This window comes from Amycolatopsis sp. NPDC058340, assembly GCF_042723975.1.
Classification (GTDB): domain Bacteria; phylum Actinomycetota; class Actinomycetes; order Mycobacteriales; family Pseudonocardiaceae; genus Amycolatopsis.
Genome location: NZ_JBHXIB010000005.1, coordinates 123090 through 176373, shown reverse-complemented (window position 1 = coordinate 176373; position 53284 = coordinate 123090). Strand labels below are relative to the sequence as shown.

At 69.3% G+C, this 53284-nt stretch carries 62 protein-coding genes and 1 tRNA gene (2 of these 63 only partly in view); 35 read left to right on the top strand and 28 right to left on the bottom strand.

The annotated features are described in order from the left end of the window. A protein-coding gene (locus ACFWIW_RS09085; protein WP_378367924.1) for a hypothetical protein crosses the window boundary here: on the top strand, positions 1-298 show its 3' portion. The gene continues 746 nt to the left of window position 1, outside the view; the window shows 298 of its 1044 coding nt (coding positions 747-1044); its start codon lies beyond the left edge, outside the window; its stop codon occupies positions 296-298. A 37-nt stretch (positions 299-335) separates the two neighbouring features. Here the strand turns inward: ACFWIW_RS09085 and ACFWIW_RS09080 are convergent, their stop codons facing one another. Beyond that, entirely contained in the window at positions 336-599 is a 264-nt protein-coding gene (locus ACFWIW_RS09080; RefSeq protein ID WP_378367923.1) for a hypothetical protein, read from the bottom strand. A gap of 22 nt (positions 600-621) precedes the next feature. Here ACFWIW_RS09080 and ACFWIW_RS09075 point away from each other — a divergent pair, with 22 nt between their 5' ends. Next, positions 622-930, top strand: coding sequence for a hypothetical protein (locus ACFWIW_RS09075; RefSeq protein WP_378367922.1), 309 nt, complete (start codon positions 622-624; stop codon positions 928-930). 82 nt (positions 931-1012) lie between these two features. On the opposite strand, the gene ACFWIW_RS09070 is transcribed toward ACFWIW_RS09075, so the two are convergent. Then, positions 1013-2782: a serine/threonine-protein kinase gene (locus ACFWIW_RS09070; RefSeq protein ID WP_378367921.1), complete on the bottom strand. Its 1770-nt coding sequence runs from the start codon at positions 2780-2782 to the stop codon at positions 1013-1015. Between the two features lie 184 nt (positions 2783-2966). Between ACFWIW_RS09070 and ACFWIW_RS09065 the strand changes: the two genes are divergently transcribed. After that, complete coding sequence (locus ACFWIW_RS09065; protein WP_378367920.1) at positions 2967-4838, top strand: propionyl-CoA synthetase; 1872 nt, start codon at positions 2967-2969, stop codon at positions 4836-4838. Between the two features lie 109 nt (positions 4839-4947). Further along, the gene (locus ACFWIW_RS09060) at positions 4948-6528 is read left to right on the top strand and encodes a beta-N-acetylhexosaminidase (protein ID WP_378367919.1); all 1581 of its coding nucleotides are present in this window, start codon (positions 4948-4950) and stop codon (positions 6526-6528) included. 7 nt (positions 6529-6535) lie between these two features. Here the strand turns inward: ACFWIW_RS09060 and ACFWIW_RS09055 are convergent, their stop codons facing one another. Further along, positions 6536-7147, bottom strand: a complete 612-nt coding sequence (locus tag ACFWIW_RS09055) for a TetR/AcrR family transcriptional regulator (protein ID WP_378367918.1) — start codon at positions 7145-7147, stop codon at positions 6536-6538. Continuing rightward, complete coding sequence (locus ACFWIW_RS09050) at positions 7137-7832, bottom strand: MOSC domain-containing protein (RefSeq protein ID WP_378367917.1); 696 nt, start codon at positions 7830-7832, stop codon at positions 7137-7139. Before ACFWIW_RS09050 ends, ACFWIW_RS09055 begins: the two co-directional genes overlap by 11 nt. Positions 7833-7872: 40 nt before the next feature. Between ACFWIW_RS09050 and ACFWIW_RS09045 the strand changes: the two genes are divergently transcribed. After that, on the top strand, positions 7873-8445 hold the full coding sequence (locus ACFWIW_RS09045) for a TIGR03086 family metal-binding protein (RefSeq protein ID WP_378367916.1): 573 nt from the start codon (positions 7873-7875) through the stop codon (positions 8443-8445). On the opposite strand, the gene ACFWIW_RS09040 is transcribed toward ACFWIW_RS09045, so the two are convergent. Then, positions 8399-8782 carry a DUF779 domain-containing protein gene (locus ACFWIW_RS09040; protein ID WP_378367915.1) on the bottom strand — a complete coding sequence of 128 codons (384 nt, stop codon included), beginning with the start codon at positions 8780-8782 and terminating at the stop codon, positions 8399-8401. The genes ACFWIW_RS09045 and ACFWIW_RS09040 overlap by 47 nt on opposite strands. Then, positions 8782-10305, bottom strand: a complete 1524-nt coding sequence (locus ACFWIW_RS09035; RefSeq protein ID WP_037340578.1) for an aldehyde dehydrogenase family protein — start codon at positions 10303-10305, stop codon at positions 8782-8784. The genes ACFWIW_RS09040 and ACFWIW_RS09035 overlap by 1 nt, the downstream gene beginning before the upstream one ends. Before the next feature lie 105 nt (positions 10306-10410). Here ACFWIW_RS09035 and ACFWIW_RS09030 point away from each other — a divergent pair, with 105 nt between their 5' ends. The 3 genes from ACFWIW_RS09030 to ACFWIW_RS09020 all read left to right on the top strand — a co-directional run bounded on the left by ACFWIW_RS09030 (position 10411) and on the right by ACFWIW_RS09020 (position 13297). Next, complete coding sequence (locus tag ACFWIW_RS09030; protein ID WP_378367914.1) at positions 10411-11892, top strand: GAF domain-containing protein; 1482 nt, start codon at positions 10411-10413, stop codon at positions 11890-11892. Positions 11893-11960: 68 nt separating this feature from the next. Then, the gene (locus ACFWIW_RS09025; RefSeq protein ID WP_378367913.1) at positions 11961-12761 is read left to right on the top strand and encodes an SGNH/GDSL hydrolase family protein; all 801 of its coding nucleotides are present in this window, start codon (positions 11961-11963) and stop codon (positions 12759-12761) included. After that, the gene (locus ACFWIW_RS09020; RefSeq protein WP_378367912.1) at positions 12740-13297 is read left to right on the top strand and encodes a TetR/AcrR family transcriptional regulator; all 558 of its coding nucleotides are present in this window, start codon (positions 12740-12742) and stop codon (positions 13295-13297) included. The genes ACFWIW_RS09025 and ACFWIW_RS09020 overlap by 22 nt, the downstream gene beginning before the upstream one ends. On the opposite strand, the gene ACFWIW_RS09015 is transcribed toward ACFWIW_RS09020, so the two are convergent. Next, the gene (locus tag ACFWIW_RS09015; RefSeq protein WP_378367911.1) at positions 13250-14719 is read right to left on the bottom strand and encodes a phytoene desaturase family protein; all 1470 of its coding nucleotides are present in this window, start codon (positions 14717-14719) and stop codon (positions 13250-13252) included. The genes ACFWIW_RS09020 and ACFWIW_RS09015 overlap by 48 nt on opposite strands. Before the next feature lie 93 nt (positions 14720-14812). Here ACFWIW_RS09015 and ACFWIW_RS09010 point away from each other — a divergent pair, with 93 nt between their 5' ends. After that, the gene (locus ACFWIW_RS09010; protein ID WP_378367910.1) at positions 14813-15547 is read left to right on the top strand and encodes a DUF2786 domain-containing protein; all 735 of its coding nucleotides are present in this window, start codon (positions 14813-14815) and stop codon (positions 15545-15547) included. Here the strand turns inward: ACFWIW_RS09010 and ACFWIW_RS09005 are convergent. Continuing rightward, the gene (locus tag ACFWIW_RS09005) at positions 15544-15819 is read right to left on the bottom strand and encodes a CPCC family cysteine-rich protein (protein ID WP_378367909.1); all 276 of its coding nucleotides are present in this window, start codon (positions 15817-15819) and stop codon (positions 15544-15546) included. The two genes, ACFWIW_RS09010 and ACFWIW_RS09005, sit on opposite strands and share 4 nt — an antisense overlap. 50 nt (positions 15820-15869) lie before the next feature. Here ACFWIW_RS09005 and ACFWIW_RS09000 point away from each other — a divergent pair, with 50 nt between their 5' ends. The 5 genes from ACFWIW_RS09000 (at position 15870) to ACFWIW_RS08980 (ending at position 20267) form a co-directional block, all read left to right on the top strand. Further along, the gene (locus ACFWIW_RS09000; RefSeq protein WP_378367908.1) at positions 15870-16625 is read left to right on the top strand and encodes a GNAT family N-acetyltransferase; all 756 of its coding nucleotides are present in this window, start codon (positions 15870-15872) and stop codon (positions 16623-16625) included. A 28-nt stretch (positions 16626-16653) separates the two neighbouring features. Beyond that, a complete protein-coding gene (locus tag ACFWIW_RS08995; RefSeq protein ID WP_072031273.1) occupies positions 16654-16995 on the top strand; it encodes a metalloregulator ArsR/SmtB family transcription factor in 342 nt (113 codons plus the stop codon). After that, positions 16992-17261: a hypothetical protein gene (locus tag ACFWIW_RS08990; RefSeq protein WP_016337351.1), complete on the top strand. Its 270-nt coding sequence runs from the start codon at positions 16992-16994 to the stop codon at positions 17259-17261. The genes ACFWIW_RS08995 and ACFWIW_RS08990 overlap by 4 nt, the downstream gene beginning before the upstream one ends. Positions 17262-17371: 110 nt before the next feature. Then, on the top strand, positions 17372-19552 hold the full coding sequence (locus tag ACFWIW_RS08985) for an MMPL family transporter (RefSeq protein WP_378367907.1): 2181 nt from the start codon (positions 17372-17374) through the stop codon (positions 19550-19552). Then, complete coding sequence (locus ACFWIW_RS08980) at positions 19545-20267, top strand: class I SAM-dependent methyltransferase (protein WP_378367906.1); 723 nt, start codon at positions 19545-19547, stop codon at positions 20265-20267. Before ACFWIW_RS08985 ends, ACFWIW_RS08980 begins: the two co-directional genes overlap by 8 nt. Here ACFWIW_RS08980 and ACFWIW_RS08975 read toward each other — a convergent pair. Both ACFWIW_RS08975 and ACFWIW_RS08970 read right to left on the bottom strand, forming a co-directional pair. Continuing rightward, a complete protein-coding gene (locus ACFWIW_RS08975) occupies positions 20264-21637 on the bottom strand; it encodes a UTP--glucose-1-phosphate uridylyltransferase (RefSeq protein WP_378367905.1) in 1374 nt (457 codons plus the stop codon). The genes ACFWIW_RS08980 and ACFWIW_RS08975 overlap by 4 nt on opposite strands. Positions 21638-21668: 31 nt before the next feature. Then, the gene (locus tag ACFWIW_RS08970) at positions 21669-22241 is read right to left on the bottom strand and encodes a 5-formyltetrahydrofolate cyclo-ligase (protein WP_378368048.1); all 573 of its coding nucleotides are present in this window, start codon (positions 22239-22241) and stop codon (positions 21669-21671) included. Between the two features lie 218 nt (positions 22242-22459). Here ACFWIW_RS08970 and glp point away from each other — a divergent pair, with 218 nt between their 5' ends. The 13 genes from glp to ACFWIW_RS08905 all read left to right on the top strand — a co-directional run bounded on the left by glp (position 22460) and on the right by ACFWIW_RS08905 (position 33946). Further along, positions 22460-23731: a gephyrin-like molybdotransferase Glp gene (glp, locus tag ACFWIW_RS08965; RefSeq protein WP_063273172.1), complete on the top strand. Its 1272-nt coding sequence runs from the start codon at positions 22460-22462 to the stop codon at positions 23729-23731. Then, on the top strand, positions 23731-24402 hold the full coding sequence (locus tag ACFWIW_RS08960) for a GNAT family N-acetyltransferase (protein WP_016337357.1): 672 nt from the start codon (positions 23731-23733) through the stop codon (positions 24400-24402). Before glp ends, ACFWIW_RS08960 begins: the two co-directional genes overlap by 1 nt. A 161-nt stretch (positions 24403-24563) precedes the next feature. After that, a complete protein-coding gene (gene glpR, locus ACFWIW_RS08955; RefSeq protein ID WP_378367904.1) occupies positions 24564-25379 on the top strand; it encodes a gephyrin-like molybdotransferase receptor GlpR in 816 nt (271 codons plus the stop codon). A gap of 71 nt (positions 25380-25450) precedes the next feature. Further along, positions 25451-25523, top strand: a tRNA-Ala gene (locus ACFWIW_RS08950). A gap of 270 nt (positions 25524-25793) precedes the next feature. After that, positions 25794-28115, top strand: a complete 2322-nt coding sequence (locus tag ACFWIW_RS08945) for a helix-turn-helix domain-containing protein (RefSeq protein ID WP_378367903.1) — start codon at positions 25794-25796, stop codon at positions 28113-28115. Positions 28116-28237: 122 nt separating this feature from the next. Further along, entirely contained in the window at positions 28238-29269 is a 1032-nt protein-coding gene (locus ACFWIW_RS08940) for a hypothetical protein (RefSeq protein WP_378367902.1), read from the top strand. Beyond that, positions 29266-29592, top strand: coding sequence for a hypothetical protein (locus tag ACFWIW_RS08935; protein WP_378367901.1), 327 nt, complete (start codon positions 29266-29268; stop codon positions 29590-29592). The genes ACFWIW_RS08940 and ACFWIW_RS08935 overlap by 4 nt, the downstream gene beginning before the upstream one ends. Then, positions 29589-30296: an ESX secretion-associated protein EspG gene (locus tag ACFWIW_RS08930; RefSeq protein ID WP_378367900.1), complete on the top strand. Its 708-nt coding sequence runs from the start codon at positions 29589-29591 to the stop codon at positions 30294-30296. Before ACFWIW_RS08935 ends, ACFWIW_RS08930 begins: the two co-directional genes overlap by 4 nt. 35 nt (positions 30297-30331) lie before the next feature. Beyond that, positions 30332-30679 (top strand): YbaB/EbfC family nucleoid-associated protein, encoded by a 348-nt coding sequence (locus ACFWIW_RS08925; protein ID WP_378367899.1) that lies wholly within the window; start codon positions 30332-30334, stop codon positions 30677-30679. Beyond that, positions 30676-30993 (top strand): WXG100 family type VII secretion target, encoded by a 318-nt coding sequence (locus tag ACFWIW_RS08920; RefSeq protein ID WP_378367898.1) that lies wholly within the window; start codon positions 30676-30678, stop codon positions 30991-30993. The genes ACFWIW_RS08925 and ACFWIW_RS08920 overlap by 4 nt, the downstream gene beginning before the upstream one ends. Next, positions 30990-31751: a hypothetical protein gene (locus tag ACFWIW_RS08915; RefSeq protein ID WP_378367897.1), complete on the top strand. Its 762-nt coding sequence runs from the start codon at positions 30990-30992 to the stop codon at positions 31749-31751. Before ACFWIW_RS08920 ends, ACFWIW_RS08915 begins: the two co-directional genes overlap by 4 nt. An 11-nt stretch (positions 31752-31762) precedes the next feature. Then, a complete protein-coding gene (locus ACFWIW_RS08910) occupies positions 31763-32875 on the top strand; it encodes a serine hydrolase domain-containing protein (RefSeq protein WP_378367896.1) in 1113 nt (370 codons plus the stop codon). A 75-nt stretch (positions 32876-32950) separates the two neighbouring features. Then, positions 32951-33946, top strand: coding sequence for a teichoic acid biosynthesis protein C (locus ACFWIW_RS08905; protein WP_378367895.1), 996 nt, complete (start codon positions 32951-32953; stop codon positions 33944-33946). Here the strand turns inward: ACFWIW_RS08905 and ACFWIW_RS08900 are convergent. From ACFWIW_RS08900 to ACFWIW_RS08885, 4 genes are read right to left on the bottom strand one after another with little or no spacing between them, the layout of a single operon-like run. Beyond that, a complete protein-coding gene (locus ACFWIW_RS08900; RefSeq protein WP_378367894.1) occupies positions 33922-35175 on the bottom strand; it encodes an MFS transporter in 1254 nt (417 codons plus the stop codon). The two genes, ACFWIW_RS08905 and ACFWIW_RS08900, sit on opposite strands and share 25 nt — an antisense overlap. Next, positions 35172-35519, bottom strand: a complete 348-nt coding sequence (locus tag ACFWIW_RS08895) for a VOC family protein (RefSeq protein WP_378367893.1) — start codon at positions 35517-35519, stop codon at positions 35172-35174. Before ACFWIW_RS08895 ends, ACFWIW_RS08900 begins: the two co-directional genes overlap by 4 nt. Further along, positions 35516-35677: a CopG family transcriptional regulator gene (locus ACFWIW_RS08890; RefSeq protein WP_378367892.1), complete on the bottom strand. Its 162-nt coding sequence runs from the start codon at positions 35675-35677 to the stop codon at positions 35516-35518. Before ACFWIW_RS08890 ends, ACFWIW_RS08895 begins: the two co-directional genes overlap by 4 nt. A gap of 9 nt (positions 35678-35686) precedes the next feature. Further along, entirely contained in the window at positions 35687-36823 is a 1137-nt protein-coding gene (locus tag ACFWIW_RS08885) for an MFS transporter (protein WP_378367891.1), read from the bottom strand. Between the two features lie 77 nt (positions 36824-36900). Between ACFWIW_RS08885 and ACFWIW_RS08880 the strand changes: the two genes are divergently transcribed. After that, the gene (locus ACFWIW_RS08880) at positions 36901-37458 is read left to right on the top strand and encodes a helix-turn-helix domain-containing protein (protein ID WP_378367890.1); all 558 of its coding nucleotides are present in this window, start codon (positions 36901-36903) and stop codon (positions 37456-37458) included. A 2-nt stretch (positions 37459-37460) separates the two neighbouring features. Here the strand turns inward: ACFWIW_RS08880 and ACFWIW_RS08875 are convergent, their stop codons facing one another. From ACFWIW_RS08875 to ACFWIW_RS08865, 3 genes are read right to left on the bottom strand one after another with little or no spacing between them, the layout of a single operon-like run. After that, positions 37461-37868 (bottom strand): VOC family protein, encoded by a 408-nt coding sequence (locus tag ACFWIW_RS08875; protein WP_240599630.1) that lies wholly within the window; start codon positions 37866-37868, stop codon positions 37461-37463. 10 nt (positions 37869-37878) lie between these two features. Beyond that, positions 37879-39261 (bottom strand): pyridoxal phosphate-dependent decarboxylase family protein, encoded by a 1383-nt coding sequence (locus ACFWIW_RS08870; RefSeq protein ID WP_378367889.1) that lies wholly within the window; start codon positions 39259-39261, stop codon positions 37879-37881. Continuing rightward, on the bottom strand, positions 39254-39889 hold the full coding sequence (locus ACFWIW_RS08865; RefSeq protein WP_378367888.1) for a class I SAM-dependent methyltransferase: 636 nt from the start codon (positions 39887-39889) through the stop codon (positions 39254-39256). Before ACFWIW_RS08865 ends, ACFWIW_RS08870 begins: the two co-directional genes overlap by 8 nt. Before the next feature lie 165 nt (positions 39890-40054). Here ACFWIW_RS08865 and ACFWIW_RS08860 point away from each other — a divergent pair, with 165 nt between their 5' ends. The 3 genes from ACFWIW_RS08860 to mscL all read left to right on the top strand — a co-directional run bounded on the left by ACFWIW_RS08860 (position 40055) and on the right by mscL (position 41621). Further along, positions 40055-40366, top strand: coding sequence for an FmdB family zinc ribbon protein (locus ACFWIW_RS08860; RefSeq protein ID WP_240599625.1), 312 nt, complete (start codon positions 40055-40057; stop codon positions 40364-40366). Positions 40367-40481: 115 nt separating this feature from the next. Then, positions 40482-41123: an SAF domain-containing protein gene (locus ACFWIW_RS08855; protein WP_378367887.1), complete on the top strand. Its 642-nt coding sequence runs from the start codon at positions 40482-40484 to the stop codon at positions 41121-41123. 93 nt (positions 41124-41216) lie between these two features. Next, positions 41217-41621: a large-conductance mechanosensitive channel protein MscL gene (gene mscL / locus ACFWIW_RS08850; RefSeq protein ID WP_240599623.1), complete on the top strand. Its 405-nt coding sequence runs from the start codon at positions 41217-41219 to the stop codon at positions 41619-41621. A 9-nt stretch (positions 41622-41630) separates the two neighbouring features. Here the strand turns inward: mscL and ACFWIW_RS08845 are convergent, their stop codons facing one another. Beyond that, on the bottom strand, positions 41631-41804 hold the full coding sequence (locus ACFWIW_RS08845; RefSeq protein WP_240599622.1) for a hypothetical protein: 174 nt from the start codon (positions 41802-41804) through the stop codon (positions 41631-41633). 55 nt (positions 41805-41859) lie between these two features. Here ACFWIW_RS08845 and ACFWIW_RS08840 point away from each other — a divergent pair, with 55 nt between their 5' ends. Beyond that, positions 41860-42138, top strand: a complete 279-nt coding sequence (locus ACFWIW_RS08840; RefSeq protein WP_240599621.1) for a hypothetical protein — start codon at positions 41860-41862, stop codon at positions 42136-42138. Positions 42139-42168: 30 nt separating this feature from the next. On the opposite strand, the gene ACFWIW_RS08835 is transcribed toward ACFWIW_RS08840, so the two are convergent. Further along, positions 42169-42669, bottom strand: coding sequence for a molybdenum cofactor biosynthesis protein B (locus tag ACFWIW_RS08835; RefSeq protein ID WP_005155592.1), 501 nt, complete (start codon positions 42667-42669; stop codon positions 42169-42171). A gap of 122 nt (positions 42670-42791) precedes the next feature. Here ACFWIW_RS08835 and ACFWIW_RS08830 point away from each other — a divergent pair, with 122 nt between their 5' ends. Beyond that, positions 42792-43853: an NAD-dependent epimerase/dehydratase family protein gene (locus ACFWIW_RS08830; protein ID WP_378367886.1), complete on the top strand. Its 1062-nt coding sequence runs from the start codon at positions 42792-42794 to the stop codon at positions 43851-43853. Positions 43854-43923: 70 nt separating this feature from the next. Beyond that, a complete protein-coding gene (locus ACFWIW_RS08825) occupies positions 43924-44727 on the top strand; it encodes an MBL fold metallo-hydrolase (protein ID WP_378367885.1) in 804 nt (267 codons plus the stop codon). Position 44728: 1 nt separating this feature from the next. Here ACFWIW_RS08825 and ACFWIW_RS08820 read toward each other — a convergent pair whose 3' ends face one another. The 9 genes from ACFWIW_RS08820 to ACFWIW_RS08780 form a co-directional block, all read right to left on the bottom strand. Continuing rightward, positions 44729-45895: a serine hydrolase domain-containing protein gene (locus tag ACFWIW_RS08820; protein ID WP_378367884.1), complete on the bottom strand. Its 1167-nt coding sequence runs from the start codon at positions 45893-45895 to the stop codon at positions 44729-44731. A gap of 53 nt (positions 45896-45948) precedes the next feature. Beyond that, on the bottom strand, positions 45949-46998 hold the full coding sequence (locus ACFWIW_RS08815) for a sensor histidine kinase (protein WP_378367883.1): 1050 nt from the start codon (positions 46996-46998) through the stop codon (positions 45949-45951). After that, positions 46995-47693: a response regulator transcription factor gene (locus ACFWIW_RS08810; RefSeq protein WP_037340495.1), complete on the bottom strand. Its 699-nt coding sequence runs from the start codon at positions 47691-47693 to the stop codon at positions 46995-46997. The genes ACFWIW_RS08815 and ACFWIW_RS08810 overlap by 4 nt, the downstream gene beginning before the upstream one ends. A 10-nt stretch (positions 47694-47703) precedes the next feature. Further along, the gene (locus tag ACFWIW_RS08805; protein WP_378367882.1) at positions 47704-49044 is read right to left on the bottom strand and encodes a hypothetical protein; all 1341 of its coding nucleotides are present in this window, start codon (positions 49042-49044) and stop codon (positions 47704-47706) included. 76 nt (positions 49045-49120) lie between these two features. Beyond that, positions 49121-49726 (bottom strand): cupredoxin family copper-binding protein, encoded by a 606-nt coding sequence (locus ACFWIW_RS08800; RefSeq protein ID WP_378367881.1) that lies wholly within the window; start codon positions 49724-49726, stop codon positions 49121-49123. Next, positions 49723-50181, bottom strand: coding sequence for a hypothetical protein (locus ACFWIW_RS08795; RefSeq protein WP_378367880.1), 459 nt, complete (start codon positions 50179-50181; stop codon positions 49723-49725). The genes ACFWIW_RS08800 and ACFWIW_RS08795 overlap by 4 nt, the downstream gene beginning before the upstream one ends. 72 nt (positions 50182-50253) lie before the next feature. Continuing rightward, positions 50254-51207, bottom strand: a complete 954-nt coding sequence (locus tag ACFWIW_RS08790; RefSeq protein ID WP_378367879.1) for a plastocyanin/azurin family copper-binding protein — start codon at positions 51205-51207, stop codon at positions 50254-50256. Positions 51208-51233: 26 nt separating this feature from the next. Further along, a complete protein-coding gene (locus tag ACFWIW_RS08785) occupies positions 51234-52136 on the bottom strand; it encodes a copper resistance D family protein (protein WP_378367878.1) in 903 nt (300 codons plus the stop codon). A 3-nt stretch (positions 52137-52139) separates the two neighbouring features. After that, complete coding sequence (locus tag ACFWIW_RS08780; protein ID WP_378367877.1) at positions 52140-52700, bottom strand: hypothetical protein; 561 nt, start codon at positions 52698-52700, stop codon at positions 52140-52142. 325 nt (positions 52701-53025) lie between these two features. Here ACFWIW_RS08780 and ACFWIW_RS08775 point away from each other — a divergent pair, with 325 nt between their 5' ends. Continuing rightward, positions 53026-53284, top strand: the 5' portion of a protein-coding gene (locus ACFWIW_RS08775; RefSeq protein ID WP_378367876.1) for a copper resistance protein CopC. 281 nt of this gene lie beyond the right edge of the window; the window shows 259 of its 540 coding nt (coding positions 1-259); the start codon lies at positions 53026-53028; its stop codon lies beyond the right edge, outside the window.

The window sequence follows — 53284 nt, the reverse complement described above, 5'->3', positions numbered from 1 at the left end:
CTGTACTCACGAGGTCCCGTACGCGAAGGCCGTCGGGATGTACACGACTGGCACCGGCGGTCTCGAAGCCGTGCCGCCCAAGCCGGGCGCGGAGGTGCGGAACGGGCGGTTCGGCACGTTGAAGGCCAGATTCGAGCAGACCGCGGACGCCTGTGCCCTGAGTGTCCAGCTGAGCAACGGCCAAGTCGTTCAGGTCGACTTCGTCGGCAAGAAGAAGGAAGCGATGCCGCGGACCTGCGTCTCGGCCCAGCTCATCTTGTCGGTGTCGATGCTGGGCCTGATCACCGGAGACTCGTGATTTTCCCGATTCAAGTGTGACACTTGCCCCCGAGTTGTTACTCTTCGCTGGTCAACAGCAGCTCTACAGGGGGCATCATGACGATCCGACCGCTCGGAGCGGCCTGCGCGGCCGCGGCGTTGTTCTTGATCGCGGGGTGCGAAGAGCAGACTCCGGGAACCGCGTCGCCGCAGTCCTCGGCCGTTCCGAGCACCTCCGAAGCGCCGGCCACCAGCACGACACAAGCCAGTACTTCGAGGCCTTCGGCGACCGCCTCCTCCGAGACCACCACGCCCGCCGCCGGCGGCGCCGTGGCGCACACGCCGGAAGGGGCCGCGAGCGTGATGGAGGAATACCACCACGCGCTGGGCGCCAAGGACCTCGAAACCGTCTGCCGGATCACCGGGCCGGCGTTCGACGGCGGGATGAAGGAATGCCGTCAACTCACCCCGATGCAGTTCGGGATGCTCTCGGCCGACGACGTGAAGAAGCTGAAGGCCACCCGCGTGGACCGGGCGAAGTTGCAGAGCAAGGGGCCGGACAAGGTCGTCGTCCCCCCGGGCGCGATCGCGCCGCAGATCGCGATGATGGCGGCTCAGCCCAAGACGTTCACCATGGCCTGGCAGGGCGGGACCTGGGTCATCGTCGACTGACGGAGAGCAAGGGACCTTTGCTACCACTTATCTCGATGTCGAGACAAGTGGTAGCAAAGGTCCCTTGCTCTCTTTTCGCAGGTCAGCGCGGGTGACGTTGAGGCTGCGGCTGCTGATGGGGCTGCGGCTGCTGCTGCGGAGGACGGCGCGGCACGATCTGCGTCACCGGACCGTCCGGCGACTTGCCGGCACGAGCCAGCCAGCCTTCGACGTCGCGCCGCACGGCGGTGAGCGTCGGGCGGCGTCGGGGCTCCTGGTCGAGCGACGCGATGAGGATCCGCGCGTGGGCGCTGCGGTTCGGCAGTTTCGACACCGGTTCGGCACGGGCGGCGGCCATCAGCGCGGCCATCGGGGTCTCCCGGGTGCCGCGCGGCGGCTGACCCGAGAGCGCGTAGCTGACCGTCGCGGCGAGCTGCCAGGCGTCCGACGCCGGGCTGGCGGGCGAGCCCATCGCCTGCTCGGGAGCGACGAAGTCCGGCGTGCCGATCATCATCCCGGTCGCGGTCATCTTCGAGTCGCCCTGGCTGCGGGCGATGCCGAAGTCGATCAGGTGGGCGAGCCCGTTGCGGTCGAGGATGATGTTCGACGGCTTCAGGTCCCGGTGCAGCACACCCTTTTCGTGCGCCGCCGCGAGCGCGCCCGCCATGGTCGACCAGAGCCGTCCGGCGGCGATGTCGTCGAGCGGGCCCTGCGAATCGACGATTTCGGCCAGCGAGCGGCCTTCGAGGTACTCCATCACCAGCGCGAGCCCGTCGGGTTCTTCGACGAGGTCGTACACCTTGACACAGTTCGGGTGGTTCACCACGGCCAGCGCACGGGCTTCGCGCTGCATCCGTTCCTCGGTGTCCCGGTCCGGCGCGTGCGCGATCTTCAGTGCGACCGTGCGGTTGAGCTGCGTGTCGACCGCTTCCCAGACGGTGCCGAAGCCACCGTGGCCGAGCCGCCGGACACGCTTGTACCGGCTGCCGCCGGAGTTGCGGGAACCCGGCGGAGGCGGGATCGGGCCCGGGACCGCGGCCAGCGCGGGAGGTTCGGGTGCCTGCGCCAGCGCGGTCGCCGGGTACTGCTTGGCGGGCGGGGGCGGCAGCTGCGGCTGCGGTTTCGGGGCGGGCGGCTCCGGGCGGTACGGCTCTACCTTCTGCCGGGGCTGCGGGTCCGGCCGGTTGATCACCGACCACGGCGGCGGGCCGACCAGCGCGACCGGGATCAGCCCCAGCACACTGAACGGCAGGAACCCGAGCCAGAAGTGCACGGCGGTGTTCGCGCCCATGCCGACGCTCGCCAGCACCATCAGGACGAACGGGATCCAGAAGAACCGCGAAGGCCACTTCGGTCCCCGGCGGAACGCGGTGCGCGCCTGCAGCATCACGAACAGCAGCGACAGCGCGGGCAGCCCGACCAGCAGGATCAGGTAGAAGATGTAACTGAGCTGCATCCCGTTCGGGTAGAACAGGACCTCGTACACGTTCTGACCGCGGCCGAGGTACTCGCTCTGCTTGCCGATCAGCGGGCTGTAGTCGGCGTTGAAGGTCGCCAGGTCACTGCTGGAGAAGCCGGACTTACCGCCCGATTTGGACGCGGCCTCCTGGTACGTCTGCGAAACACCGGTGGCCAGCAGCCACGGCAGCAGGAAGACGGCGACGACGCCGATCCCGCCGAAGACGGACAGGGTCACCACGTCGTAGCGGTTGCCGGTGCCTTTGCGGATGATCGCGACGATCATCGCTCCCAGTGCGGGCAGCAGCGCGACCAGCGCTCCCGCGGTGCTCGTCGCCCACACCCAGTCCCCAGGCCAGATCCCTGGCCCGAACAGGCTGTGCGCGAACGAAAGCAGCGCGCTCGCTAGTCCCATGGACCCTGCTCCCCTCGCTCGTCGAGGCCGTTTCCGGCGGTTTTCCCCCTAGTCCAGCTTAGGACGCTCCATGCCCTCGCAGGGTTGCCGGGTTGTCGCGGGCGTCTCTCCGCCGTTACCACCAGGCATCGGCCGGTCCGGAAGTCCATGATGGTCCCCGTACCCGAACGTGAAGGAGCATTCGATGCACGCCGAGTCGTACCAGCGGAGCCTCGAAGACCCGGAGGGTTTCTGGCTCGAAGCCGCACAGGCCATCGACTGGACCCGCACGCCGACGCGGGCCCTCGACGCGTCGAAAGCGCCCTTCTATCGCTGGTTCCCGGACGGCGAGCTGAACACGGCGTTCAACGCGCTCGACCGGCACGTGCGGGACGGCCGCGGCGAGCAGACCGCGCTGATCTGGGATTCGCCCGTCACCGATTCGGTCCGCCGGTTCACCTACGCGGAACTGCTGGACGAAGTCGCGCGCTTCGCCGGCGCGCTCGCCTCCCTCGGCGTCGGGAAGGGCGACCGCGTCATCGTGTACATGCCGATGGTCCCCGAGGCCGCGGTCGCGATGCTCGCGTGCGCCCGGCTCGGCGCGGTGCATTCGGTCGTTTTCGGCGGTTTCGCGCCCAAGGAGCTCGCGGCACGGATCGAAGACGCGAAACCCAAGGTCATCGTCGCGGCGTCGTGCGGGATCGAGCCGACGCGGATCGTCGAATACAAACCGATCATCGACGAAGCGCTCGCGGGCACCGTCCACCAGCCGGACAAGGTCGTGGTGCTGCAGCGGGAACGCGCTCGCGCCGAGCTGGGTGAGCGCGACGCCGACTGGACCGAACTCGTCGCGAAGGCCTCCCCCGCCGATCCGGTGCGGGTCGCGGCCACCGACCCGCTGTACATCCTGTACACCTCCGGCACCACGGGGAAGCCGAAGGGCGTCGTGCGCGACATCGGCGGGCACGCGGTCGCGCTGGCCTGGTCGATGAGCGCGATCTACGACGTCCAGCCCGGCGACGTGTGGTGGACGGCGTCCGACGTCGGTTGGGTCGTCGGGCATTCCTACATCGTCTACGCGCCGCTCCTGATCGGGGCGACGACGGTCATGTACGAGGGCAAACCGGTCGGAACCCCGGACGCGGGCGCGTTCTGGCGGGTCATCTCCGATCACGGGGTGAAGGCGTTGTTCACCGCGCCGACCGCGTTGCGGGCGATCAAGAAGGTCGATCCGGACGGCGTCGAAATCGAAAAATACCAGCTCAGCGGATTCAAGACGTTGTTCATGGCCGGGGAACGACTCGATCCGGAGACCTATCACTGGGCGCACGAGAAGCTCGGCGTGCCGGTGATCGACCACTGGTGGCAGACGGAGACCGGCTGGCCGATCGCGGCGAATCCGCGCGGACTGGAACCGATGCCGGTCAAACCCGGCTCCGCGACGAAGCCGGTGCCGGGCTGGGACGTGCGGATCCTGGACCAGGCGGGCGACCCGCTGCCCGCCGGGCGTGAAGGCGCCATCGCCATCAAGCTGCCGCTTCCGCCGGGTTCGCTGCCGACGTTGTGGCAGGACGACGAGCGGTATCGCGAGGCGTACCTTTCGCGGTACGAAGGGCACTACCTGACGGGTGACTCCGGATACGTCGACGAAGACGGCTACCTGTTCGTCATGGGCCGCACCGACGACGTCATCAACGTCGCGGGCCACCGGCTTTCGACCGGTTCCATGGAGGCCGTGCTGGCGTCGCACCCCGCCGTCGCCGAATGCGCCGTGATCGGAGTACGGGATCAGCTCAAGGGGCAGCTTCCGCGCGGTTTCGTGGTGCTGAAATCGGGCGCCGACGTCGACGCCGAAACGCTCAAGGCCGAATTGGTCGCGCTGGTGCGGCGCGACATCGGCCCGGTCGCCGCCTTCCGTGACGTGTCCATTGTGGACGCGCTGCCGAAGACGCGGTCCGGGAAGATCCTGCGTAAGACCATGCGCGGTATCGCCGACGGCCGCGACGAGCAGGTGCCGTCGACCATCGAGGACGCGAGCGTTCTCGATGCCCTGAAAGCGGTTCTGCGCGGCGAGTGACCGATGACCGGTACGGCGTACTGGTCCGATCGGGTGTTGTCGCGTTTGCCCTATTGGTCTATACCTTCTCAGGGAAGAGAGTCTCCAGTTATCCGACCGGAGGTGCTCCATGAGTAAACGCCTGTCCAGAACCGTGCTCGGCGTGGCCGTGCTGAGCCTCGTGACGCTCGGACTGCCCGCCACGGCGAGCGCGGGACAGCACGCGAAGGCCGAACGGACCGTCACCGACGTCGTCCCCGCGCCGGTCGACGCGAAATCCGACCCTCGCGCGAACTTCCGTCTCGGCCCCGCGACCGTCATCCGCACCGACCGCGAAGGCAGGCAGGTCGCCGAGTACCTCGCCGGCCTGCTCCGGCCCGCCACCGGCTACCGGCTGCCCGTCGTCAGCGGCCACCGCGGCGGCGGCCCGGCCATCTCGCTCGAAACCGGCCACGCGAGCGGCCGCGTCGGCAACGAGGGCTACCAGCTCAAGGTGTCGCCCTCCGGCGTGACCTTGAAGGCGAACACCGACGACGGCCTGTTCCTCGGCGTGCAGACGCTGCGCCAGTTGCTTCCGTCGGCGATCGAGGCGAAGACCGTCCAGAAGCGTTCGTGGGTGGTTTCGGGCGGCACGGTGCTCGACTATCCCCGCTTCGGCTACCGCAGCGCGATGCTCGACGCCGCCCGCCACTTCTTCACACCGGACCAGGTCAAGCTCTACATCGACCAGATCGCGCAGTACAAGATCAACAACCTCCACCTGCACCTGAGCGACGACCAGGGCTGGCGGATCGAGATCAAGAGCTGGCCGAAGCTGGCGACCGTGGGCGGCCAGACGGCCGTCGGCGGCGCTCCCGGCGGCTACTACACGCAGGAGCAGTACAAGGACCTGGTGCGCTACGCGGCTTCGCGGCACATCACGATTGTTCCCGAGATCGACATGCCGGGGCACACCAACGCGGCCCAGTACTCCTACGCCGAACTGAACTGCGACGGCAAGCCGATACCGCCGCGCACGGATATCGAGGTCGGCTACAGCTCGCTGTGCATCGGCAAGGACATCACCTACAAGTTCGTCGACGACGTCATCCGCGAACTGTCGGCGATCACCCCTGGGAAGTACATCAACATCGGTGGCGACGAGGCGCACTCGACCACGCCGGAGGACTACCAGACCTTCGCCACGAAGGTGCACCCGATCGTCGCGAAGTACGGCAAGACGATCACGGGCTGGCACGACATCGCCAAGACGAATCCGCCGGTTTCGGCCGTCCCGCAGTTCTGGGGCACGACCGGGACGGACGCCGCCGTCGCCGCCGCGGCCGCGCGCGGCAACAAGATCCTCATGTCGCCCGCGAACAAGGCGTACCTGGACATGAAGTACCACCCCGGGACGCCGCTCGGCCTGGACTGGGCCGCGCTGATCGAGGTCAAGGACGGCTACGACTGGGATCCGGCCACCTACCTGCAGGGCGTGACGGAGAAGAACGTCATCGGGGTCGAGGCGCCGCTGTGGTCGGAAACGCTGATCACCAGTGACAACATCGAGTTCATGGCGTTCCCGAGGCTGCCGGGTCACGCGGAGATCGGCTGGTCGCCCAAGGCTTCCCGGAGCTGGGACGCCTACCGGCTCCGGCTGGCGAAGCAGAGCCCGCGGTGGGTTCAGCAGGGTATCGACTTCTACCGGTCCACTCAGGTCGACTGGAAGTAGCGGGCGTTCATCGCGCGGCCGCGGCGTCGAGACGGGCGGTGATGGCGGCCCGAGCCAGTACGTAGGGCTCGGTGCCGCCGAACATCACCGAATCGGCGTTCGCGGCCCGCCCCAGCGCGTTCAGCTCGAAGGCCAGCTGGTTCACATCGACCGACTCACGCAGGTGCCCGGCCTTCCGCGCTTCGACCGCGGTGGACCGGATGAACTGCGCGAACGCCCGGCTCGCGTTCGCGACCGCGTCGTGCACCCGGCCGGTCCGCGCGTCGAATTCGGCGCCGGTGTTGAAGAAGAAACAGCCGCCGGGGAACACGCGGCGTTCCGAGTAGTCGAGCCAGTTCGCGCACAACGCGCGCAACCGCTCGATCCCCTGCTCGACCTTCAGTGTCGGCTCGACGACGTTCTCCGCGAAGATCGCGCTCGCCGTTTCGACGGCCGCGAGCTGCAGTTCCTCCTTGGAGCCGAACAGAGCGAACACCCCGGATTTGCTCAATTCCAATTCGGTGGCGAGCCTGCCGAGGGACAACCCGTCGAGCCCTTCGACGGACGCGATGTCGACAGCACGGCGAAGCACGATCCGCCTCGTCGCGTCACCGCGGGCCACCCGGCCGTCAACCGGCATTCCGTTCCTCTCGCCGCCTCTTCGCCGATTCCAGGCCGTCACGGTACTGCCGGGAAAGCGACGGCGTCGCGAGCACCCGATCCAGCAGCGCCCAATACGCGTCCCGGCGCTCTTCGTCGAGCTGGGCGACGTTGGTGAACGACGCGACGTACACCTCGGCGATCGTCGGGTTCACCGGATCGCGTTCTTCGAGCGTCATACGTCCCGACGTGGGCACCTCGCCCGTCCGCAGCACCCGCAGGTACCAGCCACTGCGGCCGGAATCGATCATCGCCGGGATGACGTCCTTGCGCCCGGTCTTCATCGCGAGCTTGAAGCACGGCGTCCGCGGCTGCGAGACCTGGACCAGCGCGTCTCCCCACGCCCAGACATCGCCGACCCGGACGTCGTACTCGTCGGCGCCCGACACCGAGGCGTTCTCCCCGAAATCACCCGCCGACACCGGGAACCCCTGCTCCGCCCAGGCCGCGTAGTGCGTGGCCGGATAGACGTAGACCGCCTTGTCGACACCGCCGTGGACGGTGCGATCCGCCTGGTCGTCACCGGCCAGGTTGATCTCGTCCAATTTCAGCGACGGCGCGTCCACGCGCGATTTCGCGATGGCGCTGTACACCGGGACGTCGCGCTTCATCCCCAGCACCGACGGCCGCCCGACGAAGACCTCGTTCACTTCGAGAGTGCTCACACCCTAGAAGATAGCACGACCGTTCGTATACATTGCCGTCATGGATCTCATCGAACTCACCACCCGGGCCCACCAAGCCGCCGGGGCCACGATCGCCGGAATCGGCGCGGACGACTGGGACCGCTCGACCCCCTGCGCCGAGTGGACCGTCCGCGACATCGTGAAACACCTGATCGAGGGGCACGATTCCCGCACCGCGGAGGCGACCGGCCACCCGATGAAGCGCCGGCCGTCGGCCGACGACGCCCTCGCCAGGTCCTACGAGGAGAGTTCCGCCGAATTCCTCGCGGCCTTCGACACCGAAGCACTGGAGAAGACCTTCGATTTCGGGATTTTCGGCCCGCTCCCCGGAAAGAACGCGCTGGCCGTGCTGTTCGTCGACACGCTCACCCACGACTGGGACCTCGACACCGCACTGGGCCGCGAACACCGCTGGGACGACGAGCTCGCCGAGGCCGCGTTGAAAGTGGCGAGCCGCTATCCCGACGTCACGCCGGTCCGCGGGCCCGGCGGCGCCTTCGACCACGCTGTCGAGGCACCGCCGGACGCCGGACCGGGCGCACGGCTCATCGCGTTGCTGGGCCGTTCAGCTCGGCCGACTCCTCATCGCTGAACAACCGGGAGCGGACCAGGAAACGGACCCCTTCGGGCGCCTCCAAGGAGAATCCGCTCCCCCGGCCGGGGACGACGTCGATGGTCAGATGCGTGTGCTTCCAGTACTCGAACTGAGGGCCCGACATCCACACCGGAACGTCGTCGACGCCTTCGACGCTCAGGTCACCGAGGTGGACATCGGACGCCCCGGTGCGGAATTCGCCCACCGGGTAACACATCGGGGCGCTCCCGTCGCAGCATCCGCCGGACTGGTGGAACATCACCGGCCCGTGGAGAGACACCAGCCGCCGCAGCAGATCCGCGGCGGCCGGTGTCAAGCCGACCCGCTCGGCCATCAGAAGAACCCGAGCGCACTGTCCGAATAGGACACCAGCATGTTCTTGGTCTGCTGGTAGTGGTCCAGCATCATCTTGTGGTTCTCGCGCCCGATCCCGGACGCCTTGTAACCGCCGAAGGCCGCGTGCGCCGGGTACGCGTGGTAGTTGTTGACCCACACCCGGCCCGCCTGGATGTCGCGGCCGGCGCGGTAGGCGGTGTTGCCGTCACGCGACCAGACACCGGCGCCGAGACCGTACAGCGTGTCGTTGGCGATCTTCAGCGCGTCGGCGTAGTCGTCGAACCTGGCCACCGAGACGACCGGGCCGAAGATCTCCTCCTGGAAGATCCGCATCTTGTTGTCACCCTCGAACACCGTCGGCTGCACGTAGTACCCGCCGGACAGTTCGCCGCCGAGGTCGCTGCGCTCGCCGCCGGTGAGGATCTTCGCGCCTTCCTTCTGGCCGATGTCGATGTAGGAGAGGATCTTCTCCAGCTGGTCGTTCGAGGCCTGTGCGCCGATCTGCGTCTCGGTGTCGAGCGGATGCCCCTGCTTGATCTTCTTGACCCGCTCGACGGCGTCGCCGAGGAACCGGTCGTAGATACCGGATTGGATCAGCGCCCGCGACGGGCAGGTGCAGACCTCGCCCTGGTTCAGCGCGAAGAGCGCGAAACCCTCCTGCGCCTTGTCGTAGAACGCGTCGTTGGCCGCGGCGACGTCGTCGAAGAAGATGTTCGGGCTCTTGCCGCCGAGCTCGACGGTGACCGGGATGATGTTCTCGCTGGCGTACTGCAGGATCAGCCGTCCGGTGGTGGTCTCGCCGGTGAACGCGACCTTCCGCACCCGGTTGCTCGACGCGAGCGGCTTGCCCGCCTCGACACCGAAACCGTTGACGATGTTCAGCACGCCCGGCGGGATCAGATCGCCGATGAGCGACATCAGCAGGTGGATCGACGCCGGGGTCTGTTCGGCGGGTTTGAGCACGATCGCGTTGCCCGCGGCCAGCGCGGGCGCGAGCTTCCAGACCGCCATCAGCAGCGGGAAGTTCCACGGGATGATCTGGCCGACGACGCCGAGCGGCTCGTGGAAGTGGTACGCGACGGTGTTGTCGTCGATCTGGGAGATGCCGCCCTCCTGGGCGCGCAGGGCGCCGGCGAAGTAGCGGAAGTGGTCGATCGCGAGCGGGATGTCGGCGGCGAGGGTCTCGCGGACCGGTTTGCCGTTCTCCCACGATTCGGCGACGGCGATCGCTTCGAGGTTCTGTTCCATCCGGTCGGCGATCCGGAGCAGCACGTTCGCGCGCTCGTCCACCGACGTCCGGCCCCAGGCCGCGGCCGCGCCTTCGGCCGCGTCGAGCGCGCGGTCGATGTCGGCGGCGGTGCCGCGGGCGACCTCGGTGAACACCTGTCCGGTCACCGGGGTCGGGTTCTCGAAGTACTGACCGCTCGCTGGCGGTACGTACTCGCCTCCGATGTAGTGGTCGTAGCGCGATTCGTAGCTGACGACGCTGCCTTCGGTGTTCGGTGCCGCGTACTTGGCCATCTTTCCTGCCTCATCGCTAGGGGTGACGGATGACGGCGAAGCTAGGGCGGGTGAGGTTGCACGCACGTTGCAACGAAGTGAGCGCGGTCACCTATTCTCGGAAACGTGGCGGAGCTGCCCGGAGGTGAAGCGTCGCCGCGTGACCCTCAGGCGTACGCGCGGCTGCTGAAGGACGTCCACGACGCCGTTCTCTCCGGCGGTCCCGCACCGCGTTCCCCCAGGTCGATCGTGTCGGCTTCGTGGAATCGCTCGCTCGCCGCGCACGTCGATCCGGACACCGGCGTCGCCCCGCTGGTCTACGACCCCGGCGAGGTGAACGGGCTGCGCGACGAGCATCCGCTGGCACCGGTGCTGCCGATCCTGCGGCAGACGCTGGTGAGCATCGCCGACGACGCCGAGCACATGATGATCGTGACCGACGCGGCCGGGCACATCCTGTGGCGGGAGGGTGCCGCGGGCGTGCTGCGGCGCGCGGACGACGTGATGCTCGCCGAAGGAACGCGCTGGAGCGAGGACGTCATCGGCACGAACGCGATGGGCACCACGCTCGCCACCGGGGAGCCGGTGCAGATCTACTCGGCCGAACATCTGGTGCGGACCTATCACGGCTGGACCTGCGCGGCGGCGCCCGTACGCGATCCGGAGACCGGCGCGCTGCTCGGCTCGATCGACGTCAGCGGTCCGCTGCGGACGGTCCATCCCGCGATGCTCGCGCTGGTCACGGCGGCAGCCCAGCTCGCCGAAGGCCAGCTGCGGGCCCGGCTCGCGATGCGCGACGAACGGCTGCGGGCCGCGAACATGACTCACCTGGAAGCGTTACGCGGCGCGCCGGGAGCCCTGCTCTCGGCGAAGGGCCGCGTGCTGGCGGCCGAAGCCTGCGGCGACCTTCCCTCCACTGTGGACATCCGGCCCGGCGGCGGCGCGGTCACCCTTCCCGACGGGCGGCTGGGCACGGTGGAGCCGTTGAGCGAGGGCTATTTGCTGCGTCTGGGGAGCAGGGGTGCTTCGCGGCGTCCGCGGCTCGCGCTGGAGTTCCTCACCGACGGGCCACCATCGACCACAGTGGACGGTCGCGAAGTGCCGTTCACCCTGCGGCACGCGGAGATTCTGACGCTGCTCGCGCTGAACCCGGGCGGCCTCTCGGCGGAACGGCTCGCCTTGCTGCTCTACGGCGAGAGCGGCAATCCGGTGACCGTGCGCGCGGAGATCCACCGGCTCCGGACGCAGCTCGGCTCGGATATCGTGCAGACCCGGCCGTACCGGCTTTCCGCCGACGTGGACGCCGACTTCCTGCGCGTCCGCGCGGCGCTCAAACGAGGCGACGTCGCGGCCGCGGCGGACGCGTTCCGCGGCCCGCTGCTGGCCGAATCGGAGTCACCCGCGGTGCGCGAGGAACGTGAGGCCGTCACCGCGTCGGTCCGGCGGGTCGTGCTCGGCAGCGGGGACGCGGCGGCGCTGTGGTCGTACTGGGAGACCCCGTGCGGGGCCGACGACCTGGAGATCGTCGACGCGCTGTGCCGGGTGCTCCCGGACGGCGATCCGCGACGTGCCGTCGCCTTCACCCATCGGAACCGTCTCGACCGCTGAGTAGACAGCGTCTACATCGGTTTGATAGACAGTGTCTACAAGGTGAACTCGCGGTTACGGAGATCTGGATGGGCTACCAACGTTTCGTCGCGCTCGGCGACAGCTGCGCCGAAGGGCTGGCCGATCCGCATCCGTCGGGCGGTTTCTACCGGGGCTGGGCCGACTTCGTCGCGGCACGTCTCGCCGAGGAGGAGCCCGGTTTCCGCTATGCCAACCTCGCGGTCCGCGGGCGCAGGCTCGATCAGATCCACGCCGAGCAGACCCCGGCCGCGACCAGGCTCCAGCCGGATCTGATCGCCCTGTTCGGCGGCGGCAACGACGTGATGAGCCGCGGCTGGGACGCGCGCACGGTCGCCCGCCGCGTCGACACGGCCATCCGCGCCTGCACCGGGATCGCGCCGCGGGTCGTCACCTTCACCCTCAGCGACATCTCCCACCGCATGCCGATGGGGCACCGCATGCGTCCGCGCATCGTCGCGTTGAACGACGCCGTCCGCGAGGCGTCCGTCAGCTACGGCGCGACGCTGGTCGATCTCTGGCCGGACGACGCCGCGCACGATTCCCGCTACTTCGGCCCGGATCGGCTGCACCTTTCCGAGCTCGGCCACCGGCGCCTGGCCGCCCACGTGCTCGGCAAGCTCGACGTCTCCCACGACCCGTCCTGGCTCGCCCCGCTGCCCGGTTCGGCCGGACGTCCCGGCCTGCGCGCGGATCTGCGCTGGCTGACCAGGGAGGTCTTCCCGGTCGCGGTCAGCCGGTTCCGCAACCGGCTCATCGGCCGCCAGCCGGGCGACGGTTTCCTGCCGAAACGTCCCGACCTCCTGCCCGTTCTCGAGGAGACCCGGTCGTGGGCGCCCGAACCCGCCTGATCGAAACCGCCGCGAACCTGCTGGCCGAAGAGGGCGTCGGTGCCGTGACGCTGCGCGGCATCGCGAAGGCCGCCGGCGTCTCGCATGGCGCGCCGCTGCGGCATTTCTCCGGCCGCGCGGCGCTGCTCTCGGCGGTCGCCACCCGCGGTTACCTCGAACTGCTCGAACGCGGCGCCACCCTTCCGGCCGGGACACCCCGCGAGCGGCTCATCGCCGCCTGCCACGGCTATCTCGACTTCGCGCTGGCCAATCCGGCGATGTTCGAGCTGATGTTCCGCCGCGATCTCATCGATCCGGACGATCCCGAACTCATCCGGGTGAGCAGCGCGGTGTTCGACTTCTTCGCCGCGCTCGTCGAGGACGTGCAGGAAGGCGGCTGGCATCCCGTGACCGATCCGCGGCTGCTCGCGTCGTCGCTGTGGGCGTCGCTGCACGGCCTCGCCCAGTTGTGGCTCTGGGGCGGGCTGGCGGGCGCGAGCTTCGCGCCGTCACCGGAGCGGGCGCTGGCCGTCACCCTGGACGCCTATCTGGGCTAACCGCTCGAAGTCCTTCCCCAGCACGGATTTCGCGGCGTGCCAGCCACCCATCCCGTGCACGCCGGGGCCCGGTGCCGTCGCGGCCGAACACAGGAAGACACCGCCGAGCGGGGTCCGGTGCGGATTCCACCGGGCGACCGGCCGTCCGAGCACCTGCCGCAGATCCACCGCGCCCGCCGCGACGTCACCGCCGGGGTAGTTCGCGTTGTAGGCCTCCAGTTCCGGCGCGGTGACACAACGGCTCGCCAGGATCGTGTCGGAGAAGCCGGGCGCGAACCGTTCGATCCGCCGCCGGACGAGTTCGGTGACGTCCCGCGGATCCCCGTGCGGCACATGGCAATACGCCCAAACCGGCCGTTTGCCCGGCACCCCGCGGGACGGGTCGAGCGTCATCGGATCGGACACGAGCACGAACCGGTCGTCCGGATCTTCCCCGCGCACGATGGCGTTCTCGGCGGCATACACCTCGTCTCGCGTGCCTCCGAGATGGACGGTGCCCGCCTTGCCGACCTCCGGCGCCGCCCACGGAACCGGCTCGGAAACCAGGAAATCGACCTTCGCCACGCCGGGTCCATAGCGGTAGGACTCCAGGGCCTTCCGGTATCGCGGCGGCAGCAGGTCGCCTGCGATTTCGAGGAAACCACGCGGGGCGATGTCGAGGATCACCGTGCGCGACTTCGCCAGTGTCCGCAGATCGGTGATCCGGCTGCCGGTGTGGATCCGTCCGCCGCGGGCGCGGAGATCGGCGGCGAGGGCCTCGGTGATGGCCTGGCTGCCACCGCGGACGATAGGCCAGCCCGTCGAATGCGCGAGGTGGCTGAGCAGCAGTGTCGCGCCGGCCGCGGCGAGGGACGGCTGACGGCCCATCACATGTGCGGAAACCCCGGAGAGCAACGCGGGCGCTTCCGGGCCGGTGAACAAGCGCTGTTCCGAACCGGACGCGAGCAGCGCGATCCTGGCCGGGAGGAGCGCGGCGGAACGAGGATCGCGAGGCGGACGGCGAAGATCGCCGAGCATGAGATCGGCCAGTTCGCGGCTGCGTTCGGCCAGCGGTCCCAGCAGGCGGCGCCACCGGGGCCCGTCCGCACCGAGGGCGTCACAGGTCCGGTCGAGGTCTTCGTAGGCGAGACCGGCCCGGTCACCGCCGAGAGGATGTGCGTACGCGATCTCCGGCCGCAGAAGGTCGACGCCGTGCTCGGCGAGGCCGAACCAGCGGAAGAACGGAGACGCCGCGGCCAGCGGATGCCCGGTGGCGCAGATGTCGTGCCGGACTTCGTCGTCGAACAGCGAAGCCGTGCGCGTCCCGCCGCCGATCTCTTCCGCCGCTTCGTGCACTTCGACCGTGAGCCCCGCCCTGACCAGCAGGACCGCCGCGGCGAGCCCGTTCGGGCCGGAACCGACCACCGAAACGTCGACCGACATACCGCCCCCTCACCGGGATCCGAACAGCTCGCCGAATATTGTCGGACCTCTCTCCTAGATTGATCCGCTCCAACCCAATCAGGAAGGAGGACCATGCCCGACCATGACACGCTGCTCGCGCGCGTCCGCAAACTCCTCGCGAAGGCGGAGGACCCGGCGGTCACCGAGGCCGAAGCCGAGTCGTACAACACCAAGGCCGCCGAACTGATCGCCAGGTACGGCATCGATCAGGCGCTGCTGGCCGCTTCCGGGGCGACCGCGGACGAGATCACCCAGATCAAGATCCCGATCGACAACCCGTACAGCCGGGACAAGGCGGGGCTGCTGACGAACATCGCGCATCCGCTGCGCTGCCGGGCCCTGCTGCACCGGCTCGGCCAATCGGTCACCGCGGTGACGGTGTTCGGTTTCCGTTCCGATCTGGAGCGGACGGAACTGCTGTACACGAGCCTGCTGCTGCAGGCGACCACCCAGCTGACCAGGGTCCGCCCGGAGAACCGGGTGTTCGCGGGCGAATCACTGGCCGCGTACCGGCGGACGTGGCTGCACGGATTCTCCGGCGCGGTCTACGAACGGCTCCGCAACAGCGAGGACACCGCGGCCAGGACCCACACGACCGCCGCCGGTCATCGCTCGGCCGAACTGGTGATCCAGGACCGGACGGCGATGGTCAAACAGGCGTACGATGAGCAATACGGCGATCTGCGCTCGGCACCGCCGAGGCGGCTGTCCGGCAGCGGCTATCTCGACGGTCACTCCGCCGGCGAGCGCGCCAACCTCAACACCACCGGCATCACCGGACGGCGCCGCGCGCTGCCCGTGCGCTAGCCGGCGCTCCTGCCGGGAGGGATCTCGTCCGGTTCCGGAGGCCGGACATTGTGGATATGTGCCTCTTCGCAGGCACCGTGAAGATCGAAGTTCAGCCGAGCCACCGTGAGAGACAGGCGCCCGTTAGGCCCGCCTCGGACGACGTTCGCGTCATGATCGTCCTGCCCGTCGTCCTCCCAGAAGCAGACGGGGCAGACCTCATACGCGCCCCGCTCGCCCACCGTGAGATAGCCACAGCAAGGACAGGCGTACCCTTTCTTCCCTTTCGTCACGGCCGAAATCTACCTCGTGAGAATCGCGTGTCCTCGGGTCTACTGAGGACATGATCGTGATCGAAGACCTGGCCACCCGGCCCGAATTGCGCGAGCCCGCGCTCGCCCTCGGCGGCGTCGGCGGTGAATTCCTCCAGCACGGCCTGACCGGCCTGCTGGCGAAGTCGTCGCACCTGGCCGCCCGCTGGCCGGAATACTTCCTCGTACTGCTGGAAGACGGTGTTCCCGTGGCGAGAACCGCCGCCGTCCCGGTCGGCTTCCCGACCGCCGAACGCCCGGAACTGCCGGACCACGGCTGGGACGCCGCCCTGATCTGGGCCGCGGAAGACGTGCTGAGCGCCCGTGAGACGAATACGTTGATCGCACTCGAAGTGATGGTCGCGCCAGGCCGCCGTGGCGGCGGCCTGGCCACAAAAGCGTTGGAAGCGTTGAAAAAGCGCGCCTCGGAAACAGGGATTCGCAAACTCGTCGTGCCGGTCCGCCCGGCCGGGAAGGAGAACGAACCCGGACTGTCCTTTGAGGACTACATCGCCCGCCGTCGCGCGGACGGGTTGCCGGAGGATCCGTGGCTGCGCACGCACGAACGGCTCGGCGCCCGGTTCGTGAAAGCGGCTCCGTTCGCGATGACGGTCACCGGCACCTTCGCCCAATGGAAAGCGTGGACCGGCGTCGAACTCCGGGACGGTCTCACGGCCGTACCGGGCGGGATCGCGCCGGTGCTCGCCTCCTCGGCGCTGGACGTCGGCGTCTACACGGAACCGAACGCCTGGCTCGAGCACCTGGTAGACGAAGCCAGCACCTGCTAGATTTCTTTGGCATGTGCAGGAGCTCGGCATGACCGCCACCGGACCGTCCGGCGACGAGCTGCTGCGGCTGCTGGGGGCGCTGGCGAATCCGCACCGGCTGCGGATCGTCGCGGCATTGCGTGCGGAGCGCGCGTATGTCAGCCAGCTGGCGCGGGAGCTCGGCATCAGCCGGGCGTTGCTGCAGCTCCACCTGCGCAAACTGGAGGCGGCCGGGCTCGTGTCGGCCGAACTGGAGCTGTCGGAGGACGGGAAGGCGATGAAGTTCTACGAGGTGAAACCGTTCCTGGTCGAGCTGAGCCCGGACACCATCGCCGCCGCGGCGCCGACGCTGAGCACACCGGCGCCGGGTGACGAGGGGGAACGATCGTGAACTGGCATCAATGGCAGGAGGTCGCCGGGCTGATCGGCATCTTCGTGTTCCTCACCGTGGTGATCACGGTGGTCGTGTGGCAGTTCGGCGCGACCATCAGGGCCAGGGGCGCGCTCGCGCGCGAGCAGGAATACCGCAGGCTCGCCGAGAAGGCCGTCCAGGCGCAGGAAGAGACCGAACGCAAACTGACCGAACTCGACGGACGTCTCGCGGATCTCCAGAAGAGCGTGGGCACGGTCGAGCGGATCCTCAAGGAGGTCGACTGACCACCGGTGAAAGACCCTGGGCCGCCGAGCGGCAACTCGACGGCCCAGGAAAGAAGAAGCAAAAACCTCGCCCGAGGCATCTCACTCCTTCACGTAAAGGACTGTAGTTCATGCTGCCCGAAAAGATCGCCGCCTGGTCCATGCGGCATCGCGCGATCACCCTCGCCTGCTGGGCCGGCCTCGTGGTCGTCGCCCTGCTGTCGGGAATGCTGCTGGACGGCGAAAGCCGCCGGAGCACCGATCCCGGCGAGTCCGGCCGCGCCCAGACCGCTTTGAACGCCCAAAACACCTTCGACCCGTTACGCGAAAACGTCCTCGTCGAGGCGAAGGTGCCCGGCTCGCCACCGTTCGCCGCGAACGAAGAACTCCGGCGGGCGACCGAAGACCTGATCACCACGCTCACCACGAGCGGCTCGGTCACCGACGTCCGCTCGCCGCTGGCCGGCGGAGGCGCCGAGCGGATCTCGGCCGACGGCACGTCCGGACTCGTCGGGTTTTCGATCGCGGGCGGGGAGAAGGACATCCGCCCGAACTTCGAGATCGCGACGGCGCGAGTGGCCGAGGTCGCCGCACGGCATCCATCGGCCCGGTTGAGCCTGTCCGGAGATCTGAGCCTGTCGACCGTGGTCGACAAGGGTATCCGTGAAGACGTCAAACGGTCGGAGCTTCTTTCCCTGCCGCTGACACTGGTGATCCTGCTGATCGTGTTCGGGGCGCTGGTCGCGGCGTCGGTCCCGTTGCTGCTGGCGGGGACGAGTGTCGCGGCGACGTTCGGCTTCCTGTCGGTCGTCGACGACTTCACCCCGATCAACAGCGCGACGACGGTGATCACCCTGCTCATCGGGATGGCGGTCGGCGTCGACTACTCGCTGTTCTTCCTCAGGAGGCAACGGGAAGAACGTGCGCGCGGGCACTCGATCGACGCCGCGACCCGCATCGCGGCGCGGACGTCCGGGCACGTCGTGGTCGTCTCCGGGGTCACGGTCGTCCTGTGCGTGAGCGGGCTGGTGCTCACCGGGCTCGACAACTTCACCGGTCTCGCGATCAGCACGGCGTTCGTGGTCGGCCTCGCCGTGCTCGGCTCGGTAACCGTGCTGCCCGCACTGCTCTCGCTACTGGGCGACAAGGTCGATCGCGGGCGGATTCCCTGGCTGGGCAAGCGGCGTATCACGGCGGAAAAGTCGTGGTTCTGGTCCGCGACCGCCCGCGTGGTCACCCGGCGTCCGGCGTTGTGGGGCGGGCTGGGGGCCGCGTTGCTGATCCTGCTCACGCTGCCCGCGCTCGGCATGCGCCTGCAGGATCCGACGCCGGCGGAGAGCCTGCCGCGGTCGATGCCCGCGATCGACGCCGCCGTCCGCACCCAGGAGGCCTTCCCGGGCGTGGTCTACCCCGCCACGGTGGTGCTCACCGCCGAGCACAGCGGCCCGGTCGACAGCCCGGCCCTGCGGTCGGCGATCACGGATCTCGAGCGGCGGATCGGGGAAAGCTCCGGTGTGCTGAACAAACCCATCGCCGTCGGAAATGTCGACCAGGCCGTCGTCGTCCGGGTCCCGCTCTCCGGCGCCGGCCGCGACGCGGAATCCGACGCGGCGCTCGCGAAGCTGCGCACCGAGCTACTCCCCGAAACGATCGGAAAGCTGGACGGCGTCGAGTACGCGGTATCCGGCCGGACGGCGAACGCCCGCGACTTCGCCGACCGGGTGACCGAGCGGATGCCGCTGGTCTTCGGGTTCGTCCTGCTGGCGGCGTTCGTATTGCTGCTGCTGGCTTTCCGGTCGGTGCCGGTGGCGCTCGTGTCGATCGTGCTGAACCTGCTGTCGATCGGCGCGACCTACGGTGTGCTCACCTGGATCTTCCAGGACGGCCACTTCGCTTCTATACTGGGATTCGCCCCGTACGGCGGGGTCGTCGGCTGGCTGCCGATGTTCATGTTCGTCCTGCTGCTCGGACTGAGCATGGACTACCACATCTTCATCCTCAGCCGGATCCGTGAACGCCGGGCGGAGGGCGCCGTCGCCGCGATCGTCCGCGGCACCGGCACGAGTGCCGGAGTGGTCAGCGGTGCGGCGGTGATCATGGTCGGCGTGTTCAGCGTCTTCATCACGTTGAGCGCGATCGAGTACAAGATGATGGGAGTCGGGATGGTGGTCGCCGTCCTGATCGACGCCACGCTGGTCCGCGGGGTACTGCTGCCCGCTTTCCTTGCGTTGCTGGGAGAACGGACTTGGCGGCGTGACCGTAAATCCGTGGCTCCCGAACACGTACCGGAACTATCGTCGCCGAATGCCTGACGCGCTCTTCGCCCACGCCCGGCTCGCACCGATCTACGACGCCTTCGACGGCGCCCGCGACGACCTGGACCACTACCTCGCCATCATCGGCGAACTCGGGGCGAAAAGAGTGCTCGACGTCGGCTGCGGCACCGGTTGCCTGGCCGTTCTCCTGGCCGCGCGCGGGATCGAGGTCGTCGGTGTCGACCCCGCTAAGGCGTCACTGGAAGTCGCGAAGGCCAAAGACCCGGAAGGAAAGATCACCTGGATCCATGGTGACGCGAAGGCGGCGGGTGAAGCTGGAGCCGATCTCGCGGTGATGACCGGCAACGTGGCCCAGGTCTTCCTGACCGACGACGAATGGAGCCGCACCCTCGAAGGCGTCCATGCCGCGCTGGTGCCGGGTGGTCATCTGGTCTTCGAGATCCGGCGACCCGGCCGTCGCGCGTGGGAAGACTGGGCGGCCGACACTGCCCACGAAATCATCGACGTTCCCGGCGTCGGCGAGGTCGAGCAGTGGCGTGAGGTCACCGAGGTGAACCTCCCGTTCGTGTCGTTCCGGTACAGCTACCGGTTCTCCGACGGAGAAGTCGTCACCTCGGACTCGACGTTGTGGTTCCGCGAACGCGAAGACTTGGAGTCCCTGCTGGCGAAGCACGGCTTTCGCGTCCTGGACGTCCGGGACGCTCCCGACCGTCCAGGACGCGAGTACGTGTTCATCGCCCAGCGCGGCTAGAGGACTTCGCCGTCCGGGATGGTCTTCGGCCCGGTGATCTTCACATCGCCCCGGACGACGACGTTCTTCCCGAAGGTGACGTCGCCGTCCACCGCGAGGCTCGTGCACTCCTTGAGCGAAGGCGCGGTGGGGATACGCGCGTCGAAGTCCGGAAGGAGCTTGTAGAACTCCTTGCTCAGCGAAACGACCGGCGGGGTGGTGGTGAACTCCGGGACCATCTCCCCGCCGTCGTCGAGCACGTAGGCGTCGGACCGGACGACCAGCAGATCGTCGGTGGTTTTGACCGGCGCGAACCTGGTCCGCGGGATCTCGATGGCCCGCGCGCCCTCGACCGAACCGATCGCCGCGCCCATCGCCGTTTCGAGCTGGATCACCGGCGTGCTGGCGGCGTCGGCGGGATCGACGGTCTTCCGGTTCACGATCAGCGGCAACAGCGGCGCGGCGGGGTCGGCCTCCTGCAACGCCTTCAGGCGTTCGAGATCGAACCAGATGTTGTTGGTGTTGAAGAAACGCCACTTGGCGACGTCGCCGAACGAGTCGTCGCCGTCGGGGACCTGCGCGGATTCACGCAGGACGATCCGGCCCGCGCGCCGCGCGAGGTGCCCGCCCTTGCGGTCGGCCGCGGTGCCGAGCACCGTCTCCATGGCGAACGGGATGTCCTCTTTCGCGAGCCACGCCGCGATCCGGGCGTCCGGGAGCGCGCCGAGGTTGTCGGAGTTGGACACGAAACACCAGCGGATGCCCTCCGCCAGCAGGGTTTCGAGCATCCCGCTCACCGCGAGCGCGACGTAGATGTCGCCGTGTCCCGGCGGGCACCATTCGAGCTCCGGGTTCGCCTGCCATTCGACGGGCCGTCCGTCGGCGGTGATCTTCGGTTCGCGCCCCTGCAGGAAGTCGGCGGGGATGACGTCGTCGGCGAGATCGGGATACTTCTTCAGCAACTCCAGCGAAGGTTCGCGGGTGCCCGCCGAATTCATCAGGATCAGCGGAAGCCGCGCGTTGTACTTCTCGCGGGTCGAAAGCACCTGCATGGCGATGACGTCGAGGAACGTCTTCCCCGGTTTGATCTCCAGCAGTGATTTCGGCCCGGTGAGCCCCATGCTGGTGCCGAGCCCGCCGTTGAGCTTCAGAACGGCGGTGCGGTCCAGCACCCGGCGCGCTTCTTCGGCGTCCGGTTCCGGCAGATCCACGAGCCTGCTGATGTCATCGAGAGGTTCGAGTTCGTTTCCCGGCAATTCACCGGCACCGGGTTCGGTCAGCTGCTCGAGACGCCGTCGCAGGGCGGCCAGCTCCATGGCGTGGGCGCCCGCGGAACGCATTTTCGACAGCGTTTCGGCGAAATGATCGGAGAGGTGCGCGTCAGAGCTCATTGTGCCCTTTCTGAACCACTGCGTCGGGGCGTCAGTGTATTACCGGGCGCGGCGCCAGGCCTTGCTCCGGGGTCAGTACCCCGGTCATGCGGACGTCATGCGGTTCCGCGGGCAACTCGCGCACGAGTTCGGTGTCCCGGACGACGGCGATCAGCTCCGCGCCGGGCGCGGCGAAGGTGAGCGACCGGTCGTAGTAGCCGGCGCCGCGGCCGAGCCGGACGCCCGCGTCGTCGACGGCGAGCGCGGGGATCAGCACCAGATCGGCCGTCCCCAGCGTGTCGGGACCGAGCCGGCGTCCGGTCGGTTCGAGCAACCCCCGCAGCCGTCCCGGCCCGAGGCTCGACGGGTCCTCGTAGGCGGCCCACTCGAGCGGGCCCGGCGCGTCGGGGACGATCGGCAGCAGCACCCGTTTGCCCTGGTCGAGAAGTTGATCAAGCAGCGACGTCGAACCTGGTTCGGTACCGAACGGAACATAGGCGCACACGACGTCGCCGGGCAGCAGAGCGGCGGCGGCGGCGAGCGCCACAGCCTCCCGCGAGCGCTCTTCCGACACCAGCGAACGCCGTTCGGCGGTTATCCGGGAACGCCACTCCGTTTTGCTCAGGTGTTCATTGCCGGGCTCGACCACGTGGTCAGGTTAGGCTTCACGCCTATGACAGGCGCAGCGACCACCCCGGCGGCACGGACCACGAGGAGCTTGCCCGATCGGGCGATTTCCGCGGCTTCGGACCGCATCACTCCTGGTAACGGTGGTGAACTTCAGTTCACCGACGGGCCCTCATCGCGTGCCTGGTCGAACGAACGGATCGAGATCCCCCAGTCATGACGGAACCCATCGCCGAAGCGGCCGAGACCGAAGACGCGGGACAGTTCCGTTCCGTCGAGGATCAGATCTCCCTGACGCTGGACGCGGCGGTACGCCCGCGACCGGTCCGGGTCGCCATCTCCGAGGCCCAGGGCCTCCTGTGCGCCGAAGAGGTCGTCGCCGAGCACGCGCTGCCCGGTTTCGACCAGGCCGCCGTCGACGGTTACGCGGTACGAAGCGTCGACGTCCGCTCCGCCGGCCAGGAGCCGGTGCAGTTGCCGGTGGTCGGTGAGATCGCCGCCGGTTCCCGCCAGCCGCGGCGGTTGCAGCCGGGACAGGCCGTGCGGGTCGACACCGGCGCGCCGCTACCGACGCTCGCCGACGCCGTCGTCCCGACCGCCTACACCGACGGCCACCAGGCCAAGGTCACCGTGCACCGGTCGGTGCCGTCGGCGGGTTACGTGCGCCGGACCGGTGAAGACGTGCAGATCGGCGACGTCGCCGTGCGCAAGGGCGACACCATCGGCTCGGCCCAGGTCGGCCTGCTCGCCGCGGTCGGCCGCGCGAAGGTCCTGGTCTACCCGCGGCCCCGGGTTTCGATCGTTTCCGTCGGCGACGAGCTGGTCGACATCGACCGCACCCCGTCGGTCGGGCAGGTCTACGACGTCAACTCCTACGCGCTGTCCGCGGCCGCGCGGGACGCGGGCGCCGAGGTGAGCCGCGTCGGCATCGTCCCGGGCGATCCGAAACGCCTGCGAGAGATCGTCGAAGGCCGCCTGCTGATGTCGGAGATCGTCGTCGTCGCGGGCGGCGCCGGCGGGAGCGCGGGCGACGAAGTGCACGCGGCCCTGTCCGATCTCGGCCATATCGACATGACCCGCGTCGCCATGCACCCCGGCTCCGTGCAGGGTTTCGGCAGGCTCGGTCCCGATTCGGTGCCGACGTTCCTGATCCCCGGCAACCCGATGAGCGCGCTGGTCGTGTTCGAGGTGCTGGTCCGCCCGCTGATCCGCGCCGCGCGCGGCACCCGCAACCCGCACCGCCGGATCGTCGGCGCGCGGCTGCTCTCCCCGATCACCTCGACCAAGGGCCGGAAAGGGTTCCTGCGCGGGCAACTGCTGCGCGACGAGGGCAACGGCGAGTACCTGGTGCAGCCGCTCGGCACCTCCGGCGCGCATCTGCTCGCGTCGCTGGCCGAGGCGAACTGCCTGATCAACATCGACGAAGACCTCACCGAGGTCGCCGCGGGCGAACAGGTCAAGGTGACCTTCCTGGCCCAGCGGGCGTAATGGGCGCACCGATTTCCGGCGTCGCGTATCCGATCGAGAGCAGGCATCCGGGCTGGCCCGCGAAGCTGGGCCCGCTCCGGGTGCCCGCCGGGATCCTCGCCGTCCGGCCGGTCCGCCTCCGCGACGCAGGCGAGTGGAGCCGCGTCCGGCTGCGCGATCGCGAACACCTGGAAATGTGGGAACCGACCGGTGTCGGGCCATGGCCGGATCGCAACGCGTATTGGTCATGGCCGTCCCAGTGGCTGGCACTGCGCGGTCTGGCCCGCCGCGGTCAATGTCTCCCGTTCACCATCACGGTGGACGGACGCTTCGCCGGACAGATCACTGTGGGTAACGTCATCCGGGCGTCGCTCCGATCCGCCTGGATCGGCTACTGGGTGTCATCGGACATCGTCCGCGGCGGCGTCGCGACCGGCGCGGTCGCCCTCGTCACCGACCACGTCTTCGACTTCGGCGGACTGCACCGCCTCGAGGCGACCGTCCGCCCCGAAAACACCCCCAGCCTGCGGGTTCTCGCCAAAGCGGGCTACCGGCAAGAGGGCCTTTTCGAGCGCTATCTCGATGTCGCGGGTGGCTGGCGGGACCATTTCTGCTACGCCGTCACCAAGGAGGAAACCGGTGACGGACTGGTCTCACGACTCGTCTCGAAGGGCCTCGCGGAGCGCGTTTGACCCCGTCACCGGGCCGTTCCAGTGACCGCGTTACCACAAGCTGTGAGATTCACCTAATTTGGTGATGCATTTTCCGTGATCGAAACCGGCGAGTCTGCGCGGCGTGTGTGACTGTTGTGGCTAGCGTGACTACAGCAGTGGATCGGGGGAGGTGACGGGAGATGCCCAGTTCGGTGATCATCGTCGCGCTCGCAGCGGCATGGCTCGTCGTTCTCGTGCCCATGGTCGCCCGCAAGCGCCAGCAGGTCGCACGGACGACGGACTCGGCCTTGGCGGCGCGAGTCGTGCGGAGCGGGAGCACACGCCACGAGGGACCGGAGGAGTTCGCGATGGCGGAAAACACGGAACCATCGGTAGAAGACGACCTGGCCGAGCTCGAGGCGGAGCTCGACGCCGACCTCGAAGACGAGGCACCGGAAGCCGAACCGCTTCCCCAGCCCTCGCGCACGGCCCGCCCGGAAAGAGAACGCCAAGGCGCCGGCTACCGGCCCGGCCGCGGCGGATTCGACCCGGAAGCGGCGGACATCGCCGCGCGCGCCAAGTACGCGTTCCGGCAGCGGGTCGTCATCGCGCTCCTGGTGCTGGTGGTCACCACCGCGGCCGTCGCCGGCTTCCTGACCCCGACGGTCTGGTGGGCCAACGGTGTCGTCGACGCCGTCCTCATCGGCTACCTGGCGTACCTGCGCCGCCAGGTCCGCATCGAGAACGACATCCGGCAGCGCCGCCTCGCCCGCTTCAACAACACCCGCGCCCCGCGACGCTCCCTCGTCGACGACGAAGACCACGATGCGCACGAGTCCCGTGAGGACATCGAGGTCGTCGCCACCGAACGCCCTGCCGTCGTGGAACGCAAGCCGTCCCCGATGTCCCGCCTCCGGCGCCAAGCCGTCGTCGTCGACCTCGACGACGAGGACCCGGCCTTCCACGAGCTCGACGAGCCCGGGACCAGGCCTTTCCGCCGGGCAGCCGGAGAATGACCCCCGCGTTTCGGAGCTCCATGAGCCACTGATAGGCTCATGGAGCTCCAAACGAGGGGCAAGCTTCACCAGGGGCTGTAGCGCAGTTGGTAGCGCGTCTCGTTCGCATCGAGAAGGTCAGGGGTTCGATTCCCCTCAGCTCCACAGGACAAAGACCCGCACTCGGCAGAGTGCGGGTCTTTTGCGTTTCACCCCACCCTCCGATACGGCTGAAAAGAACTCGCCGGTTTCACGTCGGGCGCCGCCCTTTTCTTGCCGATTTCGTCACGGCACATGCCGGAATCGACGAATACGGAAAAGCGTATTCCCGTGGCTGTCGCGAGGTCACTGACCAGCCTGGCCGTCTCCCGTTCGTGACCGGTCCGCTACTAGAATGATCACCCGTCGCACAGCGCATCTGGAGGGACGTCGCCCGTGGCCGGTCGGTTCGGCGTTCTCCTCCGTGACGCCCGCCGCCGGGCAGGTCTGACCCAGGAGGACCTGGCCGCCCGAGCGGGCGTCGGGGTGCGAACCATCCGCCGTCTGGAAACCGGCGGGGGCACCGACCCGCGCGTCGGCACCGTGACATTGCTCGCCGACGCTCTCGGCATCACCCCGCGCGAGCGCGCCGACCTCCTCGCCGCCGCCGATGGCAGGCAACCGGACGAGCCCGTCGAGGAGCCGTCCAAGGACACCGGCGTGACACCGGTGGTTCCGGCTCCGTCCCTCGTCGTCGTTCCCGAAGAGGTGTCCGAAGCGGCGGACCACCTGGCCACGATCATCGCCACCCGGCTACGGCGCGAGGAAGAGCTGCGCCGCGTACACGATCCGTTCCCCCTGCCCGTGCGGTGGCGGACCGCCGCCGACCTCGCCGACCACTGGGACAACATCTGCCGCGTTCCGCACGGTATGACCGCCGCACCGCTCGACCTCTCGGGCGAGATCGGCGACATCGCGGACATCTACCGCGGCATCCCGTCACGGAAACTGGTGGTGCTTGGCCGCGCGGGTGCGGGCAAAACCGTGCTGACGCTGCGTTTCGCGCTCGACGCGCTGGCCGTCCGGAGTCGCGGCGGCGTCGTGCCGGTGATCTTCGGCATCGGTTCGTGGGACCCGACCACGACGCCGTTGCGGACCTGGCTCGTCGAAACGCTCCAGCGGGACCACCCCGGCCTCTCCGCCGAAGCACCCGGCGGCTCGACACTGGCGGCCGTGCTGGTCGACACCGGGTACATCCTGCCCGTCCTCGACGGCTTCGACGAGATCGCCGAGGGCCTGCACCGGCCGGCGCTCGAAGCGCTCAACTCCCTCTCCGGACCGCTGTTCCTGACCAGCCGTTTCGACGAGTACGAGCGTGCGGTCACCAATGTCCACCCGCTGACGTCGGCCGCCGTCGTCGAACTGACCGACCTCACCGTCGACGACCTCGCCGGCTACCTGCCCCGAACGGCGCGACGCCTCACTCCCGGCGACACGGCCACGGCGTGGGATCCGGTCTTGGCCGCCTTGCGCGACACCGAAGCGCCCGCCGCGAACCTGGCCACGGTCCTGAAAACCCCACTCATGATCGGGCTCGCCCGTACGGTCTACAGCGACTCGCGCGACCGCGATCCGGCAAGCCTGCTGGACACCGGCCGCTTCCCGACCGCGCAGGCGCTCGAAGAGCATCTGCTCGACACCTTCGTCCCCACCGTCTGGGAAGCCGGCGACGTCCGGCAGCGCTGGGACCTCGAGCAGGTCCGCCACTGGCTGGGCTTCCTCGCCGACGACCTCGACCGGCGGGACACCGGCGACCTCGAGTGGTGGCGGATGGGCGGTTCGCTGACGCGCCGGTCGCGCGTCCTCCTGGTGACGGCCTCCACCTGGCTGACCACGGCGCTCCTCATCTGGTTCGTTTTCTGCCCGCTCAATTCGCTCACTTCCGGGCTGCCGTTCCGGTTACCCGTCGTTCTCGTCGACGGGCTGGCCAGCGGGGCCGTGATCGCCGTCCCGTTCGGTCTGCTGTATTCGCTCCTGGTGGTCCGCAAGACCGGGCACCTCGAACCGACGCGCGTGCGGGTGCGGCTGTTCGACCGGCGGGCACGCCGTCCCCGGCTCCGGCGGAGGATCGCCGTCAGGTTCGCGGCGGGGGTGGCGGGCGGTGTGCTGGCGGCCGTCGTCATCGGTGTCTTCGTGCGGGCATTGTCGCCGGATCTCGTCGTCATCGACGATCTCGGTCGTCTCCTCCGCCTGATCCTCGTCGACGTCACCGTTTTCGGGCTCGCGTTCGGCCCCGCCTGTGGTGGGCTGCTGGCGCTCCTCACCCTCCTCGAGGTGCCGGCCAACCTGACCACCGCCACCAGTCCCGCCGACCTGCTCGCGGCGAACCGCTCGACCGTGCTGCGGGTCGTCGCGTTGTTCGCGCCGGTGTTCGCGATCGCGATCGGTGTCGGCGCCTTCGGAGCCGCGGCCGCGCTGGAGGAGATCACGGGGCCGTCCTTCCACCTCGTGAAGTCGTTCAGGGTCAGTGCCCTGCTCGGACTCACCGCGGGGCTCGTCACGGCCTCCGCGTACGTGATGACCTTCACCGCGTGGGGCCAGTGGCTGGTCTTCGCCCGCTTACGTCTCCCGCTCCTCCGAAAGCTGCCGTGGGCCGTCACCGCGTTCCTGGACGACGCGTACCGGCGAGGGGTGCTGCGCCAGTCCGGCGCCGTCTACCAGTTCCGGCACGCCCGGCTGCAGCAGCACCTCGCCAAGGCCTACCGCGCCCGGCTCTAGGGCCTTTTCGCAGCTCAGCCCCACCGGCCGTAAATGGCCGCCGCTCGACCTTCCGGCTCCGGCACGCCCACCGCCAGCATGGGTCGCATCGACAAGCGGTCGGTTGGAAGGGGGGCGCCGGGGTGAGCACCGAGACTGCGCCGGCTGACATCTCCGGGATGTGGGACGTGTACTTCGGACTGCCCACACCGCCGGAGGGCGAGGTGAACTGGGAGGCCTACAGCCACGAAGAGCTGCACCGGATGCTGTGGCAGGACGCCGACGTCAGAGACGTCAGCACGATCGCCGCGGAGTGGTCCGGCCATCGGGCGGCCCTGGTCAACCACGCCGAGGTGCTGCGCGAACAGCGCGCGGCGTTGCTGGACGGCTGGCGGGGCAGTGGCGCGGAGGAGGCTGCCCGGCGTCTGCTCGTACTCGCCGAGCGGGTGGACAAGATCGCGGAGTTCGCCCACGCCGTCGAGCGGGCCGCGCAACAGGCGGCCGACGCGCTGGCATGGGCCAGGGCCACGATGCCCGCCCCGGCGGCCGACCCGGCCGCACCGATGACGAGCATGTTCATGGACTGGACCTTCGGCGGAGCCGGTTTCAGCTACTACGCCGACACTGGCACGACCGACCTGCGGAAGCAGCGTGCCGTCCAGACGATGCGGACCTACGAGTCCAGCCTGACGAATTCGGGCAGGCTGATCGGACAGGCACGAGGCACGATCCCGGCCGCGTCGACCGTGCCGGGCACGGGCGACACCACGGCGAGCGCCTCGCTGCCGGAAGGCACCGCCCCGAGCGGGTCTTCGTGGCAGAGTCTCACCGGGTCCGGCGGGTTTGGACACAGCCCGGCGTCCGGAGCGGCCGTCGGCGCCGGCGTCGCCGCGGGGCCTGGCGCCTTCGTGACCCCCCTCGCGAACGGTGTGCGAGTTGGAGCGGCGGCACTACCGGCCGGACCCGGCGCGATGGCGGCGCAGGCGCCCGCCGAACCGGCCGCGACCCGCGCCACCTCCGTGGGCCAGCTGGCTTCGCCCGGCGCGGGCACGCACGGCCGGTCCGACGAGGACGACCACACGAACCAGCTGCCCACGATCGACCACGCGCTGTTCCCCCTCGCGGAACCCGCCAGTGAGGCGGTCATCGGTCTTCCCCAGCGGGAGTGGCGATGAGCGCGGGGCGGGGAATCGAAGTCGAGCTGGAACTGCTCGACGCGCGTATCACGACGCTGGCCGATCTCGGCGATCTCACCGCCGATCTGGTCGCCACCGCGAGCAGGCTCGCGGAACGGCTGCCGATGCTGGGAACCGCGCCGCCCGCCGCGCATCTGGCGAACCGCTTGCGGGAGGCCGCAGGCGGCTCCGGGCTCGCGGGCGAGGTCAAGGCCGCGGAACGCGAAGTCAGGGAATACCAGCAGCTGCTCGCGTCCGCCAAACGCGAATACCGAGAACAGGAAGAGCGATCCGTCGACGACCTCAGGGGGCGGGCGTCATGACGCCGCTCGACGGGCACGGCAGCCGTTTCGAGCTCGTGGAACTGGATCTGCTCGCGACCCACGCGGGGGTACCGCTGCCGTTTCCGTTGCGGATTCCGTCGTTCGGCCGGATCGCTGGCGAACGCGACGTATCGCTCCGTGCCGCGGGCGGTTCGCTGGCCGCGCGTGGCCTCGCCACGGAGGAGGGGCCGGCCGGACCGGCGGCGGCTCTGGTCGCCGCACTGCGCGGGTACCACGGCTCGGTCGATCTGGTGCTGGCACACAAGGGAAGCTTGACGGGGTTCGCGGCCATGATCCACGGGGACCGAGCGGTCCTGTGTGGACAGTCACTGGGTGGCACACCGAGTCCGGTGACCGTCGCGAGGGTCGCGTACGACGCACTTGCCGACACGTTCGCCGGGCTCCTCCCCGAGGTGCCCGCCGCGCCGACCCTGCCGATCACCTTGCCGCCGGGGGCCGCCGGTGACGACCCGGCCGTCGAAGCGCTCGCCACCGTGCTGCCTTCGGTGACAGGCCGCGGCCAGCTCGGTGTCGTGCGCAGATCGGGCGCCGAGAAGCGGCCGCTCGAACTTTCCTGGCTGGACGCTCCTTCGGGAAGAGTCCGGATCGACCACGACGACCGCGGCTGGGTGAGCGTCAACCCGTTGCGGCACAACGAACTCGTTCACGCGCTACGCGAATCGGTGGCACTGGCCGTCGAGTGACGGCGCGTTCCATCGAACAAGGAAAGGGGAACACCATGGAGCCGGCACAATGGCTCGCCGACTACCGAGGCCGGCTCGAACGCGCCGCGGACGGCGCGCGACGGGCTCGGGAGAGTCTCGAACAAGCGGGAGCGACGGCACGTTCGCCTCGGGGTGAGGTCACGATCTCGGTCAACGCGGGGGGCGTGCTCGAAGATGTCGCGTTGACGCCCGCCGCGCGCAAACTCGAAGCCGACGCGCTCGCCGCGCTGATCGTGACCACCGCACGCGAGGCACGGTGTCTCGCCGTCGAACGGATGACCGACGTGATGGCCGGGTATCTCGGCGACGGCCCGGCACTCACCCAGCTCACCCGGCACCTCTCGCCGGAGGTCGTGCGATGACCGCGGAACGGTCCTACACCGTCGATCCCGGCCAGTTGCGCCGGCACGCGGGACGGCTCGCCGCGCACGCCGACCAGTTGTCGTCGCTCGGCGCCGCGCTGCCCGGCGAAATGCCGCCGGCGGCGCTCGGGCCGTTCGCGCAATGCTTCACCGCGGGCATCGGCGCCGCGATGAGCCGGACGAGGGACGCCTTCGCCCACACCGCGTCGGTCATGGACCAAGTCGGCGACGGCATGCGGAGGGCAGCCGAGCTGTATCAGAGCACGGATGAAGACCACGCCGCTCGGCTGAACCGCGTCGGAGGCACCCCATGACGACGACGGTGGAGATCAACACCGCCCTCGCGAACCTGCGCGTCGCGCGGGATTCCGTCGACGGCAAGGAATGGTTGTCCGCGGAGCTCGGCGGCGAGCCCGCTGTCTCACTCGACATGCTCGGCTCGACGGCGAGCCCGCTGTCCGCGTTGAGCAGCGCCGGGTGCGACTTCCTGACGCCGATGATCTCGTTCCTCGAAGAGCCGCTCGGGCAGCTTCGCGGCGAGCCGGGGTCGGTGTCGGCTCCCTCCGCGGAGCACGACAAGGGCTCGCAGGGCGCGAACTCCGTCGCCGAGGATTACGGCTCCACGACGGAGAAAGAGACGAGCGAATGGTCCGGGAACGCCAAGCGGGACTACGCGGCGACGGCGACGAAGCTGGCCGACGGGATCAAAACGGTCGCGGAGTCGGCGGCGACCAACGCGAAGGCGATGGTCGCGGCCGGTGAGGTGGTGGCGCAGGCCGTCGACATCGTCACCCGCCTGATCACCGAGGCCGTCGGCAAGATCGTGCCGATCATGACCAGGGCCATCGCGGCGGCGCCCGCGACGTTCGGGGCCAGTATCGCCGAGGCGATCCCGGAATGCGTGGCGATCGCCGTCGAACACGGCGGCCGGATCGCGGCGAAATTGGGCGAATTGCTCGCCAGCGGCGAAAACCTCGTGAAATTGCTCGAAGGCGTCGCCGGTGTGCTCGACGTCGTCGAAAAAGGCCTCACCGCTATCGGTGACGCCTCCGCGAACTCCGAAAAAGACTGAGGGAGAAGAGAATGGGAACGAAGACCCAGCGGATCGCCGGTGTCGCACTGGCCGTCGCGCTCGCCTTGCCGGTCGTGCCCGCGGCGGCGGCCGAGGCCGGCGATCACGCCGCCACGCAAGCCGTACTCGACCGCTACCAGCGGAAGGCGGGCCCCGGCGCGGCCGTGCACGCCGGCGACGGCCAAGGCTCGTGGACCCTGTCGAGCGGGTCGGCCACCACCCCCGGACAGCGGCCCATCACGGCGGGAGACCATTTCCGGATCGCCAGCCAGACCAAGACCTTCACCGCGGCCGCGGTGCTCCAGTTGTTCGACGAGGGGCTCGTCGAACTCGACGCTCCCATCGAGAGGTACCTGCCCGGCGTCGTCACCGGGAATTACGACGGCAGCGTCATCACCGTGCGCCGGTTGCTCAACCACACGGCGGGCTTCCCCCACGACCCCGCCGGCGCGAAGACCAAGCCGGACGGCACGTTCGACCTGGCCGAGCTCGTGCGCGCCGCGATGGACGACAAGCCGGTTTCCGCGCCGGGCGCCTACCACTACTCCAACGTCGGCTACCTGGTGCTCGGCCTGCTGATCGAGAAGCTCACGGGCAAGTACGTCGGTGACGCGATCACCGAGCGGATCATCGAACCGGCCGGGCTGACCGAGACCTCGTTCCCGCCGCCGGGAAAGCGGACGCTCACCAGTCCCTACCTGCCCGGTTACCAGGGTTTCCAGCTCGGTGGCGCCTACTTCTGGGTCGATATGACGACTTCGTTCGAGCTTTCGAAGTGGAGTTCGTCGGCCGCGATGGAATCCACCTTGACGGATCTCGCCAAGTTCGGGCGTGCGCTCGTTTCGGGCACTGTCATCTCGCCGAAGGCCCTCGCGGAGATGCGCACCGTCGTGCCGTGGACGCCGGGCGCTCCCGCCGGATACGGGCTCGGGCAGTTCAGCATCCAGTTGTCGTGCGGCGGCGTGGCCTGGGGACACGACGGCGCCCTGCCGACCGGGCACGCGTCGCTCACGCTGGCCACCGACGACGGCCGGTTCGCTTCGGTCGTGACCAACTCGAATATTCTCCCGACCGATCCGAGCGGCGTCGACGTCGCCAACGCCGCCCTGTGCGAGGGGAGGTAGGCCGGCTTGTACGAATCTTGTACGAGCGTGAAGAACCTTCGATCGGACCGCGCAACTCGACGAAGGCGAGCGCTCATGTCCGAGCAGATGCCCCCGGAACCCGTCCGAGCCCCGTTCTCCCGGCGTTCGCTGCTGCGCGCCGGCGGTGGTCTCGCCGCGACGACGGCGCTGCTCGGCACCGGCGCGGTGTTCGCCGCACCGGCTTCGGCCGCGGTGCCGGCGTCCAAGCGTTTCGACCTCACCAAGCCGTCCTACGACGAGTTCCGCGGCAAGATCCTGCACGAATCGCATCACGTGATGCAGGGTTTCGCCTTCGACAACCAGAACGTGCGCATCTTCATCGTGAACGCCCGTAACGGCGGGACCGGGGACGACCTGTGTGTCACCCAGGTCAACTTCTCCGGCGAGATCCAGGGCTCCATGCATCTGAACAACGCCGGGCACGGGGTGTCGATCGGTGTCGAACCGGTGGGCACCGACTCCTACATCTGGATGGAATGCGACTCGGACGGGCCAACGAGTACCGGCCGAGGGACGGCGCTGGCCCGGTTCAAGTTCGTCAACGGTGGCACGCCGTCGGTGAAGAAGTTCCTCACCGGCAGCGACACGATCACCTGCGCCACCGATCCGATCAACAAGCGGATCGCGGTACGCCGCAAGGAAGGCGGCAAGATGTTCTACAGCGTCTACCCGCTCGCCTCCGCGGCCGCCGGCAACTTCAGCTCGCCACTGGCGCATTTCGCGCAGCCCGCGCTGTCCACCGTGCCGGTGACCTTCCAGGGCTACACCATCTACGGCCAGTATCTGTACACATTGGACGGTACGGGACACGCGGACCCCGCCGACATCAACTCCTACGTCACCTGCATCGACATGAACACCGGCACGGTGAAGAGCCGCGCGCTGACCAAGGCGGGGCAGTCGCTGGTGTTCCGCGAGCCGGAGGGGCTCGGGATCTACCGGAGCCTGGCCGGGGAAACCCGGCTGTACATGGGTTTCGGGTCGCGCAGCAGCATGGACAACATCAACCGCTACGCGAACCTGTTCTACAAGAACGTTCTCATCGACTGACGGGTCGCGGCGAACGCGGCCGCCGCCAGTGCGGCCGCGAAAAGCCCGTACGAGGCCGACAAGCCGGTGCCGGACGAGCTCAAGGCGCCGCCGACGGCCCGTCCCAGCAGTTGCCCGACGCATTCCGCGGTGATGACGGCGGTCGCGAGTTCCGCGGCGGTGATTCCGCTCGCGTCCGCCGTCGTGGCTCTGAGATACAGGCCGGGGTAAGCGAGCCCGACACCGATTCCGGCGACGGCCCAGGCGACGAGGGCCGTGGCGAACGAACCGCCGAACGCCACGGCCGCGGTGCCGAGGGCGGTCAGGCTCAGGCCCACGACGGGAAAGTGCGCGGAGGCGAACTTGGCCGCCACGAGGCTGGTCACCGCCCAGCCCAGCGGGGCGGCGCTCAGGACGATCGCCGCCTGCCCGAGACTCACCTGGAAACCGCTCGTCAGTAGCACGGTGATCAGGCTGTCCGCGCCGAAATAGCCGATCGCGAACAGCACCATCGCGCCGAGCGCGGCGGGGGTTCCCGGCCGGAGCCGCGCGGTGCCCGGCGGCAGGATCGCGACCATCCCGATGACGGTGATCGCCGCTCCGGCGAGCGCGAGCGGCCAGAAGCCCGCGCCGAACACCACGACCGCCGCTCCCAGCGGCACCGAGAGCGTCCTCGGCAAGGGCCGTGAAGCGGCATCGGGAGCGTCGCCGCGGGCGGCACGCACGACCAGCAACCGTCCGAAAAGGACGAACGGCACCGGAAGCAGCAGGGTCCACCGCCAGCCGACGAGATGTTCCAGGCCGAGGGTCGCGGCCAGTCCGACCAGGGCGGGCACGATCCACATCGCCGAAGACGCCGCGATCACGCGGATCCGCAGCCGGTCGCCGAGATGCCGGATCGCCGAGCTGACACCGAAAATCGCCAGGAGACCGCTGGCGAACCCGGCGAAGAACTGGCCGAGGGCGAACATCCACGCCGCCCGAGCCGACGCGGCCAGAGCGAGCCCGCCGAGGTAGGCGATCATCCCGGCGGCGAGCGTGCCGCGCGGCCCAAGCCTGCCGAGAACCCTGCTCGCCAAGGGAAGCGCGACGAACAGGCCCAGCGTCGAGCCGGCGATCAGGAGTCCGAGGTCGTTCCTCGCGTCGAGATCGCCGGCGACGACGGGCAGCAGGGTGGAAGCGACGAAACCGGTGACGGCGGCCGCGAATTCGAGCGCGACGATGCCGACCGCCAGCCGGACTCCCGTCACGTGTAGAGGTCTCGGTCGTACAGGTTGAGTTGCACCCAGACCCCGTCGGGATCCTGGACTCGCAACGAGTGGCCGAAGCCCTCGTCCATCGGCGGGCCCGGCTCGAAGCCGGCCGCCCGCAGACGTTCCGCCACGTCCTCCAGTGGTTCGTCGACTTCGAAGGCCAGCTCGCAGCGGCCAACGTCTTCGCCGGACGACCGATGGACGGCCAGCATCCCGGCCTCGGCGGGCATCTCGACCCAGCCGCCGGGTCGCGACACCGGCCCGACGCGCAGGCCGAGCACTTCGTAGAACCGCGTCATGGCCTCGACGTCCGCGCTGTAGCGGATCGGCATGATCTTCATCGCTCGCGTTCCTCACTGGTCCGCAGCAGGTACTCCTCCAGCACCCGTTCGACGAACGACGAAAGCGACTCGTCGGCGTCGACGGACGCGTGCTTCACCCGCTTGATGAGGCCGGGCGGCAGATAGACGTTGAATTGCCGTTTCTCGACCTGAGCCATGCTCGCATGCTAGCAAACGAGCACGAGCGCCACCGTGACCAGCGCCAGACCCGCGCCGATCCACGGGATGGCGGCCAGCGAAGCCCCCAGATTCAACGCCCCGGCGGCGAAGGCCGGGGTGAGGCTGATGCCCAGCTGAAAGGCCGAGACCGTGGTCGCGCCCGCGAGGGTCGGGGCGGAAGCGGCGATCGTGAAGACCCGCCCGTACAGCGCCGGATTGAGCACGAAGGCCGCGACGCCCAGCAAGAACACCGTCGGCACGACGACCCAGACGGATGTGGCGAACAACGCGAGGATCGCCGAGAAGACCGCGATGCCGGCGCCGCCGCCGAGCAGGGCGTGGTGCGGGCGACGGTCGGAGATCCGGCCGCCGATCGACAGTCCGGCGAAGGCGCCGATCCCGAACAGCGCGAGGACCGCGGGGATCCAGACCGCGGGAACGACGTCCGCGAGCATCGCCGCCAGGTAGTTGAAGGACACCATGTACGCCGCGGTGCTCAGGATGGTGATCGCGTAGACGCCCCAGAGGCGCGGCGTCCGCATGGCGCGCAGCTCCCCCGAAAGGCCGGCTTCCGCGGACGCCGCGGTGGCGGGCAAGCCGACGGCGGACGCGATCACGCCCACGGCGGTCAGCGTCACGACACCCCAGAAGCCGCCGGTCCAATCCGTGAGGTTGCTCAGCAGGGTGCCCACCGGTCCCCCGGCCACCATGGCGACACTGAGCCCGGCGACGACGACGCCGGAGGCGCGGGCGTTGCGGTCGGGGGTCACCAGGCTGATCGCCGTCACGGCGGCGACCGCGAAGAACCCGGCGTAGGCGAGACCGGCGACGAATCTGGTGATCAGGAGGATCCAGTAGTCGTCGGCGAGCAGGCCGACGGCGATGGCGGCGGCGAAGACGGCCTGCGTGGTCATCAACGCCGTACGCCGCGGCCACTTCAAGCTCAGCACGGCGAACGGCGGACCGCCAAGGACGACACCGAGGGCGAACGCGGTGATGAGCGCGCCCGCGGAAGACAGGGAGACGCCGAGATCGGCGGCGGCCGCGGGCAGGACCCCGGCCATCAGGAACTCGGCGCTCCCCATCGCGAACAGGCTGAAGGCGAGGAGGTAGACCCCGGCGGGAAGGCGTTTCGACTCGATCATGGCGCCAGCATCGGGAACTTCTGGCTGTTTCGGCAAAGAACTTTGCCGGAACCGGGACGAGCTGCTGTGCTGGTGACATGGAGAGCCAGCCCGCCGTCACCGCGGCGATCGAACTGATCGCGCCCCGTCTGCGCCGCGCCAGGGAGAAGAAAGGCACGACACTGGTGGAGCTCAGCCGCGCCACCGGCATCTCCACCAGCACCCTGTCCCGGCTCGAATCCGGGCAGCGCAAGCCGAGCCTCGAACTGCTGCTGCCGGTGATCGCCGCGCTGGGCCTGCGCGTCGACGAGATCGTCGCCTCACCGAGAGTGCTCGAAGCGCCTTCGGACGGCCGGGTGCTCATCCCGCTGACCCGGCACGAGGACGGGCCTCGCGCCTACAAGATGACGATCCCGGCGAGCGACGACGAGCCCCGCACCAGGACGCACTCCGGCCGCGAATGGCTCTACGTGTTGCGAGGCAGGCTCCGGCTCGTGCTCGGCGACCAGGACGTCGTGCTCGGTCCCGGCGAGGCCGCCGAATTCGACTGCCGGACGCCGCATTGGTTCGGTGCCACCGGCCGCGGGCGGGTCGAGGTGCTCAGCCTCTTCGGCGAACAGGGCGAGCGGATCCACGTCCGCGCCCGCACCCGATGACGTCAGACGCGCTGCTGGATACGGATCAGGTTCCCGGACGGGTCGCGGACGGCGCCGTCACGCAGGCCGTACGGCTGATCGGTGGGCTCCTGGATGATCTCGGCGCCCGCCTCCTGAAGGTGCTTGAAGAGGCCGTCGAGGTCGTCGGAGGAGAACAGGATCCCCGCGTACGTGCCCTTGGCCATCATCTCGTTGATCACCCGGCGTTCGTCCTCGGTGATCCCCGGGTCGACGGCGGGCGGGTGCAGCACGATCGACACCGGCTGCCCCGGCGGGCCGACGGTGAGCCAGCGCATGCCGTCGTAGCCGACGTCGTTGCGCACCTCGAAGCCGAGAAGGTCGCGATAAAAGGCCAGTGCGGCTTCGGGGTCGGTCTGCGGGAGGAAGCTCCCGTGAATGGCGATGTCCATGACGGTCACGCTAGGTGAGACCGGTTCGCGACGCTTCTCGATTCCTGATCGCTCTCCGGATGGCTTCGACACTGCGATCGACGTCCGCCTCGGTGGTGCTCCAGTTGGACACGGAGATGCGCATCAGCCGCATACCGTGCCAAGTGGTCGCCCCCATCCAGCACTCGCCGGAACGTTGAAGGGCCTCGACGACCCGGTCGGTTTCGTCGCCGAAGCCGACGAGGACCTGGTTCAGCACCACGTCGTTCACGACGGAGACGCCTTCGCACGCTTCGAGCTTTTCGGCGAACCTTCTGGCCAGCGCGCAGCACCGCTCGATCATCTCGGCGATCCCCTCGCGACCGAGCTCGCTGAGCGCCGCCCACGTCGCGAATCCTCGGGCCCGGCGGGAGGATTCCGGCACGAAGTCGCTCGGCGCCCTCACCCCGCCCTCTCCCTGGCCGGTCAGGTACGCGGCGGTGAGCGCCATCGCGGCCCGGTGCGACTCGGGATGAGCGCAGAAGGCGTAACCGCAGTCGTAGGGGACGTTGAGCCACTTGTGCCCGTCGACCGCCCAGGAGTCGGCCTTCTCCAGCCCCGCGGTCAGCCGTTCGAGCGAGGGCGCGGCGGCAGCCCAGAGCCCGAACGCGCCGTCGACGTGCACCCACGCTCCATGGCGGTGGGCGATCTCCGTCGCGGCGGCGAAATCGTCGAACGCGCCGGTGTTCACGTTCCCGGCCTGGAGGCAAACGATTGCGGGCCCGTCGAGCTTCCGTTCGAGATCGGCGATGTCGATGGCGCCCTGGCCGTCCGCGCGGACCGGCCGGACGGCGTCGGTGCCAAGGCCGAGCAAGCGGAGGGACCGGTCGATCGTCGCGTGCCGCTCTTCGCCGGCGACGACCGGCAGCGGCGGCGCCCCGTGCAGCCCGCGGCGCTCGACGTCCCATCCGGCCCGCGCGAGAACGTGATGCCGGGCGGCGGCGAGGCCGACCGTGTTCGCGCCCTGCCCGCCGGTCACGAAACCGAAGGAGGCACCGGACGGCAAGCCGAGGACGTCCTTGAGCCATTCGCCCGCCACCTCCTCGACGATCGCGGCGGCGGGCGAGGTGATCTTGTTGAACGCCGGCTGATCCCAGCCGGTCGCCAGCATGTCGGCCGCGGTCGCGGCGTCGAGCGCGCCACCGGTGACGAAACCGAAGTACCTCGGTCCGGTGTTCGCCACCAGCGCCGGCTCGACGGCGTCGGCCAGCCGCCGGATCACGTCGGCGGGCGGGACGGGCTTCTCGGGCAGTTCACCGAGCTTCTCGCGGACGCCCGTCGTGTCGTCCGGGAAGACAGGGGCGTCGGCGACGCCCTCGCGGTAACGGGTGACACGGGCGGCGACGTCGGCCAGCAGATCCCGCAGTTCACTCATCCGACGGCTCTCTTTCGATCGTCGCGAACCACGCGGGAGCGCCGTTTTCGTCGTGGAACCTCGTCCGGACGCGCTCCTCCACGATGGTCTTCACGCGCCATCCTGCCCCGAAGGGCTTTGTCAGCGCCTCACGTTTCACCGGGTGCGGCCCGGCGTTCTCGCCGTCGCGGAAACACAGGATGTAAAGCGTCCCCTCGGTGACCGCTTCGAGGCTCTTGACGTACGCGACGCGCTCGTCCGCGTCGAAGGTGTGGAAGAGCCCGCAATCGAGCACGGTGCCGAACCGCCGCCCGAGCCGCTCAAGGTGAAGCGCGTCGGCCGTCCTGAATTCGGCCTCCAGCCCGAGTTCGCTCGCCCTTCGCCGTGCGATGGCGAGGGCCGTTTCGGCGACGTCGACGCCCAGCACCGAGAGCCCTCGTGACGCGAGGTGGAGCGCGTTCTCGCCCGATCCGCAGCCCGCGTCGAGCACCGTGCCGGTGAAGCTTCCCGCCGCGCGGACGATCGCGGGCTGGGGCCCGCCGAAATCCCAGGGTGCCGGGCCTTCGTGATACGAGGCGTCCCAGGGAAGGCCGGTCATCCGCTCATGACTGGTCGGGGTCCTGCCGCTGAACGGATCGTCTTCCGGCATGGTGACCGCCCTTCCCGCACTCCGGCGTGGCACGACATCGCCGAGCTTAGTGACCAGGGCGTCATGTGACCTTGGGAAACCTTGTTTGACCTGCGTCGGAATGCCCCGGTACCGTAGGGCGTTAGCACTCTTGTCGGCTGAGTGCCAATGCACGAAGGAGCAGCAGTGCCCACCTACCAATACGCCTGCAAGGAATGCGACCACGCTTTCGAGGCCGTGCAGTCGTTCTCCGACGCGAGCTTGACCGTGTGCCCGCAGTGCTCGGGCCCGCTTCGCAAGGTCTTCAGCTCGGTCGGCGTGGTCTTCAAGGGCAGCGGGTTCTACCGCAACGATTCGCGCGACTCGAAGGCCAACACGACCGCGGCCCCGGCCAAGACCGAGACGAAGTCGGAGTCGAAGACCGAGTCCAAGCCGGAGACCAAGAGCGCGGCATCCTCCTCCACGGGTACGACGAAAACGGCCGCCGCCGCTTCCTGACGTCCCGAGTTGTCCACAAGCCCCCGGTTATCCACAGCCGGGGGTTTTCGTTCTTTCCAGGCCCAGGTGCCGCCCCTAACGTCGAGATCGACACCGATCGACGAGGGGGAATCCCGTGCTCCACGATCTGCCCGTCCTGCGAAGACTCCACGGCAGGCCCGCGCGGCTGCTGCGCCGCTGGCTTGCCCTGTCCCTGCTGCTCAGCGGCCTGGTCGCGCTCTTCCTGCCCGCGTCCGCACGCGGTGCGCCCGGCACCGCGACCGTGGTCTCCGCGCGCGACCTCCCGGCCGGGTCGGTGCTGCGCGCGGGCGACCTCAAACTCGTCGACCTCCCGGACGACGTCCGTCCACAGGGCGCCACCGGTCTTCCCGCCTCTGTGGAGGGACGGCTGCTCGTCGGCGCGGCGCGGGCCGGTGAGCCGCTGACCGACGTCCGGCTGCTGGACGCGGCCATCCCCGGATCGGGTGATCCCGAAAGTTCAACTGTCCCCGTGAGGCTCGCCGACGCCGGGGTCACGGAACTGCTCAGGCCGGGCCAGCGGGTCGACGTCGTCGCGGCCGCCGAAGCCGGGCGCGAAGCATCCGTGCTGGCCAGCATGGCTGTCGTGGCCGCCGTCGGCGAGCAGGGTGCCCGTGATCCGACGGCTCCCGGTGCCGGGAGCAAGGGACCTTTGGTGCTGCTTTCCCTGCCTTCCGGGCTCGCGACACGAGTCGCGGCCACCTCGCTGGAACGGTCCATAACGGTTACCCTCCGCTAGCTCGCGCCTGCCCTGTGGCGGCGGGCGCCTGCGTCCCCCCGGTATGGAGAAGGGACGGTCGGCGAACCGTCCCAGGTGAAAGAGGAGAGCGTCTTGATCAAGGGCTTCAAGGACTTCCTGATGCGCGGGAACGTCGTAGACCTGGCGGTCGCGGTGGTCATCGGCGCCGCGTTCACCGCGATCGTCACGGCCTTCACGAACGGCCTCATCAAACCGCTGATCAACGCCATCGGCGGGTCGGACGCCGCCAAGGGGCTGGGATTCAACATCCTCAGCGCGAACGACTCGACGTTCATGGACTTCGGCGGCGTGATCAACGCGGCGATCAACTTCGTGATCGTGGCCGCCGTCGTCTACTTCGTGATCGTGCTGCCGGTCAAGCACGTCCAGGAGCGGCGCAAGCGCGGTGAGGAGGCCGGCCCGGCGGAGCCGACCGACGTCGAACTGCTCACCGAGATCCGTGACCTGCTGCGCGCGCAGCAGAACCGCCAGGGCTGAGTCCTCGGTTCACCGGTCGTGATGAGGCGGCCGGTTCTCCAGGAACCACGAGTCGGAGTCCGGGGTGCGCTGCCCCGGCTCTCGCTCGTCGGAGGTCGTGTCCGGCAGGACGTCGCCGAAGATCTCGTCGGCCCGTCGTTTCGCCGCCGCGGCGGAGCGTTTGTCCTCGTCTTCACCTGGCATGACGTCCATTTTCGCACCGGTCGCGAGGGTCGCCGACCGGTGGGACCATCAGCGCATGAGCATTGTCGACAAAGCGAAGGGGCTGGCCGCCCAGGCCATCCACAAAGCGGAAGAGGTCGCGGGCGAAGTCCGCGAGAAGGCCGGGCCGCTGGCCGAGAAGGCGGGCGACGTCGCGGCCAAGGGTGTCTCGGCGGCTTCGGCCGGGGCGAACAAGGTCACCGGCGGCCGGTTCGAGGAGAAGATCGGCCACGTCACCGAAAAGGTGGAAGGGGTGTTGCACCACGACAAAAAGGGCGAGCCCGGGACAGAGCCCGGACCCGCCCCGAAGAACTAGGCCACTCGGAGAACTGGGCCACTCGGAGAACTAGGCCTCTTCGAGCCCGGACAGCTCGTCGATCACGTACGGCACCAGCGACGAGAGCGTCGCCATGCCGTCGCGGACGGCCGCGCGTGAACCCGCGAGGTTGACCACCAGCGTGCTGCCGGAGACGCCGACGAGCCCGCGGGAGATACCCGCGTCCACCGCGCCGGCGGCGAGGCCGGACGCGCGCAGTGCCTCACCGATACCCGGGATCGGGCGGTCGAGCACACCGGCCGTCGCGTCGGGCGTGCGGTCGCGCGGGGAGACCCCGGTGCCGCCGACGGTGATCACCAGGTCGGCGCCGCCGATCACCGCGGTGTTGAGCGCGTTGCGGATCGCGGCCGTCTCGGCCTCGACCACGACGACGCCGTCGACGATGAACCCGGCCTCTTCGAGCAGCTCCGTGACCAGCGGTCCCGTGTTGTCCTCGTGTTCGCCGTGGGCGACGCGATCGTCCACGATGACCACCAGTGCGCGGCCCAGCCGTTGTGCGCTCCGTTCCATAGGCACACCGTATCCGGTTTCGGCTGATCTTCGCTCCGGCGGTGCCGCGTAGTTGTGACGATTCCCTGACGTGAGCCGGAGATCGGGCGCCGCGGGCGAAGAACGCCCCTAGCGTCGAGACCGTGCGAACACTGATAACCGGAGGAGCCGGGTTCATCGGCTCCCACGTCGCCGATCTGCTGTCCGATCAAGGCCATGAGGTGGTCGTCCTCGACAACCTCCTCGGCACCGCGCACGGTTCGCCGCGCCCGCCCGCGTACACCGGCCGCCACCGGTTCCTGCGTGGCGACGTCACCGACACGGAGCTGGTCGCGGAACTGCTGGACGGTGTCGACGCGGTCTGCCATCAGGCGGCCGTCGTGGGGCACGGTGTCGATCCGTCCGACGCGCCGTCGTACGCGCTGAACAACGACTACGGGACCGCTGTGCTGCTCGCGGCGATGCACCGGGCGAAGGTCCGGAAGCTGGTGCTCGCCTCGTCGATGGTCGTCTACGGCGAAGGCCGCTACGAATGCCCTGTCCACGGGATCGTCCCGCCGTCGCCGCGGGAACAGTCCGATGTGGATGCCGGCCGTTTCGAGCCCACGTGCGCGGCTTGCGGTGCCGAGCTCGGCTGGCGGCTGGTCCCCGAAGACGCGCCGTTGCGGCCGCGGAGCACCTACGCGGCCACCAAGCTCGCACAGGAACATCTGGCGGCGGCGTGGGCCCGGCAGACCGGCGGAACGGTCTGGGCCCTGCGCTATCACAACGTCTACGGGCCGCGGATGCCGCAGAACACCCCGTACGCGGGTGTCGCGTCGCTGTTCCGTTCCTCGCTCCTCCGCGGCGAGGCGCCGATCGTGCTGGAAGACGGGAAACAGCGGCGCGACTTCGTGCATGTCCACGACGTGGCGAGGGCGAACGTCCTGGCGTTGAGCACCGACGGCCCCGAAGGCGACCTGACGCCGCTGAACATCTGTTCCGGGCAGCCTCACTCCGTAGGCGAGCTCGCCGAGGAACTCGCGAAGGCCTGCGGCGGACCGGCTCCGAAGATCGCCGGGGGTGCCCGGCCCGCCGACGTCCGGCACGTCGTCGCGGATCCCGCCCGCGCCCGGCGGCTGCTCGGCTTCGCCGCGCGAACGGGTTTCGCCGAAGGCGTCGCCGGTTTCGCCACCGCTGAGCTGCGGGAACCGGTCGGTTCCTGAAACCGGGAACAGACCGGGCCCCCGGCCGGTTGTCGTTCCCGGCAACGGAATCGGCTTTTTGGGGGTTTTGGTGGGCATCACCGTCGGAGACATCGAGATCGAAGCGCTCGGGGACGGCCTGATCCGGCTGCCGCTCGCGTTCTTCCCCGGTCTCGACCCCGAAGCCCACCCGGAGATCTTCGACGAGGACGGCACCGTGCACGTCCCGACCGGCGCGTACCTGATCCGCGGCGAGGGCCGCACGATCCTCGTCGACACCGGTCTCGGTCCGCGCGAATTCGCCTTCCCGCCGGGGATGACGCCCGCCAAGGGCGACCCCACGCCGCCGATGGGCACTGGCGGCGACCTCGCGGCCGCGCTCGACAAGGCCGGGTGCCCGGTGGACGAGATCGACACCGTCTTCCTCACCCACCTGCACAACGACCACATCGGCTGGATCGCCCCCGAAGGCGACCTGACCTTCCCCGGAGCCCAGGTCGTCTTCGGCCGGCTCGACTGGGAGGCGCTGATCGCACCCGCCGGGACGGGCGAATGGAGCCGCGTCGGGATGGAGACCGCCCGCGGCGCGGGGCTGACCGAGGCGATCAGCGGCGACGCCGTCGAGATCGCGCCCGGGATCGTGGCGCGGCACGCCCCGGGGCACACGCCCGGCCACTACGTACTCGACATCACCGCGGACGACGAGCGCCTGCTGCTGCTCGGCGACGTCCTGCACACTCCCGCGCAGCTGACGGACCCGCGGGTCGGTTTCCTCGGCGACATCGACCCGGATCTCGCCCTCCGCACCCGGCAACGGTTCCTCGCGGAAGCGGAAGAGACCGGCGCGATCATCGCGCCGGCCCACTTCCCGGACATGGGGTTCCGGCGGCTCTGACCTACTTGCCGCAGAGCACCTTGTCGGTGAGCAGCCGGTCGGCCTTGTTGTAGAGCTGCCCGAGATCGGCGTCCGATTCGCCGTAGGTCATGGACAGTTCGTAGGTCCGGCTGCCGTCGGACGTGCTGGCCATCACCGTTCCATAGCCGTGGAAGCCGCCCATTCCCTTGAAGACGGTGCCGCAGCTCGTCTCCTGGACGTACAACCCGAGGCCGTAGCCGCCCTTCGGATGCGGCTTGCGCATCTCGGCGAGCAGCGGCGCGGGCAGCAGCTTTCCGCCCAGCAGCGCGGAGAAGAACGTGTGGAGGTCCTTCGTGGTCGAGATCAGCTCACCGGCGCTGGACGCCCACGACGGGTTCTGGTTCGTGATGTCGACCGTCTTCCACTGCCCGGGCTTCTCCTCGTAGCGGTAGTAGCCGTGGGCGTGCGGCCCGGGGATGCCCGGCCAGGTGCCGGGCACCACGGTGTCCCGGAGTCCGAGCGGCCGCAGGATCCGGCGCTGGATCTCGTCGCCGTAAGGGCGGCCGGCGACCTTCTCGATCACCAGCCCGGCCAGGACGTAGTTGATGTTCGTGTACGTCCAGTCCGTTCCCGGCGCGAACAGCGGCGGCTTGGACAGGCCGAAGCGCACCAGCTCCTCCGGCCGGTAGGTGTGATACCGGTTGTCCAGGAATTCCTTACCGGTCAAGGGGATTCCCGGCACGATCGTGCCGTCGGGCAGCATCGCGCCGGTGTAGTCGAACAGGCCGCTGGTGTGCTGCAGCAACATCCGCACCGTGATCCGCCGGTCGAGGCCGAACTCGGGCAGGTAACCGGCCACCGGCGCGTCCAGGCCGACCTTGCCCTCCCCCACCAGCTGCAGCACGACGGTGGACACGAAGGTCTTGGTGTTGCTGCCGACCCGGAACCGTCCGTTGGCCGGCGGTTTGGCCGCCGAGCCCAGCTCGCGCACCCCGGCGCTGCCGGTCCAGTCGCCTTTCGTGTCGTGCACCCGCAGCTGCGCGCCGGCGAAACCGGAGGCGGCGATCTCCTCGACCATCGCCCGCAGATCCGGCCGGTCCCGTCCGTTGTCCGCGGCGGCAACGCCGGGTGCCACCCCGGCCAGCAGTGCGGCGGCCACCGCGGTGATCCCGGCCCGCCGGAAGAATCGTTTCGCTGAAGTCGTCATGGCGGCAACGATCGCGGCCCGCGCTGACACCGCGGTGACACGCCGCTGACACGTCAGGACATGGCGAGCGGAAGCCGGACCTCGAACCGGCAGCCGGGCCCGTGGTTCTGGACACCGATGCGGCCGTGATGGGCTTCGACGAGGCCTTTCGCGATCGCGAGGCCGAGCCCGCCGCCGCTCGCCAGCCCGCCGCGTTCGGGTGTCCGCGCCCGCGTCCCGCGGAACGCGACGTCGAAGACGCGGCCGATTTCGTCGTCGGGGATCCCGCCGCAGCCGTCGGAAACCGCGAGCAGCGCCTCTCCGCCTTCGATGCCGATCTGGACGGCGACCGTCCCGTCCGGCGGGGTGTGCCGCACGGCGTTGGACACCAGGTTGCGCACGATCCGCGCCAGTTCCGGGTCGCTGCCGGAAACGACCGGCCACACGGTGGCGTATTCGATCATCCGTACGCGTTTCTGGTCGGCGAGCGGCGCCTGCGCGGCGACGGCGTCGCTCACGACGTCGCGCAGCGGCACCGCGGCCATGGTCAGCTGCAGCGCGCCCGCGGTGATCCGCGAAAGCTCGAACAGATCGCCGACCATGCCCGACAGCCGCGTGGTCTCACCGCTGATCCGCCGCGCGTAGCCGGTGACCTCGATCGGGTCGGCGACGACGCCGTCCGCGACGGCCTCGGCCATCGCCTGGATCCCCGCCAGCGGGCTCCGCAGGTCGTGACTGATCCACGCGACCAGTTCGCGCCGCGACGCCTCGGCCGCGCGCTCCCGTTCCCGCGCTTCCCGTTCCCACACGCTGCGGCGCGCGATCGCGCGGCCGAGCACGAGCGCCGCCGGCACGGTCACGAGCGCGACCAGGACGCAGACCAGTGTCATCGTGGTCAGCGCCGGGGTGAACATGAACCCGCTGATCCCGAGCACCGCGATCAGCGTCGCGAACACCGGGATCAGCACGAGGATCGTCATCGTGCTGGCCAGCGAACCGTGCCGGAGCAGGTACAGGGCCAGCCCGCCGAGCAGCACCACCGGCAACGCGAACATCAGCGCGAACGGCAGGATATGCCAGGCGTGCGCCAGCATCTCGCCGAGCGACTCCCCGGAGCCGATCATCGCCGCACCGGGTCGTACCGGTAGCCGACGCCCCAGACGGTGGCGACGCGGACGGGTTTCGCCGGGTTCTTCTCGATCTTCTCCCGCAACCGTCTGACGTGGACGGTCACGGTGGACTGGTCGCCGAAGTCCCAGCCCCAGACCTTCTCCAGCAGATCGGCGCGGGAGAACGCCACCCCGGGATGGGTGAGGAAGAACGCGAGCAGATCGAATTCCCGGCTCGTCAGGGGAAGTTCCACACCGCCGAGGGCCGCCTGGCGGGCCGACATCTGCAACGCGAGGTCGCCGTCGGTGATCACGCGCGCCGCCGGTTCGGGCCGCGGCATCCGCGCCCTGCGCAGCACCGACGCCACCCGCAACGCGAGTTCCTTGGGGCTGAACGGTTTCGTGACGTAGTCGTCGGCGCCGAGCTGGAGCCCGGCGATGCGGTTCTCCTCCTCGCCGAGCGCGGTCAGCATCACGACCGGCACCTGGCTCACCTGCCGCAGGCGGCGGCACACCTCGAGCCCGTTGAGCCCGGGCATCATGACGTCGAGGACCACGAGATCCGGCCCGGTCGTGGAGAACAGCCGCAGCCCTTCGGTGCCGTCGCCGGCGACGTCGACCTCGAAGCCCGCGACCTCCAGATACCGCCGGACGACGTCCCGCACGGTCTCGTCGTCGTCGACGACGAGCACCCGCCCCTGTTCTGTCATGCCATCCACCTCACCAACTCGTCAGCACCAGGTGGTTCACCACCAGCGCCGTGGCCGCGGACGCGGCGAGCCACCACCGCCGCCCCTTCGACGGCAGCAGCGCCACCGCGGGCAGCAGCCACACCTCGAACGGTAGCCAGATGCGTTCGACCTCCGCCTTCGACAGGCCGGACAGGTCGGCGAAAGCGATCGTCAGCGCCGCGGCCAGCACGATCAGGGTGACCGGCTCGCGGAACGACCGTTTCGGCTCGGCGAGGAAATCCGCGCCCGCCCGTCGCGTCCCGGCGATCACGGCGGGCCCGATCGCGATGAGCACCGCCGCGATATCCGCCCACACCCAGTAGGAGTACGGGCGCAGCGTCGCGATTCCCTGGTAGTAGCGCTCCACCACCAGGTGATAGCCGTCGAGCCACCAGAAGCCCGTCAGCGCGAAGGCCACGACGACCACGGCCACACCCGCCGTGGCGAGGAGCAGGATCCGCCATTCGCGGGTCAGTACGACGACGGCAAGCACGATCACGGCCAGCAGAACGAGACCGTACGAAAGGAAGAGCCCGAACCCGAGCAGCAGACCGCCGGGGAGTGCGAGGATCCGCCGCCGCGTGGCCAGCGCCAGCAGCGCGATCCCGGTCGCCGTGACCCCGGCGAAGAGCCCGTCCGCGGACACCCCGATCCAGATCGCACCCGGAGTGAGCACCGCGAACGGCAGGACCGTCCTCGCGGCGTCCTCCCTGCCCAGCGCGGCGAGCGTCACCGGGACCGCGACCACCGCCAGGCAACCGACGAGCACGACGACCGTCGACGCCCACGCGCCGCCCTGGAGGCCGAGCCTGTCGAGCCAGACGAAGACGAGCGTCGCGCCCGGCGGATGCCCGGAGACGTGCGTCGTCCACGAGTCCGGCTGGAAGTCCAGGATGCGCGAGGAGAATCCGGCCAGCATCTCCGGGATGTCGGTGATCCCGGGGACCTCGTGCAGGTACTCGTGTTCCGTGGTGAGCCTGCCGGTGAAACCGCGCGCCCAGCCGTCGATCATCGCCAGCGAGAACGTCCACGCCAGCGCGGTCACGTAGCCGAGGGCGAGCAGCGGACGCCACCGCAGCCGCGCGGCGAGCAAGGGACCTTTGGTGACGACGAGGAGCGCGAGCACGACGGCGGCGACCGAACCCGGCCCCACATGCGGCAGCCACAAGCCGAACAGCGGCGGCGCGAACGCGTAGATCACCACGCCGGAACCGGGCCGGTTGTAGTGGAGGCCGACGCCGATCGCGGCGGCGACCACGAGCATCGCCAGCCCGACGGCGATCAGATCGGCCCGGCGACCGGTGCGGGAAGGGGCGGTGACAGTGGACATCACCGGCACCGTAACCGCGTTCCCGGCGCGAAACGACGCGTCGGCGCCGTCCGTCAGAACTCGGTAAGACCTTCCCTCACCCGCCCGGCCGCGACCCGACCAGGAGCAGGCACAGCACCGCCACCCCGGTGACGACCCCGGCGACCAGCAACATCGGGTCGAGCGACGGTCCCGTGGCCGCCGCTTCTTGGGTGACCGGCGGGGCGGGCGCCGAGCTCTCGGGGACCACCGGAGCCGGAGCCGGGGCCGCGCTGCTCGTCGGAGACGTGGGCGCCGAAGACGTCGCCGGACGAGTCGTGGTCTGTTTCGGCGGCGTGGGAGACGGCTGCTTCGCGGGCGTTTCCGCGGCGAGCACGGTGACCGTCGCGCGCATGTCCGGATGCACCGAACAGTAGTAGGAGTACGTGCCCGGCTTCGTGAAGGTGTAGCTCCAGCTCTGGCCCGCCGAAAGCTGCGGACTGCGGAAAGCGACCGGTGCGCTCGTCGTGACGACGTCGTGGGGCGCCTGATCGTGCTGCATCCAGGTGACGGTGTCCCCGGCCCGCACGGTCAGCGCCGCCGGTCCGTAGGCGTAGTCCTGCATCATCACCTGATGCGTGGCCGCGTTCGCCGGTGGCGCGACGCAGATGGCTTGCAGGACGAGGAAGAACGCCGTCAGGACGAGGGCGGCGAGCCGCTTCATCGGACGAACTCGATAGCGATCTCGACGTGGACGCGCCGGACGTACCAGGGCGCGCGACGCGGCCGGGGCAGGATTCCCTTGGCCCACAAGACGATCCCTTCTTCGTCGACCGGACGCAGCTCGCCCGACAGCACGAGCCCGCGGTTCCCGATCCACCCGTCGATCCGCACTCGCCGCCCGTCGACGACGAGCTCGCCGGAGGTGAACGTCACTACGCGAGTGTCGTGCCGGATCAAGTGCTTCAACGGCCACGGATAGGTGCGCAGCGAAGGGACGTCCAGTTCGACGAAGAGCGCGGGATCCTCCGAGACGTCCAGGTATCCCGCGGTCGCGGTGAACCTGGCGCGAGCCAAGGGGAAACGCAGGAATCTGAACGACGGCTCGACGACGCAACGATCCGGGCGGAGCGTGTGGCCGGCCTGGGCCGGGGCGGGCAGGAGTTCGGTGTCGGACATCGCTCGTCTCCGTACTGGGGAACGTGGATACTGGCGAAGGGCCCGGCCGGCCGCTTACCGGCCGGGCCCCGGCTAGCAGCTCGCCTGGTTCAGCAACGGGGTGAGCACGGTTTCGAGCCACACCGTATGCGTTTTGATGTACTGGTCGAGGTTCAGCAGATCGGCCACCTGCTGACCGGGTGACGTCTCCAGATGCGCGGATTTGAGATGCGCGACGATCGGGGCGAGCGTGTCGGCGACGACCTTGTCGGCCGATCCGTCCAGCACCGGGGCGAGGACGGTTTCCAGCCACACCGTATGGGTCTTGATGTACTGGTCGAGGTTCAGGATGTCCTGCACCTGCTGCCCCGGCGAGGTCTGCAGATGCGCCGCCTTGACGTGGTCGATGATCGGCTGCAGCACCCCCTTCGGGACGCAGGACCCGCCACCCGGGGTGGTGGGCGGCATCGTGTGCGGCGGGCTCGACGTCGGCGTCGAGGTCGGCGGGACGCTGGTCGGCGGCGACGTAGGCGTACCCGAGCCCTCCACCTTGACCGCGGCCTTCATATCCGGGTGCACCGAGCAGTAGTAGGAGTAGTTCCCGGCCTTCGTGAAGGTGTGGCTGAAGGTCTGTCCCTGTTGCAACGTGGGCGAGGTGAACTTCTCCGGGCCGTCGGTGATGACGACGTTGTGCGGCGCGGTGTCGTGGTTCGTCCACGTCACCGTGTCGCCGACGGCGACGGAAAGGCTCGCCGGACTGTACTTGTATCCCATGATCTCGACGGTTTTGGCCGCCGTCGGTGCCGCCGCCTTCTCCTTGGCGATCTCCTGGTACAGCGGAACCGCCAGCGGCCCCTGCTTCGACAGCGCGGCAAGGTCGACGTCGGCGCTCTGGGCGGTGTCCGCCTGCTGCCCGCCTCGCAGGGTGGCGAGGCTGAACAGCGCGACACCCAGGGCGAGGATCGCCACCGCCACCGGCCAGATGCGCCGGGCGGGCACCGGCGGCGGCGCTTCGGCCGTGGGGTTCCCGGTCTCCTGGTTGTCCATTGAGGACACTCCTTTCGGTTGGACGGTCACCGGCCGGGGCTGGCCGTGACGAGAAGGCTCGCCGCGACGAGGACCACGATGACGAGCGCGGTCTCGGCGGCGACGGAATGGACGAAGGGGCGGACGGTGGCGGCGTCCCCGCGCAGGACCACCGCGAAATCCAGGCGCCGGGAGACCCAGCTCTTGCTGCCCTGCGCGATCACGAGGACGACCGCGAGGACGAGCAGCTTGACCACGAGCGTGCGCCCGTAGTCCGTTGTGGACAGCCGATCCCAGCCGCCGACCGTCTGCCACGCCAGCACGGCACCGGCCACGACGACGGCGAAGACGGAAACCATGGCCAGCCGGGAATAGCGCGGTACGACGGCGGCGAGTTCACCGGGCTCACGCCGGGACAGCACGCCGAACAACAGGACGGCCAGTCCCCCGATCCAGGCGCAGATCCCGGCCAGATGCACGAGGTCCGCGACCTGGGTGAGCAAAGGTCTCCCGCTCTCGACAGCGTGCCCGGTCAACCCCGTCGTGCGCAGCAGCCCGAGTGTCACGACGCCCGCTCCGACCCGCCAGGCGGTCGACGTCGCCGCGTTCCGGCCGCGCTGCATCAGGTCGGCGAGGACGACACCCGCCAGCAGCCACAGAAGCGCCTTCGCGAACCAGACGCGCCCGAACTGGGTGTCGAGCACTTGCCCGAGCAGGTCCCAGTCGAACAGGTCGGCGGCCGGACGTTGTGCCGCCCATGCGCCCTGCAGACCGAGACCCGCGACGGTACCGGCGAAACCGAGCAGCCATCCGGTTCCGACGACCTTGCGGGCCCGGCCGTGCCCGGCGCCGTCCGGCCACAGGAACGCGAGGAAGAACAGGCCGCCCGTGAACAGGGTCATGCCGAAGTAGTCCACGCAGCGGGCGAGTACGTACCAGGTCTTGACCATGGTTCACCGGGCCGGAACGGGGACGGTTTCGAGGACGACCGTGCCGTCGTCCGCGCGGCAGTATCCGAGCAGTGTCGCGCCGAGCCCGTCCGCCCCCGTCACCCCGAGGCCTCCGGTGACTCCGCCGAGCAGCGGAAGCGCGGCGACCTTGTCCAGAACCTGTTGCACCGCACCGGGTTGACAGCTCGGAAGTTCCTCGGGCGGTGGCGGCGGAGTGGTCGGCGGATCCGGATGCGGATGCGTCGGCGGCGCGGGTTCCGGCGGCGGCGCCGAAGGGCTGACCTCGACACCGCCACCGGGCCCGGGCGGCGCCACCGGGGCGGGGACGTCGGTGACCGGAACCGCCGGCAGGGAAGGAATGGGCGCGGGAGGCGGCGGCTTCCCGTCCGGCACCGGCGACGGAGCGGACGGCGCGGGCTGGGCGATCACCGGTGGCGGGCTTTCCGCCGCCGTCCCGGGTTTCAGCCCGAGACCCGACGCGTATCCGACGACGATCACGACCGCGCCGGTGAGGCTCGCCGCGATCAGCTGATCCCGGCGCGGGACGATAGCTCGCAAAGCCACGAAGAAGTCCTCTCCTACGAAGGAGAAAAGGGGAACGGTTCGATGGGCGAGAAGAAAACCAGCTGCCGCGTTACCTGGCATGATCGTCACATGAAGCCCAGGTAAAGGAACCCGGCCCGATGACTCCGTCCGGCTGTGAATTCCTCCGCCGAATGCCCGGCCCGTGCGGCCGAACGAGTGAAGCCCGGCCGTTTCCGAGTGCTTTTCCGCCAGGAGCGGTGAGTTTTCGTTAACACGGTTGTCGCACGAACCCTCTCCACCGCAACGCGTCCGACCATTCCGTCGCCCACGATGGGCGTCCCCGACGCGATTGCGAGGAACAACCATGTCGCTTTTCCCGCCATCGGTGCGAAACGCGCCGCGCGGAGCCGCGCTGGCCATCGCGGTGCTGTTCATGGCACTCGCCTGCGCCCAGCCCGCCATGGCGCACAGCGTTCTCGTCTCGAGTGATCCGGCGAAGGAAGCCTCGCTCGATTCCGCGCCCGCCGTCGTAACCTTGGTGTTCAACGAGCCGCTCGACCGCGGTTTCACCGAACTGGCCGTTCTCGGCCCGGACGGAACGTCGCACTGGGAAGGCGGACCGC

Excerpts from the sequence above, each read along its gene's own strand:
- ACFWIW_RS09075 (WP_378367922.1), top strand. The coding sequence starts at position 622 with ATGGAGGAATACCACCACGCGCTGGGCGCCAAGGACCTCGAAACCGTC.
- ACFWIW_RS09070 (WP_378367921.1), bottom strand. The coding sequence starts at position 2,782 with ATGGGACTAGCGAGCGCGCTGCTTTCGTTCGCGCACAGCCTGTTCGGG.
- ACFWIW_RS09065 (WP_378367920.1), top strand. The coding sequence starts at position 2,967 with ATGCACGCCGAGTCGTACCAGCGGAGCCTCGAAGACCCGGAGGGTTTC.
- ACFWIW_RS09060 (WP_378367919.1), top strand. The coding sequence starts at position 4,948 with ATGAGTAAACGCCTGTCCAGAACCGTGCTCGGCGTGGCCGTGCTGAGC.
- ACFWIW_RS09055 (WP_378367918.1), bottom strand. The coding sequence starts at position 7,147 with ATGCCGGTTGACGGCCGGGTGGCCCGCGGTGACGCGACGAGGCGGATC.
- ACFWIW_RS09045 (WP_378367916.1), top strand. The coding sequence starts at position 7,873 with ATGGATCTCATCGAACTCACCACCCGGGCCCACCAAGCCGCCGGGGCC.
- ACFWIW_RS09040 (WP_378367915.1), bottom strand. The coding sequence starts at position 8,782 with ATGGCCGAGCGGGTCGGCTTGACACCGGCCGCCGCGGATCTGCTGCGG.
- ACFWIW_RS09035 (WP_037340578.1), bottom strand. The coding sequence starts at position 10,305 with ATGGCCAAGTACGCGGCACCGAACACCGAAGGCAGCGTCGTCAGCTAC.
- ACFWIW_RS09025 (WP_378367913.1), top strand. The coding sequence starts at position 11,961 with ATGGGCTACCAACGTTTCGTCGCGCTCGGCGACAGCTGCGCCGAAGGG.
- ACFWIW_RS09015 (WP_378367911.1), bottom strand. The coding sequence starts at position 14,719 with ATGTCGGTCGACGTTTCGGTGGTCGGTTCCGGCCCGAACGGGCTCGCC.
- ACFWIW_RS09010 (WP_378367910.1), top strand. The coding sequence starts at position 14,813 with ATGCCCGACCATGACACGCTGCTCGCGCGCGTCCGCAAACTCCTCGCG.
- ACFWIW_RS09000 (WP_378367908.1), top strand. The coding sequence starts at position 15,870 with ATGATCGTGATCGAAGACCTGGCCACCCGGCCCGAATTGCGCGAGCCC.
- ACFWIW_RS08995 (WP_072031273.1), top strand. The coding sequence starts at position 16,654 with ATGACCGCCACCGGACCGTCCGGCGACGAGCTGCTGCGGCTGCTGGGG.
- ACFWIW_RS08985 (WP_378367907.1), top strand. The coding sequence starts at position 17,372 with ATGCTGCCCGAAAAGATCGCCGCCTGGTCCATGCGGCATCGCGCGATC.
- ACFWIW_RS08980 (WP_378367906.1), top strand. The coding sequence starts at position 19,545 with ATGCCTGACGCGCTCTTCGCCCACGCCCGGCTCGCACCGATCTACGAC.
- ACFWIW_RS08975 (WP_378367905.1), bottom strand. The coding sequence starts at position 21,637 with ATGAGCTCTGACGCGCACCTCTCCGATCATTTCGCCGAAACGCTGTCG.
- glp (WP_063273172.1), top strand. The coding sequence starts at position 22,460 with ATGACGGAACCCATCGCCGAAGCGGCCGAGACCGAAGACGCGGGACAG.
- ACFWIW_RS08960 (WP_016337357.1), top strand. The coding sequence starts at position 23,731 with ATGGGCGCACCGATTTCCGGCGTCGCGTATCCGATCGAGAGCAGGCAT.
- glpR (WP_378367904.1), top strand. The coding sequence starts at position 24,564 with ATGCCCAGTTCGGTGATCATCGTCGCGCTCGCAGCGGCATGGCTCGTC.
- ACFWIW_RS08935 (WP_378367901.1), top strand. The coding sequence starts at position 29,266 with ATGAGCGCGGGGCGGGGAATCGAAGTCGAGCTGGAACTGCTCGACGCG.
- ACFWIW_RS08930 (WP_378367900.1), top strand. The coding sequence starts at position 29,589 with ATGACGCCGCTCGACGGGCACGGCAGCCGTTTCGAGCTCGTGGAACTG.
- ACFWIW_RS08925 (WP_378367899.1), top strand. The coding sequence starts at position 30,332 with ATGGAGCCGGCACAATGGCTCGCCGACTACCGAGGCCGGCTCGAACGC.
- ACFWIW_RS08920 (WP_378367898.1), top strand. The coding sequence starts at position 30,676 with ATGACCGCGGAACGGTCCTACACCGTCGATCCCGGCCAGTTGCGCCGG.
- ACFWIW_RS08915 (WP_378367897.1), top strand. The coding sequence starts at position 30,990 with ATGACGACGACGGTGGAGATCAACACCGCCCTCGCGAACCTGCGCGTC.
- ACFWIW_RS08910 (WP_378367896.1), top strand. The coding sequence starts at position 31,763 with ATGGGAACGAAGACCCAGCGGATCGCCGGTGTCGCACTGGCCGTCGCG.
- ACFWIW_RS08905 (WP_378367895.1), top strand. The coding sequence starts at position 32,951 with ATGTCCGAGCAGATGCCCCCGGAACCCGTCCGAGCCCCGTTCTCCCGG.
- ACFWIW_RS08895 (WP_378367893.1), bottom strand. The coding sequence starts at position 35,519 with ATGAAGATCATGCCGATCCGCTACAGCGCGGACGTCGAGGCCATGACG.
- ACFWIW_RS08890 (WP_378367892.1), bottom strand. The coding sequence starts at position 35,677 with ATGGCTCAGGTCGAGAAACGGCAATTCAACGTCTATCTGCCGCCCGGC.
- ACFWIW_RS08885 (WP_378367891.1), bottom strand. The coding sequence starts at position 36,823 with ATGATCGAGTCGAAACGCCTTCCCGCCGGGGTCTACCTCCTCGCCTTC.
- ACFWIW_RS08880 (WP_378367890.1), top strand. The coding sequence starts at position 36,901 with ATGGAGAGCCAGCCCGCCGTCACCGCGGCGATCGAACTGATCGCGCCC.
- ACFWIW_RS08875 (WP_240599630.1), bottom strand. The coding sequence starts at position 37,868 with ATGGACATCGCCATTCACGGGAGCTTCCTCCCGCAGACCGACCCCGAA.
- ACFWIW_RS08870 (WP_378367889.1), bottom strand. The coding sequence starts at position 39,261 with ATGAGTGAACTGCGGGATCTGCTGGCCGACGTCGCCGCCCGTGTCACC.
- ACFWIW_RS08865 (WP_378367888.1), bottom strand. The coding sequence starts at position 39,889 with ATGCCGGAAGACGATCCGTTCAGCGGCAGGACCCCGACCAGTCATGAG.
- ACFWIW_RS08845 (WP_240599622.1), bottom strand. The coding sequence starts at position 41,804 with ATGCCAGGTGAAGACGAGGACAAACGCTCCGCCGCGGCGGCGAAACGA.
- ACFWIW_RS08840 (WP_240599621.1), top strand. The coding sequence starts at position 41,860 with ATGAGCATTGTCGACAAAGCGAAGGGGCTGGCCGCCCAGGCCATCCAC.
- ACFWIW_RS08835 (WP_005155592.1), bottom strand. The coding sequence starts at position 42,669 with ATGGAACGGAGCGCACAACGGCTGGGCCGCGCACTGGTGGTCATCGTG.
- ACFWIW_RS08820 (WP_378367884.1), bottom strand. The coding sequence starts at position 45,895 with ATGACGACTTCAGCGAAACGATTCTTCCGGCGGGCCGGGATCACCGCG.
- ACFWIW_RS08815 (WP_378367883.1), bottom strand. The coding sequence starts at position 46,998 with ATGATCGGCTCCGGGGAGTCGCTCGGCGAGATGCTGGCGCACGCCTGG.
- ACFWIW_RS08810 (WP_037340495.1), bottom strand. The coding sequence starts at position 47,693 with ATGACAGAACAGGGGCGGGTGCTCGTCGTCGACGACGACGAGACCGTG.
- ACFWIW_RS08805 (WP_378367882.1), bottom strand. The coding sequence starts at position 49,044 with ATGTCCACTGTCACCGCCCCTTCCCGCACCGGTCGCCGGGCCGATCTG.
- ACFWIW_RS08800 (WP_378367881.1), bottom strand. The coding sequence starts at position 49,726 with ATGAAGCGGCTCGCCGCCCTCGTCCTGACGGCGTTCTTCCTCGTCCTG.
- ACFWIW_RS08795 (WP_378367880.1), bottom strand. The coding sequence starts at position 50,181 with ATGTCCGACACCGAACTCCTGCCCGCCCCGGCCCAGGCCGGCCACACG.
- ACFWIW_RS08790 (WP_378367879.1), bottom strand. The coding sequence starts at position 51,207 with ATGGACAACCAGGAGACCGGGAACCCCACGGCCGAAGCGCCGCCGCCG.
- ACFWIW_RS08785 (WP_378367878.1), bottom strand. The coding sequence starts at position 52,136 with ATGGTCAAGACCTGGTACGTACTCGCCCGCTGCGTGGACTACTTCGGC.